This window comes from Desulfosarcina sp. BuS5 (genome assembly GCF_028752835.1).
In the GTDB taxonomy this organism is placed as follows: domain Bacteria; phylum Desulfobacterota; class Desulfobacteria; order Desulfobacterales; family BuS5; genus BuS5.
Genome location: NZ_CP087952.1, coordinates 1,786,687 through 1,844,357, shown reverse-complemented (window position 1 = coordinate 1,844,357; position 57,671 = coordinate 1,786,687). Strand labels below are relative to the sequence as shown.

Genomic DNA, 57,671 nt, shown 5'->3' with positions numbered 1-57,671 from the left:
AGTTATAACAACCTTGGAACGTACTTCATAATCAACAACCCTTGATCTGAGCATCTGTTCTTTAAGATCCCGGCGATACTCCTCAATTGTCACGCCTTCCTTTGCCAATATTTCCCTGAAATCCTCATCAGTATGATAATTAGCCTCTTTAATACGTTCTATTGTTTTATCAATTTCATCATCTGTTATTGTAACTTTATAATGCTTTGCTTCCAGATAAGTCAGTTTATCATTAATGAGATCATTGAGTACTTTTTCCCGAACGGTATACAAAAATTGCCGTTCATCTTCAGGGGTACGCCCCATTGACTTGATTCGAGCCAGATAAGGTTTCAACGCAAGATTAAGTTCGGAAAGCGTTATTATCTTGTCATTAACAATTGCAATAATTCTATCAACCACTTCAGCGCTGCTCAAACTACAATTTACAAAAAAAAACGATAACAAGAAAAAAATTATATAAACAGAATTAAACTCCGAGATCTTAAATATTGAGTAAAAGTATACTTTCATTTTTAATTGAATCAGCCTTTTATTATTTTATTCCATTCAGTCATGTTCACTTTAATATTATATTTTTTTTTCAGATCACCCAGCCAGGGACCATACATCTTTTCCGATTTTTCCCTGCGCAAATGTTTTATTATTTTTTTGTTTATATCATCGGGCCCTATTGTTGAATCCGAATTTTCATTTCTACCTTCATTATACCCTTCGTAATACTTTATTATGTCTTCAGGTATTATCGCTATCCTCTCTCCCAGATCTTTTTCAATGACCCTTTCCATAATCAGACGTTTCCTGATCCCATTTCTCCAGAAATTATATGGAACAGCATTTTCAAGAAAATTTTTTTTAAATTCATCATCAGGATAATCTTTTTTTATATCAGAGACAACCTTTTCTACATTATTATCAGTAATATTAATATTCAATTCTTCAGCCCTTTCAGCCAGAACCATCTCTTCTATAAGCTGATTTAAAAACATAATCTTCGCATCATTTAAAATAGCCGGGGTCTGCATCGAATTATAGGGGTACAAGGATTCAATCATTTCAAAATCAGAGTTAAAATCACGCACGTTGATAACCCTGTCATTGACCTTAATCAAATATTCATCTGTGGACTCTATTTGCAAAGCATTGTCAGAGCAGCTACAACCTGACAAAAACCAAAAAATATTTGCCGCCAACACCATACACAATATTATGCAACAGGCCTTCATTCTCATATCTCAAAAAAACCGTTTAGCCGTTAACACGTTGAGCAATTTCCTTCAATATATTTTTAGTCTGAACCATCGGACTCAGGGCGCTCCCCTTTAACAGCCTGGCATGAAAAGCATGATCAGGGGTAAACCTGTATCTGTTGTCCCCGGAGTCGATCATACCGATAATACCTAGGGGATTGGCCTGATGAACTTCAGAAAAATTGAGGACGAGATTCTCACCAGCCAAATCGAGACGCCTGACACCAGCCTGAACAGACATAATCTTAATGATGATCTTTACTAGAAGATTATTCACTTCATTCGGCAGTTTGCCGAATCTGTCTTTCATGTCATTCCGGAACTCGGGAATCTCCCCGATATCATCCATCCTGGCCAGTCGGCGATATATTGACAGCCTCAAATCAATATCCTGTATATACGACTCAGGGATATAACAGGATATGTTGACATTAATCTCGGGATCAAGATTTTCAACAAAGGTTTCTCCCTTCAACTCCGACATCGACTTTTCCATGAGCTGAAGAAACATATCATAACCGACCGCTGCGATATGGCCCGACTGGGAAGCTCCTAGAATCGTCCCGCCGCCGCGAAGTTTAAGATCATTCATGGCAATCTGAAAACCCGAACCAAGATCGCTGTGCTCCATCAAGATCTTGAGTCGTTTCTGGGCGTTTACGGGAAGAACGCTCTCATCAGGTATAAAGAGATACGCATAGGCCTGTTCATCAGAACGACCAACCCGTCCCCTGAGCTGATACATCTGGGCCAGTCCAAATTTGTCTGCCCGGCTTACAAGTATTGTATTAGCCGAAGGTATATCGAGACCGGATTCAACAATAGTTGTGCAGACCAGCAGATCAATCTCCTTTTTCATAAAACGGAGCATTACTTTTTCCAGATCATTTTTGGGAAGACGGCCATGAGCAACATCAAGCCTTACTTCCGGAACAGCCTCCTTTATTTTTTTCGAGATTGCCCATATACTATGAATATTATTATGGACAAAGAAAATCTGACCGCCTCTTTTCAATTCCTTACGGATTGCATCTGCGATTACCCTGAAATCGAATTTACAGATATATGTGATAATGCCGCGTCTTTCCTCCGGTGGAGTCGAAATAATACTTATGTCACGCACCCCCATGAGCGACATGTGCAAGGTTCTTGGTATTGGGGTTGCGGTCAAGGCTAAAACATCAACTGTTTTACGTAATTTTTTAAGCCTCTCTTTATGTTTTACTCCAAAACGCTGCTCTTCATCAAGCACAAAGAGCCCAAGGTCTTTAAAACTGACATCCTTTTGGACAAGCCGATGAGTGCCGATAACAATATCCACTTTTCCGGATTTAAGACCCTCAACAATTTCATGCTGTTTTTTTTGGGAACGGAACCGGTTCAGACATTCGATCCTGACTGGATAATCTTTAAAACGATCTGAAAATGTATTAAAATGCTGCTCCGCAAGAACCGTTGTGGGAACCAGGATAGCCGCCTGCTTGCCGTCACACACAGCCTTAAAAGATGCGCGCAGGGCCACCTCCGTTTTTCCGTACCCCACATCGCCGCATACCAGCCGGTCCATAGGTAACGGCTGTTCCATGTCATTTAAAACATCTTCAATTGCCTGCGATTGATCGTCCGTCTCTTCAAAAGCAAAACCGGCCTCAAATTCCCTGAAATGACTGTCTGCACCCGAGAAAGCATAACCCTTCTTTATCTTGCGCTCAGAATAGATCTTAAGCAGTTCTCCCGCTATTTTTTCAACCGACTTTTTAACCTTTTTTTTGACACGATTCCAGGATTTTCCACCCATCTTGTCAAGAAGCGGATTAATACCCTCCACTCCCATGTATTTATCTACCATACCCATTCTATCTACGGGAAGATAAAGCTTGTCGTCATCTTTATATTCTAATAACAGGAAGTCACTGGTTGTTCCCGGCATCTTCAACTTGACCAGGCCCTTATATCTGCCGATGCCGTGTTCAATATGAACCACAAGGTCATCTGTTTTTAAATCGGCAAATTCAAGGAGCTTTGTTTTAACCGAAGGTTTAACCTTTTTGCGTTTATGCCGCTTGGGGCCGAAAATTTCATCTTCCGTAATTATTGCAAGAGACTCAAAAGACCATGTAAAGCCTGAGGAAAGGCTGCCGATACAGATATAAAAAGAGCCGCGCGAGTTTTTTATCCCAGGCAGTTTATCGATTATGGCCGGCTGAAGCCCGTATGGACTGATAAGAGCCGTGAGCCTGTCGGACTGTGATTTTGTGCTGCAGACTATGAATACGGCATTGCCTTCAGACTGATTATCTTTGATCCAGTCTGCAAGAGGTAAGAGAAGATTATCTTTTTCCTGACAATCTTTCAATTCAGACCTCATGTAGGTGTTATTTTTTATTTCAAAATCCCATCTTTCCAATTTTATAACAACAGGGCGTTTCTCTTCACCCTGATCCAGCTCAAAATCCGAAACAGGAAGCATCGATAAATTAACGGGATTATTATTCAGAAGGAAATCCCTGGCCTCTACCCATTCCAGGTAAATTTTTTCCGGCGCCACACAAAATTTTTGTTCACCGGATGCTTCAAGATAATTTTTCGATACAAGTTCCCGGAACTCTTCAGCGCTCTTTTCCAGTTCTCCCGGATCAGACAAAATAAAAAGAGCTTTTTCAGGGACATAATCAAAAAAAGTGCCGAGTTCCGTATAAATTATCGAAGCCAGACTCTCAATACCCTGGAACAAGCCCTCGCTGCTGATTTTATCTATAATATCCTTAGCTACAGTTGCCGGGATATTAAGAGAAGCAGCCTGCTCCCTTATCCTTCTGAACAGACTTTTTAGTGATACTTTTTTAAGTATCACTTCTCTGGCAGGCAGTATCACAGCTTCCGGTATTTCCTTAAGCTTTCTCTGACTTGCTGCTGAAAAGAATCTAAGAGAATCGACTGTATCTCCGAACCATTCTATTCTTACCGGGTCATCATAACCTGGCGAAAAGAGATCCAATATCCCGCCTCTTACACAAAAATCCCCGGGCTCCTCCACAATAACGGAACGTGTATATCCTCCCGCAATCAGGTTTTCCATAAGAAGATCCCGATCACATTCTTCTCCAGCCATAACAAGCTCGACAAAATCGCCAAGCTCCTTTTTCGGAATAATTTTCTGAAGTAAAGCGTCAGGGGTTGTAACTACGATCGGCGGAATATCATAATGGATCAACCGGTAAAGAGTGCTGATACGCAATGCAGCGGTCTGATTATGGTAGGCGATATCTTTAAAAGGAAGAATATTGTACGACGGAAAAAGGATAACCGGGGGTTTGATGTCACTAAAAAAAAAATCAAGGTCCTCAACAAACTTCCCGGCTTCCTTTTGAGAAGCAACAACTACGACAATCGGCGATTTGAGCTTGTCGTACAATCTGGAAACAAGATAACCTTTTTCCGACCCGGACAAGCCGGCGCAGTCAATGCCTGTGTCCCGCCCGGGGATCTTGTCGATCAAGGATTTAATAGATATATTATTTTTGTTTTGAATCATTCAAACATTGTTCCTTGCCTTTTCAACTTTTGTTCGAGTCCTTTAGATCAGTATGCTTTACTTTATCAGTAAAGGAATGACTTCTATTATATCATTTATTTTTTCCAGCTCCATAAGTTTCTTGAAAAGGTTGCCGACTTTTGATTTATCCAGGCTCAACAGGGCAAGATCCCGGAATTTCGCCTGAACTTCATTTTTGCTCATTTTATTTTTGGGATTTCCCTTTGGATAGATAACTGATTGTTCAAAGAGGGTACCATCCTGGGTTTTAAGGTCAACAAAGGCAGCAATTGTATCCGGGTATTTTTTATTTAATTCAGGATCTCCCTGTATTTTAATCTTACTCATTATCTCTTTGATTTTATTATCATTTAGTTTTTCATTTGTAAACTGGGATAATGAAACATTACCTTGAGATGCTGCCATTGCAACACAATAAGGTATGGAGAGCCGGGCGGCCAGTACTGTATCCGGAGCATAATTACACCCCTGTCCTTTTGCAAGATCGTTTTGCCGGATGTGAATTTCTTTGATATCAGCCGGATCTATATTTTTCTTACTGATTATTTCCAATGTGGCCTGGATAGGAGAATGGCTGCACAAGATAGTCGGATAAGCCTTTATACCATCTTCCATAACCAGATAATCTGACCCAAGGTTTGCTCCAATGGATTCAAGATCAGGCTCATCCGGGCAATATGCCCGGCAAAAACCGGTAGGGTATTCCAGGATACCTTTAGGTCCGGTGGCCCCTTTTGCGACCAAAAGAGAAAGAAGGACTCCTTTCATTGCCGCAAACCCCGGGTGAAGACTTTTTGAAAAATCCCCCTTGTCCACACCATATCGAAGTCCTCCGGTTTGATCTGCGGCGTGTCCTATGACCATCTCCATCTGTTGGGCATTAAAATTCAGGATTTTTCCGGCCGCAACTGCTGATCCAAATATACCTGATGTTCCTGTCGGATGCCAGTATTTGTAATGGGTGGGCATTACTGAACGTCCGATTCGGGCTGCTGCTTCAAATCCTAAAACAAATGCTGTTATTATATCGGAACCGCCGGCATGGGCACGTTCGCCCATAGCAAAAATAGTTGGAATCAGCGAAGCTCCTAAATGAGTCAAAGATCCCATATGAGTATCATCAAAATCAATGGTATGGGCAATTGTAGCATTTGCAAGGGCTGCATTTGCAGCAGATGTTTTAAAACCGTCGCAAAAAACAGTAGCCTCGTCATTTCCGCCCTGTTCTTTAACAAGCTCTACAATCCAGTCCGCCTCTTCTGAAGCCTCGGTAAATCCGCCTAATCCACACCCTATGGCATCAATAATCAGCAGTTTAGACTGTTCAATCACCTCTTCAGGAATATCGCCAAATTCTTTTTCTGCGAGAAAGATTGCCAATTCTTTAGTTGGAGCCATTGTATATCCTCCTTATATATACCTCGAAAGGCCATAAATTGCATTTTTCCAATGGCCATGAACAGATCACAAGATTAGGCTCACAATAGATAACCTTCCGAGGTATACCTCTGACCGATGTTTTAAAGTTTAATTGCCGTTAAAAAACCTTTTTGAATTGCATCCAGGATATTTCCCTGTTTAACACAATTGCCGATGGAAAAAACTTCAGGAGCCGCATCTTTGAAACTTTCATTGAATTCAGGCTTTCCCTTAAACCCGCTTGCCAGGATAACGGTATCTGCTTCAATAAGTCTTTCCTGCCCCCCTTGAGTAATCATAACGCCATCTTTTGTAATCTCTTTTGCTTCTGCCATTGTTATAATATTTACGCCAAAATCTTCAAGGCTGAACATAAGCGGTGTTTTTACCTGGGAAGGCATGCCGGCGCCGACATTGTCCTGCATTTCAATAACTATTGGTTTTTTGCCATTTTCTCCCAAAAATTCAGCCAGTTCCAGTCCAGTTTGACCGCCGCCGATAATAACAATATTTTTACCCAGCGTAACCTTTTGGTTAAGAACATCCAAAGCCGAAACTACAATTTCATTTTCTACTCCAGGAATTGGAGGTATTAGATTATCGCCTCCCACAGCAATAATTAATGCCTCCGGCTTTTCATCATTAACAATGGCCGGGGTAATCTCGGTATTTAAAACTACCTTGATACCCAATTTATCAACCTGTTTGGTAAAATAATCAGTCAACCGGTTAATATCGGTTTTGTGGGGAGGGATAGCCGCCTCTATCAACAGCCCCCCTAGCTTGTTACGTTTTTCATAGATCGTTACAGCATGTCCTCTTTTAGCAGCAACAATTGCCGTTTCCAATCCTCCCGGGCCGCCCCCTGCAATCAAAACCTTTTTCTGCTTGTCAGCCTTTTCAAGTTTGAATTCTCCTTCTCTTCCAGCCATGGGATTTACCGTGCATGTCATGGGCAGATCTTTTTCCACAACATTTTGAATACATCCCTGGCAGCAGGAAATACAAGGACGAATATCATCATATTTTTCTTCAATGGTTTTATTGACAAAATTCGGGTCAGCTACAAGCGTCCGGCCCAAAGCGATCAGGTCGGCTTTTCCTTCCTGCAGAATCTTTTCGGCAAATTGCGGGGTTCTGATCTTGTTAACTGCGATAACCGGTATTTGAACACCCTTTTTAATATTTTCCGCCAGATGAACAATGGGGCCGTCATCAAGACGCATTGAAGGAATGGAAGGAATAAATGCCGGATCCTTGATCGTGGCAGCAAAACCGACCGAAACATGAATAGCATCTATTCCTGCTTTTTCAAAAGCCTGCCCTATTTTACGAATGTCTGCAAGGGAATTACCTCCCCCAGGTTCCATGCCGTTCATTCTTACAATAATTGGATGGTCGTTGCCGGCTTCTTTTCTGATCCGTTCAATAACTTCCAATACAAATGTTAATCGTTTTTCAAAAGTTCCGCCGTAGGCGTCTGTTCTTTTGTTTGCCCAGGGTGATAAAAACTCGCCGCATAAATACATATGGGCACAGTGAAGTCCTATAGCGTCAAAGCCTGCTTCCATAGCCCTTCCGGCTCCCTGGCCAAATTGTTCCACCACATGTTTGATCTGATCAACACTCAACTCTTGGGGAACAACATAGCCGGGTGCCGGGTGGGCGACCTCTGATGGACCCACAGGAATAAGCCCCCTGGTTACATCGAGACAACCCGATTTTTTTGCCACCCGACCAGCTCGCCGGCCGCCATGAGCCAACTGCATAATTGTTTTTACGCCATGGAGATGAATCGTGTCATTGAATTTTTTTAACATGGGAATATACTTGTCATCATCAATCGCAGCAGGAAACTTGACATTATTTCCTAATGGAAAATCAACGATTCCGTCTTCACAGGTTATTAAGCCTACACCGCCTTTTGCAATGTTTTCATAAAATCTAATTGCTCTTTCCGTAATAAATCCGTCCTTCATTAAATTGTTTGACATCGGCGCAAGAACTACCCTGTTTTTCAATTCCATGTTTCCTATTTTACAAGGTTCAAGCAATTTCATAACTTTTCTCCTTTTTGTGTGTAGTGCCCGAACGAAAAATAGCTGTTTTCGTTCAGGTACTAGTTAGCCTCTCAATATATCCATCAAAAGGCTGATATCTGATAATTGTTCAAGACCGGAGAGCATCTCCTTTGATCTTTTGATTTTTTCAGAATCGAGTGCCAAGGCTGCACAATCAGAATATTTTTCCAAAAGCTCCTCTTCAGTCAAGGGATTTGCAGGATCTCCCCGGCCATGATCAACCCTTTTGCTATATTCTTTTCCGTCTTTTAAAACTATTTTAATATCAGCGTTAAAGGTACCACGGTAACCCAAATCCGACATTTCCGGAGAAAGATACATATCCACTTTTTCAAGAAGCTGTTTGATTTCAGGAGCATTAATCTTTTTATCGGAAAATTGAGAGAAGCCGACCTTTTTTTCAATCAAAGCGACAGCCAAACAATATTCCATGCTGAATTTCGCTTCAAGGGGTGTTGCAGGTTTTGGATATACAAGAACATCCCTGCCAATCGGAACCGTCCCGCATTTAATCTGTTTAATTTCATCTGCTTTTAAATCATGTTCCCTGCTTAGAGAAATAACGGCATCAATAGCCGGATGAGCAGCCCCGCATGTAGGATAGGGCTTAATTGTAAAGCCGGGATCTTCAACATCAAAGGGATTGCCTAACCGGTCGATGATTTTATTTTCATCATATTCAACTGCCATTACCTTACAGAAACCGGCTTTGCCCTCAAATATTTTGGGGGTACTGGTAAAGCCCTCCTTTGCCAGCATAGCAGACATTGTTCCCTTGGCGGCAGCCCGCCCGGCATGAAAAGGTTTTGTCATTGTACCGAAATTTTCCCTTAAACCGGAAGACTCACTCCCCGCGATACCCAGGGCATAAATAATTTCCTGTTCACTTAATCCCAAAATTTTGGCAGATGCAGCAGCAGCGCCAAATATACCAATAGTAGCAGTAGGGTGCCAGCCATTTTCATAATGTTGAGGAATCGTACCCCGGCCAATTTTGCATTCTACTTCAATCCCGATGGTAAAAGCCGAAAGCATTTCTTCTCCGCTGATTTTTTGTTCTTCTCCCAAAGCCAAAACCGCCGGTAATACAGATATGCTGGGATGGCCAATCAAGGTAGGACTCATATCGTCATAATCCTGAACATGTCCCATGGTGCCGTTAGCCATTGCAGCATTATAAACCGAACTTTTAATTTTATGCCCGACAAGACTTGCTGCCGGCGCTCCTCCTGTTTTTTCAACATATCTTACTATTATGCTACCTGCATCTTCCTTCGCACCTGCCAGCATTGTACCAACAGAGTCAATCAGACTGGCCTTTGCTTTTTGTAAAGCAGCATTTGGAATATTTTGATAGTCGGTCTTCAAAACAAACTTCGCAAGTTCTTGAGAAACCATTGTAAATACCTCCAAAATTCGGAAAAATGTTCGTTAATGTTCAACTTAATTCTGGACAGTTCCTAAGTGGTAGCCGTATTTTTTGCAAACTATTCCATTTCTATCGTGACCGGCACCGGGTTGCGGATGATATCTAAAAGCGGCGAGGTTTTCTGAACATAGGCGCATAGTTCTAATAATTTTTCTTTGGATGCATCAGCCTTGACTCTGAACTTCACTTTTATATTCTCATATCCAGGTCGTATCGTCTCGGACAGGCCAAGGAAAGCATGTAGATCAATGTTACCTTCCAAACTAAAATCCAACGATTCAATGGAAATGCCTTGAGCTGAGGCGTTGTAAATAAATCCTACACATAAGCAAGACCCCATTGCATGCAACACCGCTTCGACTGCATTTGCTCCATGGTCTTCTCCCAACAAAACGGAAGGCTCATCTCCTTCTATCACAAGTGATTTTGTCCGGGAGGTATCTTCCGCCTTGGCCCCGTAAAAATTTTTGAACTCAGTCCGGCAATGCCCACCATTCACCCACTTGGTTTCCGCCCTGAATTGAAACCTGGCGATATCCGGATCGCTCTTGATAGCGTTAATTGTGCCGACTAACTGATCAACATTAACACCATTTTTTACATTAGCCACTTCGTTCATTTTATTCTTCTCCTTTTCTTGTTCCAAAAAACAATTGCATCATATTCCCAAAATGAGACAAAAATTGACGGTTTACAAAATAATCTTAATACACCTCCTTTTCGAAGAGTATTTTATTGCTCTGAATTACCACTCCTTTCAGCAGGAACTAATTCAGAAAATTGTTCAATTATAGCATAAACACAGATAGATTTATTTGTCAAAAAAGTGTAAAGTACTTTTGAAGTTATATGGTGGATGTCTAAAAAACAACAAAAAAATAAGTCGGCACAAAAATCATGACCGGCTGACTTTTTTTATTATACATTTTTGGATCATAGCGGATTATTGTGGAGATTCTATTTCTTGAGCATATACTAATTAAACTTATGCCATCAGGTATTAGCTTTTAGCTGTTCATCATGGATTACCACACTAATCCGTGATGAACCACATTTTTAAAATAGAGATTTTATGACATTTTCACTGGGAAATGAGACGATCGGGTATCCAGAGGTAAGGGGAGTCCTGAAATCAGGAAAATTGTTGTCAAGGGATGCGGAATGTCCGTTCTATGTATATAGTGTTTTCATAATTTTCTTAACAGCTTTTACACTCGGCGATTCCCCAGGCAGATCAAATATGGATTTTCCAATAACGTCGTATTTAGCAATATTTTCGTCCATGGGTACGATTCCGGAAATTTCTGTGCCTTCTTTTTTTAAAACCGATCTTATTTTTTCTATTCTGTCCTTTTTATCTGCCTTATTCAAAATAATGTTGCAACCAAATGATTTTTGTACACCATAACTTTCTGCAACGTCTTTAATATATAATGCTGTTTGGACACTCCTTAGGGTCGGTTCGATGACAAGTATCAGATCATCTATATCTTTTGTAACTCTTCGGTTGATCTGTTCAGGACCAGCCTCACAGTCGATAATGGTTACGTCAAACTCCTTTGAAATACTTTCAATACCGTATCTCAACAATACATTGACTGAGCAAAAACATCCCGGCCCTTCCGGCCTTCCCATTGTAAGGAGCTTGAATGTTCCCGCATCCTGCAAACATTCCTCGAAAATTGTATCCCGTATATGTTTATCACCGAACATGGCTTCCTGGGCAGCCTCGGCGCTTTTGACAAAGCGTTCCCTCAGGTTGTTCAGGGTCTTGCTTGCATCCAGCCCGAGCATGAGAGTCAGGTTAATTGACGGATCAGCATCCACGAGAAGAATTTTGTGATCTGCTCTATCAGAAAGAACCCTGGTAATCAATGCTGCCAGAGTTGATTTTCCGATACCACCTTTACCACTGACGGCTATTATTTTTTTCACTAACTATCCTTTCTATAATATTTCCTGGGCAAATAAGGCCGCACCTATGGCGCCGATCACCTGGGGGTTTGCACTATATCTTTTAAATTCAGTCCCGAGCATATCCTCTAAATATCTGATGACCTCGGGATTTTGCGCAACCCCGCCTGTTACAATGATATCCTCCTCTAAACCGAGTCTCATAACGATTGTTGAAACCCTTTTCGCGATGGAGTAGTTAATGCCATTTGCAATATCCTCTATCTTTTCTCCTGTATTCAAATAGCTTACAATTTCACTCTCGCCAAAAACACTGCACTGGGACGAAATTTCAACCATTTTGGATGCAGAGGCACCTATCTTTCCCAGACGCGCTACATCCAATTCCAGGGCCGCTGACATTATATCCAGGAATCGTCCCGCCCCTGCAGCGCATTTGTCACTCTGGTCGAATCTCTTTACCTTTGCATTCTCAGAAAAACGGGCCACCTTTACAATTTGGGCCCCGATATCCACCACCGTTCTTGAAGTAGGCAAAACCCACCTTGCTCCTTTAGCAAGGCAAACAACCTCAGATTTAATTTTCAGATCCGGACCGTTCAGTTCCGGACCGAGCGATACCCTTTTTGCGCCCCATCCCGTTACCCCAAAACCTTTAATCTCGCCATGACCCAGGTTGGCCTTTGCGAGTAATTCATCATAACAGGCCTTTGCTGCCAAAGCAGGCTTTACGCCTGTATCTTTTATAACCTGCGCAATAATATTATCATTTTCTAAAATTACCCCTTTTATGGCAACCAGCCCCACATCCATCCCTATTACAAATGGCATCTATTCTTTCTCCTTATCATAATGCATTTGAGCAAACAACGCCGCCCCCAAGGCTCCCATGATCTGGGGGTCCAGAGATAACCCGGTAATTTCACGCCCAAAAAGATTTCCCAAATTTTTGATGACCCCCACATTCTTTGCAACACCGCCCGTGACAGTCACATCCCCATCAATTTTACCATTCAACTTGATTCTGCCTGCCAAAGAAAATGCCCTTTCAGCCATAGCCTTATTGACTCCCGCGCCTATATCAATGGCATTTTTATCCTCGGCGAGTAAAAACATGGCCTCATATTCTGCAAAAACGCTGCATCTGCTTGAAATTTTTATTGGATTATCCGATTGGAAGGTCATCTGCCCCAAATCGGAGACATCAACGTCCAGGACCTTTGACATAATTTCCAGAAACCTTCCTGTTCCCGCTGCGCATTTGTCATTCATGACAAAATCGACCAACCCGCCATCTTTATTCACAATAATGGCCTTACAATCTTGCCCGCCGATGTCAATAATTCCCCTTACAGAGGGTTGACACCAGTGAGCGCCTCTTCCATGACAGGAGATTTCAGAGATGGTTTTTTTAGAAAAGGGTATTTCATCACGCCCATAACCTGTGCTAACACAATAATCTATATCTTCCATTTTAAGCCCGGCCTTTGCAAGGGCCTTTTCCATGGCCTCTGTTGATGATTGTATTGGCATGGGCCTGACGGTTATAATCTCAAACGCAACAATCTCACCATCTTTCATAATTACTGCTTCAGCGGAAAGGGATCCAACATCTACTCCTGCAACTATCATTGCTGACCTCGCTTTATTGTAAGCGGAACGGAGACTAAATTGGTCTATCAATTAGTCTGCCAAAACGGTTTCTACAAAACTTCCAATGCGGTGTTTGAACTCATCCGGGGGACATGTCCGTTTATCACACAATTCGATTTCAAATCGTGTTGAAGGGATATTCAACTCATCTTCCAGTCTATCCGCCAGAAGTTTGCTGATGGCCCAACCCTGTTTGCATGACAAGTTTCCCCCAAATATGCCGCAATCAGCATCCCAGTCTTTTGCCAGATAGATCATGTCATCAAGCCACACATCACCGAAGCTCATGCTCTGTCTTTCCATGGCAAAATTCATGATTCTCTGTGCCCATCCCTCGATCATTGAATCTACCGATGAAGTGTCCACCTGATGATCAATGAAATAAGAGAGCCCACAAGTAATGTAGGTCATCCCATAGGTCTCTTCAAGCCAGTGATACAGCTCGGGAGTATATGCGTTCATAGCCCAGGTGTGGAGTGCCCTGATCTCTTTTTTCCCTTCCGGAATTACGGGGGTACCCTTATTGGATAACCTCTCTTTAGCCTCATCTACGATAAATTGAAAATACTCGGTACATGACGGCTTCCCGAGGAGGGTGACCATCATAAGCAGATCCAGGAGACGATGCATACCCGGATCGGGATTGGGCTTATTCTTTCTAAGTTCAAGCAGTTCACCGCAAAGGGCATAGGTCTTGTTACTTTCCTCCATCTGCTGTCTGAATAGATCTTCATCAAGTTTTTGTCCCGATATCTTCTCAAGTTTTGGTATGGCCCTTTTAATGGCATCGCTCTGATGCATCAGGCCATCTTTGTCTAAGTAGTAGGTTGAATCATACATAACATATTCATTGCCATACCATTTCTTAATGGCCTGGTATGCCAGGTTACTCGAAGGGCAAGGTGTCCCCGGTTTTACCATGACGTGGGGAGGCTTCCAGTTCCCATTCATCACATAACCGGGGTAAGCCACATTGGCCGTGCAAAGATGATCGGCAAATCCTCTCATCCTGAATTTATCAATGGCATCTTCACATCCTTCTTTATACATGGCAGAGGCAACCATGGTGGCCTCGCTGCAGAGCGGAGAAAACCCCAGGGCACGAAATAATTCCGGCCCCTGCGCAAACCAGAAATCCAGCTGTGGCTTATCCGCCTTGATGTCATCAATGATACCCTGCCAAAACGGAATCTGAGCTTCCGCACATTTCAGTATAGCGCCCCTGTTTTTTGGATGAAAGGCCGCAACAACAAGATCCGGTCTTAATGACTGAAACACTTTAACCGCATACTCCGGCAAGGTCTTTAATATTTCCGGCGCTGCGGCCATAAGATCTTCTACGGTTTCAAAACTGGTTAATGCTGTTTTAACCAGCTCAAAAGTAGTCAAATATCTTTGAAACAACTCTATTCCTTCTAACTCTTTAGGAACCGTTTCCATAGTTTATCCTCCATTATTTCCCGAGTTTTTCAAAAAAAGCCTCGATCCTCGTCGTGAATCTGCCTATATCCGTTATCCTGTAATCCCTGTCCAGAAGCAGAGCCGGCACGCCAATATCTTCCAGATCTTCCTTGTACAAGGGGTTGTCTCCCGAATGATGGTCGCAAAAGGCTATTTTGAAAAAAATGGCCCCGTCCACATCATATTTTTTGGCCATATCTAACACAAAATCACGTTTTCGCTCATAAACAAAGGTCATCCTTGGACAGGGCTGGTGATCGTAATATCGCTTGGCAATGGCGTAAAGGGGATCCTCATTCACTTCCACCTTGTCCATGATCCATCGTGTGCCGGTACAAAGAACATCTGTAACCACAAGACCTCCGGCATCTTCGATAACACGTATCACTTCGGGCTGATCTATGACGCTTCCTCCAATGAGAATTCGGGCCCTGTAATCTGTAATAGGATCTCTCTTCTCCAGTTCGTCCAGGGACTCCTTGAGCAATTCGTTATACTTTTTCTTGGGCATGGAGGTTCCGGCAAGGATGATCTTGTGGGTATCAGCCCCATTAATCATAGGCTCCGCACCTCCTCTGAAGTCATATAATTTGGCTTGAAGGTCCCTGGTTTCATTGCAGACATTTATTGCATCAGCCAGGGCTTTGTCCGTAATTTTTACGTCATAGGCTTTTTCCAGATCGTCCCTGAGTTTTTTTACCTCATTCTCCAGATACCATTCAAAATCTTCTTTGTCGTAAGAATAGGGCACCACCATAATGGTTTGATAGGGAAATTTTATGAGCTTGATCCAGACATCATACATGCGTCTCAATTGATCGCAGGTATTTACGAAAACAACCCCATCCATAAAATCAAATGCTTTAGACAGACCTTGATCCAGGAGATGCTTCGAAAACAAGCAGTGAAATTTCGGCATATAAACATCTGCCTTATTGGTTTCAGTGGAACCTGTTGCATTAAGCCTGACGGGCAAAAAGCCCGCAGCTATCAAAATCTCTTCAGGCGCATAACTGCAAGTGTAACCTATGACTTTTCCCCCGTCTTTTTTCCAGTCATCAATATAACGATTATATAACGTTCCTCCAGTTCGGATTAATTCTTCGACTGCCATGATCCTGTCTCCTTTTTTGGTATACGCCAGGCACACGCGCAAACAGAAAAAAGCCGCAGGCAAGCAGCTTTCACTCCTCACCTCCGCGGCGATTCACTTTGATCTTGTTTCTTCTAAACTATTTGAATATTCGCACCATAAATGGACTCTTTGCAAAGTGGCAATATCCACTACATCAGCGTGAATAGCCGTAAGTATTGCGAATAAGGCACTTTTTATTATGTTATAATATAGTATAGTATAGTATATTATAATGTCAAATATTAAAAAATTCTATCGATTTTTCCTGTATTTCCGGCATTTTCAAGTTACCGCTGACAAGAAAGTACTGTAATATCGCTATACCCTTCGCCTCCATCCGGCCGGCAGGGTCTAAGACTTGTCAAACGATTTACTACATGATATGTTTAAAATATGTGCCGTGCCCGGCACACAATCAGGGATAGGTAATAATGTTTTTTGTAGATAAGCCATACGTCTCGGATTTTTTCAAAATGACTGTCAGAGACAATGCCATACCTGTAGTCGATACAGATATAACTAAAGAGTTGGACCTTTACAGTGGGACGAAAATAGTTAGTGAAGATAAAGCTATTAAAATGACTCGCGAGTCAGATAATCCTGCCATCTATACTACATCTGAAAATTCAATAGGTTGGATATCGAAGAATTTAGCTTTCAGTAATCTTCCTGGAAAAATAGAGTTATTTAAAAACAAATTGAAATTTCGTGAGCTGACAAAATCAATTTTTCCTAACTTCTATTTCAAAAGTGTTGGTGTCGAAGACTTAAAACAGATTCAATTTAGCGAATTGCCTGTCCCATTTATCATCAAACCGGCTGTTGGTTTTATGAGCATGGGGGTTTATAAGGTTTCCAATTTTGAGGAGTGGACTAATACAATTGATTCAATAATTGCAGAAATAGATCAAATTAAGGATTTATACCCCGCTGAGGTGTTAGACACCAGTTTATTTATTATTGAACAATGTATTAATGGAGATGAATTTGCTGTTGATGTATACTATAATTCGATTGGTGAACCGGTTATTCTAAACATACTGAACCATACTTTTTCTTCAGATACCGATGTTAGTGACAGAGTTTACATTTCATCCAAAAAAATTATCGAAAGTAATCTTGAAGAATTTACAGGGTTTGCAGAAAAAATTGGGAATTTAGCTAGAGTAAAAAACTTTCCTGTACATATTGAGCTTAGAAGAGATAATGATGGTACTTTATTACCTATCGAGGTTAATCCGATGCGCTTTGGTGGTTGGTGTACTACCCCGGATATAGCCTTCCTTGCCTATGGATTTAACCCTTACTTATATTATTACTCACAAAAAAAACCAAATTGGTCTGAGGTTCTCAAAGGCAAAGAAGGAAAACTCTTTTGTGTTATCGTGTTGAACAACTCGACTGGCGTAGATGCAGATGAGATTACATCCTTTAATTATGAAAAATTACTTTCAAAATTTGAAAAGCCAATAGAGCTTAGAAAAATTGATTTTCAAAAATATCCCGTCTTTGGTTTCCTGTTCACGGAAACCAGGGAAGACAATTTTATTGAACTTAAAAACATACTGAATTCAGACCTGAATGAATTTATATCAACAAAATAAAATAGCCCAATCGGGTAGCCTCTCCCCCAGCCCCCGGGTAAGTAGCCCAAAGGAACTTCCCCTTCAGGCTCTATCAGAACCGGACGTAAACCTCAATCATGTCACCTGGCCGTAACTGCCAGTTCCAACTGCGTACTGTCTGACTTATTGCCTTTGCTGCCTTGCTACTTATTGAACGCCTCAATTGGAGGGGAAATAGAGATGAATTCACTACTCCGAAAGTTGAGATTATATTTATAAGACATACTTCCTTTCAAGTATCAAACTAAAAAAGAATAACAGAAATGACAGCATTGGCTGAAAAAAACATTTAAAAGTATACAAAAGGAAATACCAAAACTTTCCAAGAGTAACTCATGCGCAAGATTTTTTTTGATAAACGAGATCATCAATTGTTGAATATTGTCAATGATGTACTCACCAGGAACAGTGCCCGTAAATATACAAAAAAAATAGTCTACCCTTATCTTCATCCGCACGGAATCAAAGAGATGGCAGAATCAAGAGGGTTGCGTATTGCACATGCCATAATCCATTTACTGGAATTTCTGGATGTGGGCGGGATTAATGACCGCTTAAGCGCATTGCGATCCTTGAGAGATGAAATTTTGAATGCCACAGGTGGTACTTTACCAAAAAATACTGCCCGGGTTCTCTTGCAGATTATGAAAGAATTGGTCCGGGCCCACGGCAACTACCGGCGTCAACTTGAACTCGCACATGATTTCAGGACAACCGCAACCGGTAATCCACGGATTATTCGGGCACAGCTGCGCCGTTACCATCTTCTGGAAATGCCTGAAGAATGGAATCAAATAACTTTCGACGACCATGTTCATGATGCAAATACAAAAGGGCGAAAGTCTTCCAGCCATTTAATAATGGACGCCTGGATTAAGGGGATTAAACGTCTGCGGGTGGTCTACTACAACTACCTTGAACCCAGATTTGTTGTTGAACTCCTGGAAGCTGGAGAAATTATAGGGATTACTATACGAATCGGGGTAGAGTTTCCCGCAACATTTTATATGAAGTATGCCCAACTGATCTGGGTACCAAGAGGCTTTCCGGACTCTAAGGCTTTTTTATCTTTTTTGGCGGAAAAATCTGTCGCCGCATTTATGGCAGATGGCCGGAAAGTTTCTGAATATCAGCAGCGTTTTGTCATGGCAATGTTTCAGGAATTCAATGAAAAACATTGTCATGATATTAATGAGACTTATGGGATTAATCTGTGCCCGCTCGATAAATCTGCATTCTTGTCCTTTGTGGGTACTGGTCAGGCCTCGCTCCTTCACCTTGCGAAATTTATCCATGCAGAGATACTGCCCGCCATGGATGCCCGTGTTACAGTGCTTCGAGATCGTTATGCCCAGGCTAATCCTGAAGAACGCCGACAGATTGAAAATACAGTAAAAAATATGAACAAGCTGGACTCGGATGCTATCCTGGAGCGTTACCTTCAGCCAGCCGAAAATCCGGAAATAGATGACCCAAATATTCCTTGCGACCTCCCTGGTGTACCGGATATGCTTAAACTGTCACCATGTGAGCTGATCGAAAAATTAACCCGGCTTCATTCCGCCTTCCACATCACGCTTAACCTGAGTAATCTAAAGGTCGATGATGTACTTGAGATCCTCTATGATTGCAATGGCATGATAACCCGGCTTGAAATTTTTAATCTTAAAGACTATGCCGCCGGAAAGACCACCCACGTTGCAGAAATAAATCGACTGCAACAAGCCATCAATGATGGCAATGTCATTAGTCTGAAACAGCTCATCCGTAAAATTATTGCCCGGCTGGAGGCATCGGATGATGCTCAAAAAAATAACAGGATTGGAAAGCTTTTAAATATCCTGCATGATATTACCACATTAAAAGATCTGTACAAAGGGACTATCCTGAAAGCCCGCATCGGAAGCGATTCAACCGGCCGTTCAGCGCGTGTACACGGAATGGGGCTGGCAATCAAAGAGACCCTTCCGCAAAGGGCGCAAAAAAAAATTAAAAGCTCCGTTGCTCCCGTTCGGAAAATCGTTCCGATAAGGATCAAGGCTTTTCGGCGAACAACCTGTATTCCCCGAATAAGTCCAAATGCCTCTGGAAACGCATTTTATAACTTGATTCGTCGTGTTCCCATATTGAAAATGATGGGAGAAGAGCGCCATGAGGATTGGGTCATTCAGGAGTCTTCCATTCACATGGAAAGCCCGGGCAACATCGTAACCCTGGGAGGTATTCAAACAGAGAGCGACAACGGATTATCCCTTGATAGTCCGGAAACAAAAGAGAATGCCAAAAAAATTTCTTTGAAATATCTCAACAGCGGCCTAAAAAACGGATTAAAAGTGCTTATCGGCTTTATTCCTGCCTTTGCAACTTTTGCCCTGACCAAAGACTGGTGGCTGTTGGCCTATTTTGGGGCTTTTATATGGTTCGGCATTACCGGATTACGTAATGTCCTGCAATCCGTTCTAGGCGGCGGAGGTATCCGGCGTTCTCCTTTATTGAGATGGAATGATTATGTAAGCTGGACACGGATTACTGATTCACTTTTTTTTACAGGGTTTTCCGTCCCTTTACTCGATTATGTTGTCAAAACCGTTGTCCTGGATAGATTTCTGGGAATTACCACTGCCACTAATCCTGCAGCGCTCTATGGATTTATGGCTCTCGCAAATGGAATATATATCTCCACACATAATGCTTTTCGTGGTCTGCCAAGAGGCGCTGTTTTGGGAAATTTTTTTCGCAGTATCTTGTCTATACCGATTGCCATAGGATTAAACGCTGCAACAGGAGGGATTCTGGCCTATATCGGCTTTGCAGGAATTGACGATATTCTTCAGAAGTGGGCAGCTATAATCTCCAAAGCCGCCTCGGATTTTATTGCAGGCATCATTGAGGGATCAGCAGATCGTTACCATAACATCTGCGAACGCTTGCGGGAATATGATACCAAGATAAAACAATTATTCGATATCTATGCCCAACTGGAACTCCTTTTTCCTGAAGTCAAGGTTTTGCAGCTACTTGAATCTCCGGAATTGCTCCGGCAAAATAGAAACGCTGAAGTGCTCGATCTTGAAAAGATCATGATCATTAATGCTCTTGATCTGCTTTATTTCTGGATGTATCAGCCTCGTGCCAGGATTGCCCTGCACAGAATCCTGCGAACCCTTTCTAACGAAGAGCGCCAAATCCTGATGAAATCTCAATTTATCCTGAATCAGCAAAGGGAAATTAGTCTTTTGTTCGTTGATGGACTCATCGGCAACAATTTTTCCAAGCCTCTATCTTTCTACCTTGATTATTCAAAAGAATATCTGAAGGCGATTAAAAAAATAGCTCAATCCAAAATAAATTTACAGATCATTTAATGAAAAATTTTTGATCGGAATGGGACTTAATTAGTACTTGAACGAAAACTAAAACAGGTACTATTTCGGATAGTTAAACATTATTCAAGAAACGAAGATTTTCGAAAAGCTGCTAGCATTTAGCTATTGGCTCAAGGAACTATCTGTTTGATTTGAAAAGATAAAAGCTAATCGCTAAATGCTAATGGCTAAAAAACTTCGAGTTGAAAAGCATCCTTAATCTACCGGAAATATGACAATTTTAGCTTTTTCGTCAGGCACTAATTAACCTTTAACAACACCTAATGGTTTAAGCTTTACCACAGGCTTTACAAGATCAAGTTGCGCTTCGATAACCGAGTCTATATTCTTGTATGCGCCCGGGGCTTCTCCCAAATCAAAAAGTCCCTTTTTTTTGCCCCGTGAAATTTTGTTCCACCTGTCGAACAGAATACCTTCCATAGCTTTATCGCATTTTTCCTTTGAAAGCGTTTTAGAGGCCTGCCCCCTTCCCATAATACGACCGGCGCCATGTGAACATGACATGAAAGATTCCGGATTACCGAGCCCCTTGACAATATAAGAAGGAGTGCCCATTGAGCCTGGAATGATGCCCATTTCGTTTTTTAAGGCGGATGTAGCGCCCTTGCGATGGACCCAGACCTGTCTGCCGAAGTGTTTTTCCAGAGCTGCAAAATTATGATGAATATTGATTTCCTGCATAAAGTTAACTTCTGTTTGATGAAATTTTTTTAAAGTTTCGGCAAAAATTTGTTTAAACCGGATCATCATCCGTTTACGATTTTCAAGGGCATACGCAAGGGCGAAATTCATATCTTTTTGGTAAGCTTTTCCTTCGTTTGAATCGGAATGAAGAAAAGCAAGATCTTTGTTTGCAGCACTGATATTCATTTTTTTATTTAATTTTATGGCGATCCGGTTATGAAAATCGGCTATTGTCTTGCCCGGATTCCTGGAACCGGAATGAAGCATAAGCCAGACGCAGTCGCTCTCATCTACCTGAATTTCTATAAAATGATTCCCGCCGCCCAGTGTGCCGAGACTCTTTTTCGCAGTATCCCATTTTTTTGTATCCATCCATTTGGGCGGCCCTGCTTTAAAACCATCCCAGGTCTGCATTTTTTATGCCTGTTAAAACCTACCGGCACCGTCCGTTTAATCTGCTCAAGGATCTCTCTGATCTGTTGTTTTAGAAGATATTTTACCGGTATATCGGTTTGAACCGCAATCATGCCGCAGCCTATATCAACACCAACCATATTGGGACTGATAGCATCCATTAAAGCCGCAACACCGCCGATGGGCATTCCATACCCCTGGTGGCAGTCCGGCATTAAGGCAAAATGGTGAAAAACAGCAGGATGATTAGCGACATTGAGGGCCTGTGCCCTGGCTCCGGCCTCAATATTTGCACACCATGATTTAATGGGAACCTTCATGCTGGAAGGATCATCAAATATTTCTAATGCCATGCTTCCTCCTTATAAACGGCTTTAATATTTTTCAGGCTTCCCGGTAAACCTGCGGGAGGCCCGTCCACAACTATAAAAGATGCCTTGTTTCCCTTGATAATCGGTCCTGTTTTATTTAGTCCGATAAGTGCGGAACCATTCAGAACCGATGCCTTGAGAGTCTCTTCCAAAGAGAAACCTGCCTGCATAAATAATTTTAATTCTTCAATAATGGAACTGCCGTGGTGCACGCCCAAGCTGCCTGAATCCGTACCAACCGCAACAGTAACACCAAGTGCTCTTGCCCTGACAAGCTGCCCGAGCTGATCTTCCAGGGTTTTTCTTGAGATTTTGGCTTCAATGCTATCCTGGGATAGATACTCTGCATAGGCTTTCATTGTGCAGGCTGTGGGAACCCAGGTAATCTTTTTTTCAGCCATTCGGCCAAGATTTTTTTTCCCCATAAAAAAACCGTGCTCAATCGAGGCGCAGCCCGCCTCAATCGCATTTTCTACCGGAAGCCGGCCGTTAGCATGCACCATAACTTTAAGTCCTAATGATGATGCAGCATTTACAGCATCTTTTAAATCATTCAAATTAAACTGTGGCGGAGTCTCCTTGCCGAATTTTTTTAGACTATTAAGGCCGGAGTTAACAATTTTTACATGATCTATGCTTTCATCATTATAAAGTATTTCCTCCGCAAGAGTTTTATCCCGGGATAGCGGTCTCCCGATAAGCTTTCCATATCTTCCATGATTACGCCATGCCCGCCCCGCTGTTTTTATATCAACAATGCCCTTTTTTTTATCATATCGTTTTTTTTTATAGCGTAAAGCATAGGCCCCGTAATCACCTCCGTCCCTCACGGCAATCACGCCGGATAAAAGCAACTGGCGCAGATGCGCTGAAATTACATGCTCTGCATCGGCAAATGTCGACTTGAGCTGCTTTTGCCTTATTTTTTGATCATCTGTGCCGGACATACATAGATGAAGATGGCTGTCTATCAAACCGGGAATAATAGTGGAAGCTGAAAAATCCGCAATGTCGTCCTGATCAACATTATAAAATTGTGAATCAGACAGGCTTTGGATTATGCCGTTTTCAATTTCGAGAATTACATTCCTGCGCGCCGGTGCGCCAGTCCCGTCAATCAACCATCCAGCGCTAATTTTTATTTTTTTGGTCTTCATTGGTAATCTTAAACCCTGTTAATCATAGATGCCATATACCCGGCTCCGAAACCATTATCAATATTTACAACAGCCACATTGGAACTGCAACTGTTCAGCATTGCAAAAAGAGCCGTCAAACCACCCAGGCTTGCTCCATAACCTATACTGGTCGGCACTGCTATGACAGGCTTGTCCACCATCCCGGCCACAACGCTGGGCAAGGCGCCCTCCATTCCGGCAGCCACGACAAGCACTGCGGCATTGCTGATTAATTCTTTATGCTTAAACAACCTGTGAATCCCGGCTACTCCCACATCGTACAGATAGCCGGCTTCATTGCCCATGGCTTTGGCAGTAAGATAGGCTTCCCTGGCCACCGGGATATCCGAAGTACCGGCTGAAATAACAAGTATTTCACCTTTTCCCAGTATAGAAATTGTATCCTTTTTCCAGATTATCATTCCGGCATCATTATAAAATTTAGCTTCCGGGAAGTGTGCAAGAATCTTGTCGGCTTTATTCGGGCTGACACGAGTCACAAGTAAAACATGCTCCTGCACAAGTATTTTCTCCATTATGCCTATTATCTGATCTGCTGTTTTCCCCTCACCGAAGATAACTTCGGGAAACCCCTTCCGCAGGGAACGATTATGGTCGATGTGGGCATATTCAATATCTTCCATAGATAAATTTTTCAGTTTTTCCGCCGCATTTTCAACACTTGTTTTGCCGCTTGAAACCGCCCTGAGGAGCGCATTCAAAGATTTCATATCCATTTAAAATTCCTTGTCAGGTCCATAAAAAAAATATTTTGCTTCATCTATACCGCAAACTCTCATCGATGCTTCCGTCCGGCAGCATCCAATCCGGATGATAAGCTCCCTTTTCTTCTTTCTGATAACGGACACAATCTTCCCAATCACCTTTACAATATAATTCTATCCATTTTTTTTCCAAACGTCCATGTTCAAAATAACATTTCATCGGGCACATAGAATACCATTTACAATTATGGGAAAGAATTTGCAATTTATGATATTTTATAGCAGTCTCCGCCTTATAAGATGGATTGTAAAGTAAAGAAGCCGGATGTGGTAATGGAAATACTTTTTTTTCATTTAAAAGAATTAGTCTACCGTAAAGCGCACGGTAATCTGCACGCGCCGGGGGAGGATCCGAAGCATACTTTTTAAAAATATATCTTGCCGCGTAATAACCTAACGGAACAATTATTTTAGCCGACAATATAGCTATCTCCTCATCTAAAAAATGGCTGCAAGCCTCTATCTCATCCTGTTTGGGCCTCCTGTTTTTGGGCAGCTTACACTTAATCAAATTTGTCATATAGATTGAATCCCTGCTAATGACAGCGATATGTAAAAGCTTATCTAATATTTTACCTGATGGTCCAATAAACATTTTGCACTCTCTATCCTCATTCTCTCCAGGAGATAGGGCTATGAGCATCAAACGGGCATTTAAAGTTCCTTCGCCACAAATTATATTCTGCTTTGTTAAGGATAACCGGCAGTTAATACAACTCCTTATACGGTCATTCAATTTATTTAGAGCTATTTGTTTTTGATTAATCATCCACAGATTCCTTCGCTTTTGCTGTGCCGCAACATATCTTTCATAACAAAAAAATATCCCGACATTCTTCAAAAGAAATTATATCGCTTTTAATCCAGGGGGATCAAGAGTAGATTTTACCACCTAAAAATGTTAAAAACAGGCTGGTACAAAACTATCCTACTCAGCATGCAACCGTTGCTCTGTGAAGAAATTGTCAGTCCTGACCATAAAATAATCAAGGCCATGATCAACAAGCTTGTTGAAAATTACAGATAAAAAATTATGGATAACTCTATTATTTGGCAATTAGTTTAAAAGGTTGTTATGTTTTTATTGCTTCAAAAAAATAATTGCATCCTCTCTAAATAATGTTTACAATGCTTGATAACTAAATACGTTGGAGGTGTCGGCTAACCTTATTTTATCAACATGATAGATAGTTTTCGTTCAGGCACTGCTAATTATGAGCTGTTTTCGTTAAGCCACTGCTATGAAAATAAAAGAACAAATAAAACCAGCGGACAATTCCGGGCAATTTAATATTAATTATGAGAAGGAACTTAATCCCTCTCAACTTGATGCTGTAACAAGTGCTGAAGGACCGCTCCTGATTATTGCGGGTGCTGGAAGTGGAAAGACCAGGACTCTTACTTACAGGGTTGCCTACCTTGTGGAAAAAGGCATCCCTCCTCAATCTATTCTACTTCTCACATTTACAAGAAAAGCATCCCAGGAAATGCTGCATCGTGCCTCACAGCTGGTAGGTGCAAGATGCGCCATGGTTTCAGGAGGAACTTTTCATTCTTTTGCAAACAGTGTGCTGCGAACCTACGCAAAAAAAATCGGGTTTGGGCATGACTTCTATATTATGGACCGGTCAGACACCGAAAGTTTAATAAATATTATAAGAAAAGAGTCCGGCTACGGCTCAAAAAACCGCTCATTCCCAAGGAAACAGACTCTTGCCAATATTTTCAGCAGGGCTGTCAATAAGGTTCTATCCCTGGAAGATGTAGTTTCCCGTGATTACCCGCATTTCTTCAATGACCTGGAAGCAATTATTGAGCTGAATAAAGAATACGCAAATCAAAAAAGAATAAATAATGCCCTTGACTATGACGATCTTCTGATATTTTTACATCTGCTTTTAAAAAAACACCCGGAAATTCGCAACAAGCTTACGTCGCTGTATCGTTACATCATGGTAGACGAATATCAGGACACAAACCCTGTACAGGCAGAAATAGTATACTTCCTTGCCGGCGATGAAAAGAATATTATGGTTGTAGGCGATGATTCCCAGAGCATATATTCTTTCAGGGGAGCAGACTTCATGAATATAATGAGATTTCCCGATGTTTTTCCTTCCACAAGGATAATCAAGCTGGAAGAGAACTATCGCAGTGCTCAACCCATTCTTGACCTTACAAACAAGATGATTGAAAATGCAGCAACAAAATATTCAAAAAAACTATTTACAAATTTACACGGCGAAACCATGCCCATTATCATAAACGCTGAGGATGAATATGCTCAATCAGAAATTGTAGTAAAAAAAATAAAAAACCTTGCTGAAAAAGGTATACCCGTAAATGAGATAGCAGTACTTTTCAGGTCCGGCTTTCATTCATTCGGACTTGAGATAGAACTGACCAGAAATAACATTTCTTTTATAAAAATGGGTGGTTTCAAATTCATGGATTCCGCTCATATAAAGGATGTAATAGCTCATTTAAGGGCTTTCTCCAGTCGGGTTGACAGAATAAGCTGGTATAGAATTCTTATGCTTCTTAATAAAATCGGTCCCGCCGCGGCACGAAAAATTTTCAAATCTGTTTCAGAAAAAGGAATCGATGCCGGCCTGTCGGGCATAAAACTTAAGGGAAAGGCAGCCGAGGGCATTATGAAGCTTAAGGGGCTTTTCGCTAAAATGGATTCACAATCAGTAACTGTCGCCGACATGGGAGAAGCTGTAATAGAATATTATACACCGCTCTTGGAAACAATGTATGATGATCATCACAAACGCAGAAAACACCTTGAGCATCTTGTTGGGATTATGGAACGATACAGGAATATGGGAGAATTTTTAACAGATATGGCCCTGGAGCCTCCAAATACAGTGAAAGATGACTCCTTTACGACAAATCCTTCAGATAAAGGCAGGCTGGTTCTTTCCACAGTGCACTCAGCCAAAGGGTTAGAGTGGAATACTGTATTTGTTATCTGGACCCTTGACGGACGTTTTCCGTCGGCCTATGCTTTAAATAATGACAAAGACCTTGAAGAAGAACTGAGGCTAATGTATGTTGCCGCAACACGCGCAAAGGAAAATCTCTTTTTTATTTACCCGCAAAATGTCTACGACAAAAGCTCAAACAGCTTTTTATGCAACCCGAGCCGCTTTCTCGAGATAATACCCGACGATATTCTTAAAAAAGAATTTTAAAAAAACAGGGCATATTGTTTACAAATTATACAAATATAGAAACCCGGTGCGCCATATAATTCTGCAATTCAACAGCAGACTTGAAACCTCTTAAAAAACTTTACAATTACAACAAATGAATTATAATCAAAAAATTTATACGCAACAACACATACCATTATATCAGAGATAAAATTATTATGAAAAATTTACCTACCATTGTTCTTGCAACCAGGAACAATGGAAAAATACTTGAAATATCAGATTTATTAAAAAAATTTCCTGTTATAATCAAAAACCTTGATGATTTTGGGCCGATACCTGAAGTAGAAGAGGATGGAAATACTTTTGAAGAAAATGCTTATAAAAAAGCGAGTTTTACGGCAAAAATTCTCGGTCTGCCTACGATTGCTGATGATTCCGGGATTGTTGTCGAAGCCCTTGGAGGAGCGCCGGGTATATATTCGGCACGTTATGGCGGCACAGATGCAACAGATGAAGAGAGGTGCACCAGGATGCTGAAAGAACTTGAAGGTAAAGAGAATCGAAAAGCCGCTTTTGAATGTGTTATCTCCATAGCTGTACCTACGGGCGCCGCTCTTACTTATGAAGCACGCTGCGAAGGCCTGATAGCAGAGCATCCATCGGGAATAAACGGCTTCGGATATGACCCGATATTTTACTATCCTTCGTTTGACAAAACTTTTGCTGAAATAACCAGGGCAGAAAAAAGTTACGTCAGTCACAGGGGCAAGGCTATGCGTGAAGTCAGGGATGAATTCGACAAGGTTCTAATATGGATAGAACAGAATATGCCGATTTTTGAAAAATTTCAGTGTAATGGATTGTAGTAATATGATAGAAGATCTTATAAAAAAAAACAGAAGTTGCAGAAGGTTCTATCAAAACCATTCCATAAATATAGAGATGTTAAATCAATTGGTGAACCTGGCGAGGTTATCGGCTTCAGCAGCCAATCTGCAACCTTTGAGATACATACTCTCCTGCGATGCATCAACTAATTCTGAAATATTCTCATGCCTGACCTGGGCGGCTTATCTAAAAGACTGGGCCGGTCCAGTGGAAGGAGAACGTCCCTCGGCTTATATTATAATACTGGGTGATACTGAGCTGACCAAAGATTTTTGGTGCGATCACGGTATCGCCGCTCAGAGTATTCTTTTGGGGGCCAGGGAAAAAGGGCTCGCAGGCTGCATGATCGGTCTGATTAACAAGGAAAAATTAAGAAAAATACTCTCTATAGAATCAAAATATAGAATCATGCTGGTTCTGGCAATCGGGAAACCGAAAGAAGAAGCCGCAATAGAAAAGCTCGGAGCTGATGGTGATATAAAATACTGGCGCGATGAAAATCAAATTCACCATATCCCAAAAAGAGGATTACAAGATATAATTATTAAAAGTTATACTCGATGATCAAGTTTTTATGATTAGCTAAATTTTAAGCTTGAGAGTATAATCACGGCCATTGAAAAATATTAATAATTTTGAAAGAGTCCATTCATAATGCTATTAACTGAATCTGCACCATTTATCAAACAGTACATTGAAGATCTCAACAATAGCCTGGAGCAATACAAACCTGGTGCGGGATTAACATTTACCCAGAAAGCATGGCTAAGCTTTTGTCTTACCGGTATATTAATGGTAAATGCTGTATGTTGGGCAAAATTTGAACGGGCGAGTCTGGGCAATTATAAATTAGCAGCTCTATCTTGGATGTTTCGTAAGGGTAAGATTTCATGGGACAATTTACTTGTTGGAAGCGTCAGGCGTATTTTGAAAAAATATGGTATCACAAATGGTGTAATTGTTTTTGATGAGTCTGATCGTGCCCGTTCTAAGAATACAAAGCGAATATACAAGGCTCATAAGCAAAAACACAAAGCAAGCGGAGGTTATGTTAATGGGCAAACAGTTGTTTTGCTTCTTTTGGTCACAGACTCTATAACCGTACCTATTGGTTTTAAGTTTTACATGCCTGATCCAGTTGTTAGTGCCTGGAAAAAAGAAGAAGAGAGATTGAAAAAAAAGGGACTCCCGAAGAGTAAGCGTCCTGTCAAACCAGCATTTAACCCTGAGTATCCGAAAAAAATTCAATTAGCCCTGCTCTTACTTGAGAATTTTAAAAAATATTATCCTAAAATTACTGTTAAATGTGTATTGGCTGACGCTTTATACGGTTCAAAAGAATTTATGAATGGAGCCTCTAATATTTTGGGAGGAGTGCAAATTATCAGCCAATTAAAGTCAAATCAAAATATACGATACAAAGGTAAAAAAAAGACAATTACGGATTATTTCAACATGATTAACAAAGGTGTAAATTGCACCATTCGTGTGCGAGGCGGTGAAAAAGTCAATGCAACAGTGAGCAGTGCCCGCCTTAAGGTTGATGCACACGATGGCAATGTGCTTTTTGTGATAGCTCTTAAATATGAAGGGGAAGATGAATACCGTTACTTAGCTGCCACTGATGTGAGTTGGCGCACAGTTGACATTATTCAAGCATATTCTTTGAGATGGCTTGTAGAGGTTTTTTTTGAAGACTGGAAGCTTTATGAAGGATGGGGACAAGAGGCCAAACAATATGACGAAGAAGGATCAAGCCGAGGCCTGATCTTGAGTCTGTTGCTAGACCATTGCCTCCTCCTTCACCCTGAGCAGGAGGCCTGCATAGAGAACAAAACTCCCGTGTTTACCGTGGGAAGTCTGCAAAGAAAAACTCAAATGGATGTTTTGATGGAATGTGTCAAATCTTTGCTGCAACAACAAGATCCCGGTGAAAAACTTAAAGAAATGGGCCAAGTTATCAAAAAAGTTTTCCGACTTATGCCATCGGGAAAACATATGAGCGGAAGAACTATAGGTAGATTGGGGCCAACACCTTCTCTATCACGTAAATATTGTCCTTGCTAAGTGCTTTTGGCAAGTTCATCATCAAAAACTTGAACATCGAGTTATAGTTGATCTTTTTAGTACCTTACTCCTAAAACCCTTATAAAAAACAAAAATATTATAATAAAAAAATTAGCTACAAATTTTGTAGGTGGTTAACTTGATATTTGGTAAATACAATGAGTTGAATTGTGGGTGTTTAACCCGCCTTTGGACTGTTTATATTGTATAAAAACAGTTGCTGTTCTAAAGGAGAAATTCCTATGACTGATATAAAAAAACCTATAGATATCGTACAGGAAATAGGTGGGTTCAGAACAATAGAAGCGGCAAGGCAAGTTTTTAAAGAAAAAATGGATAAGGAGAATCTTTCAAAAATCGAAAAAATCGAAACCACCGAAGTTTTGATCAAGATAGCAAACGCCATAGCAATGTGTGATCCTGATACAATTTTTATAGTAACCGATACCGAAGAGGATAATCGTTTTGTCAGGGAATTCAGTTTAAAAAAAGGGGAAGAGAAAAAACTGACGATGGAGGATCATACCATCCATTATGATCTTAGGGAGGAACAGGGCAGAATTATAGATAAAACATATTATATTACCGACCCTGAAGAGTTTATCAGCTCTCTTGCAAACAGGATAGACCGACCGGATGCCCTTGAATATATTCAAAACAATATGAAAGGTCTTATGCGCGGGCATAAGATGTTCATAGGATTTTATATGCGCGGGCCTGTTGGTTCACCGGTTGCAAATCCTGCCCTGGAAATCACCAGCTCGGCTTATGTCGGTCACAGCGCTGAAATCCTTTATAGAAACGCATTTTCGGTTTTTGACAAAGAGATTGAACGGTCAGGTCATTTTTTTACAAATATACATAGTGAGGGGTTGAACCGGCCTGAAGACCTGCCCCACGCAAGAGTCTTTATGGATCGAAAAAAGCAGACAACATACAGTTTCCTTTGCACTTATGCTGGTAACACGCTTTTGCTGAAAAAAGGGAATCACAGGTTTGTCGTTGACAGGTCGGTATATGAGTACAGGGGAACCCAGCTTGCCGAGCACATGTTTATTACCGGAATTGAAGAACCGGAAGGCCGAATAACATGGTTTACCGGAGCTGCACCGAGTGGGTGCGGGAAAACGACCACGGCCATGGCCGGCGACCATTTTATAGGTGACGATCTTGCTCAAATGCGGATAGCCGAAGATGGTTCAATCAGATCGATTAACCCTGAAAAGGGTATTTTCGGTATTCTTGAGGATGTCAACAGGGAAGGCGATCCTGTTTTGATGGACTGCCTACGAAAACCCGGCACTGAAGTAATCTGGTCTAATGTACTGATAGATGATAACGGCGTGCCCTACTGGACCGGCTGCGGAGAAGATATACCGGATAAAGGTTTTACATTTTACGGTCCCTGGGAAAAAGGGATGCTGGACAAAAATGGTAATGAGCTTCCCATATCTCACCCGAATGCACGCTGCACTTTAAATGCAAGCGCTCTTTCAAACTGTTCTGAAAGGATTGAAGATCCTGATGGTGTTGTAATCGGGGTTATAACATACAGCGGTCGGGACAGTGATACCATGCCGCCTATCCGGGTTGCAAAAGATTCTGATCACGGTGTGGTAATCGGTGCCTGCTTGGTATCGGAAGCAACCACAGCCGAAATCGGAGCAACCGGAGTCAAGCGGGCTCCATGGGCCAATGCTCCTTTTATACCAGGTGTTTTGGGCGATTATATGGATTCACAATTCAAATTTTACGGCAACAAACTGATTGCTGCCAATAAACAGCCTGTAATGGCAGGCCTGAACTATTTTCTTACGGAAGAAGCAAGAGGCGGCTCTTCAAAGAAACTGCTCGGCGAAAAAAGAGATGTCAAAGTCTGGCTGAACTGGCTTGCAAAACTAGTTCATAGGGATATTGATGTTATCAAAACTCCCATAGGCAACATTCCAAAGTTCAAAGATCTGCAAAAGATCTTTGAAACGAAAATTAATAAGGAATATACAATTGATCTCTATAATAAGCAATTTTCCCTGTATCTTGATAACATATTGAAAAGAATAGATTTACAGGTTGATGCCTACAGAAAAGGAACACACATTCCTGAAAGGATTTTTGAAATTATGGATGAACAAAAAGAAGAACTTTTTAAACTTAAAGATAAATACGGAGCAGTTGTAACACCGTATCAGCTTGAGGAAAACGATAAGTGATGAGTTGTGAGTGATGAATCGCACAGGCGCTGCATCCAGCTAAAAGATAGCTTCAGGGTAATCTGCAGCGGCCGGATGCTTGTAACCCTTATAATGGGTTTTGCGTCCGGTCTGCCGCTCCTGTTGACCCTGTCTGTTCTGCAGGCATGGATGAAGGAAGAAAATATTGATCTGTCTCTTATCGGACTCATCACCCTGGTACAGATTCCATATACCTGGAAATTCCTGTGGGCGCCTCTGCTGGACCGTTTTATTCCGCCTTTTCTCGGCCGCAGAAGAGGATGGCTCTTTTTAATACAGATTGCCCTGGTATGTGCCATAGCAGGTTTAGGGTTTACCGATCCTGTGCATCATTTCCGAATGATGATATTTACTGCTCTGCTTATATCCTTTTTGAGCGCTTCCCAGGATATTGTAATTGATGCCTACCGTCGTGAAGACCTTCCCGACAAGGAACTGGGACTCGGCTCCTCTTTATATATATACGGGTACAGAATGGGTACCCTGCTCGCTTCAGGAGGCGGTCTTATCCTGGCGGATCATATCCCTTTTGCTTATGTTTATCTTATCATGGCGGCCTGCATGCTCCCATGTATATTTACCACGCTATTTGCACCGGAACCGGTTGTGCCGGGAAATACGCCGAAAACATTAAGAGAGGCGGTAATTGCCCCTCTAATGGAATACTTCAGCAGACGGAGCGCTTTGCTGATGCTGGCCTTTATACTGCTCTATAAAATAGGCGATACCATGGCCGGCGCCATGACCATACCCTTTTATCTTGATGTGGGATTTTCGAAAACCGAAATCGGCACGGTCGTCAAATTATTCGGAACATGGGCTGTTATTGTCGGCGCGATTACAGGAGGCTTTCTTATGCTCCGCCTTGGAATAAGACGAAGTTTATGGATTTTCGGTTTTTTACAGGCGATCTCCACCGGATGCTTTGCCCTTCTGGTTAAAACAGGTCCCAGCATAATAGCTTTATCCTTTGTCATATCCTTTGAAAATCTGAGCAGCGGCATGGGAACCGCCGCCTTTGTGGCTTTTATGGCAAGTATTACGGATAAAAGATTTACAGCCACACAATATGCCCTTTTGAGCAGCCTTATGGCCTTTCCCAGGGTTCTGGCCTCGGCTCCAACCGGATTTATGGCCCAAAGTGCGGGCTGGGAATTTTTTTTTATAATATGTATGCTGGTGGCAGCGCCGGGAATGCTGCTTTTACCAAAAATTGCCCCCTGGAATTTAGCAAATGGATCAGGAAAACGGAATACTCTTACAAAAAGGTAAAGACCTACATAAGATCAGGGAAAAAATTCTTGCCCTACCCCCTGAAAAAGCCCTTGATGCCATCCTGGAGTCGGAGCAGCCTTCTGCTGTTGTCCAATCATTCCAGGAAGATGACTTTTATTTTTTAATTAATGACATCGGATTGAACGATGCCGTAGAACTTCTCTCCCTGGCATCCACACGACAGTGGGAATATATTCTGGATATAGAGACATGGGACAGGGACAGGATTGACCTCAAATCCGTCACGCAATGGATCCACGTTCTCCTTACAGCCGCGCCAAAACGTTTAATCCAGTGGTTAAGGGATAAAAAGAAGGAATTGATTGAATTCTATCTTTTTAAAAATCTCGAGCTAAAGATAAGGGAGCATGATCAGGAGCCGTCCGAACTGGGGGATGGTTTTTTCACTGATGATGACACCTTTTATGTTAAGCCGCGCTTTAATCCTTACGGAGAGATCTCTGCCTCTGCAATGTATGCCCGGGGATATGATTCCGAATCGATACCTTCGGAACATGAGGAGATGGAACGGTCACAAACTCTCCTGGAATTAATTAAACACCTTTCAGCCTATGATCATATCCTGTATCAGCAGATCCTTCTGGAATCTGCCGCTATCCTGCCGGCAGAGGTCGAAGAAGAGCAATACAGGTTACGGAACGTAAGACTTGCTGAAAAAGGTTTTCTTCCTTTTGAAGATGCCATAGGTATATATATCCCATTAAAACCAAAAAACATTGAAAAACTCGGCCAAAAAATTTTTGCGGCTGCTTCTGACAAGAACCCATTCCGTTCAGCCCCGCAATATCCCTTGCCAAATCTGAAAATTAAAAATATATTTACCCAGGCTCTTCAAACCATCGAGATTGATGAAATTATAGAGCACATTCAGCAGGAATTTGCGGGACTTGCTAATCAAATAATCTCCGCAGACCAAAAACCGGTTAAAAGCAGGGCTGATCTGCGTAAGGTCGTAGAGAAAGCATGCGGTTATATAAATATTGGCCTGGAAAGTTTATCCAGGGAGTTTTCCGTAACCGGCAAAAAAAATATTGCCGCATATATAAAAAAATATCCCCTGGCGCTTATCTTCAGAATCGGGTACAGTTCAGCCTTGGAATTAAAATGGCGGGTGGATAGATGGTTGGAAAAAAGCTGGTTTGCCGGTCAAAATTTACCACTCCCATTCTGGGGAGAAGAATGGACAGGTCTGCTGGGTGGACTACTGATAAAAAAACCACTTTTTTATGATAATTATAAATCCGGCGTGCTTTACAGGGAATTTTTCTCAACCGAAGAAATCGCGGCAACCGCTGAAATATTAAGCATGATCACAAACTTTGATGATATTTTTTCAAAAATGGATGTTATAATAAAATCGGCTGAAGCTTACGAACAGCTTGACTATAAAAATTTAATTCTAACCCTATGGTGCAATGATCAAATTGATTCAATAAATACGCAGGGAAAATTTTTGCCTGTCGATTTCGATAAATTCAAACCCTTTTTTGATGATTTGTGGGAAGATACGCAAGAAACTAATAATAAACAGAAACAAATAAAACTCAAAGCAAAAGAATCATTCCTGAACTGGCTCTCAGGAAGAACAGGAATGGAAAAATACGATCTTTATACCGGATTCGGCCTGATCCTGGAGAAACTCTTCTCTGAAATAGAAGCCGAATACGGCAGGATAGCAACAAAAGATCTTGATCCCAAGTATGTGCGGATGTTCCTTTTTGAATAAGGGGACGAAAAATATTTCATGACATAATTTAAAAAAAAAGGATTAAGCCCTTTATGAAATATTAAATCATTAGGATAAGGAGGTTTATATATGTTAGTTTCTAAATCTATGAGTAAAATGGTATTTTCCATTAGTGCTAAGTCTTCTCTATCAAAAGCGATCACGCTTCAACAAAAGTGTCAGGTAAACATGTTTCCGGTTCTTGATAAAGGTAAACTTGTGGGAGTTCTAACTGATCATGATATTCAAAGAGCTTCGATTTCAGACAAAATACCACTTGATACTCATGAAGCAATAGATATTGTTTCAAAGGTACCGGTAAGAGAGGTTATGACACCAAACCCTATTACCATACCACAAGATTATACTGTGGGAGAGGCCGCGAAAATTTTATTGCGCAACAAGATAGCCGGAGCCCCTGTGCTGGACACGGACGGCCATGTAATAGGCGTTCTGACCCGGAGTGATGTCTTGAGGGTTATGATATTACTTACGGGAATTAATAAAAAAAGTTTTCAGTATGCCTTGAGAGTTAAGGATCAACCAGAATCTATTTCTCAAATAGTTCATGTAATGCGTGATCATGGGTGCCGTTTTGCAAGTCTTTTAATTAGTTACCATGGGGTGCCGGCAGGTTCAAGGGATGTTTATATACGCGTATATGATATAAAGGATGATGTTGCTACCAAGCTCATTCATAAATTAAACGAAATAGCAACAGTTCATTATGTGGTAGATACCATAAGTGAAGAGAGAAGAATAATAATAGAATAAAATCCATATATAAATTTTCAGATAATTACCCGATTTTAAAATTTAGCACAAGGCCGGAGGGGGTAGGGGTTCAAAATCTTGAACCCCTACTTCGACGACCGGTAACGCAGTGAAATTATTGATGTGGCAATCTATAGATGCATCGCGCACCTACTGTGGAATTTTATATGCTTAGGATCGCAAATTAAATAACTTGAACAATATTATTTAATCTCCGATCCTTATATAACAATTATGCGTTTAAAATAAGGATCAAATCATGTCAATCAACAAGGAACTCCTTGATATCCTGGCCTGCCCCAAGTGCAAGGGCGATATATATCTTGATGACGCAGGCAACGGTCTTATATGTGACAAATGCAAACTGATCTATGAAATCAAAGATGACATTCCGATCATGCTGATTGAAAAGGCCAGGCCTGTAACCCCTTGATTATAAAAAAATGAGCATTCCAAGCCCTCCTCAGCCCGCAAAACTGATAATCGGACTCTTCATGAAGGATAAAGAACTTGATGAACAAGTCGCAGAGGGGCTTATACAACAATTCGGTGCCATTGATGTTATAAGTTCGTGGCTTCCATTCGATTACACAGACTACTACCAATCTGAAATGGGCGCGCCCCTTTTCAGAAGAATGTTTTCCTTCAAGGAGCTGATTGATCAGGGCGCTCTTGCAGATATAAAAACAGTCACAAATTCAATCGAAGAGAAATACTACGCCAACAATAAACGCCTTGTAAATATTGATCCAGGCTATATGCTACCTTCACGTTTTGTTCTGGCAACGGGAAAAAATTATTCTCATAGAATCTATATTGGAAAGGGAATCTATGCAGATCTGACGCTAATCTATACAAAAGGCGGGTTCACAACATTACCCTGGACATACCCGGATTATGCCGCTAAACATATGCTCGCCTATCTTTTAATGGTACGCAAAAAATATATATCTGATTACAAAAATAAATTTTCAGGAAAAATTGAATGATTAAAAGCATGACAGGCTTTGCCGATTACAAGATTGATGCTAAGGATATATCCGTCTTCGTGGAGATACGGTCCTACAACAGCAAGCACCTCGATATGGCTCTGAGAACCTCATATTTACACAGACGTTTTGAAAGCAAAATTAAAGACCTTATTTCAAAAAAGATATCAAGGGGACGTATAGAAATCAATTTACGGGTTATCAACACGTCGGAGAACATTTATGATTTTGATGTTAATACCGGTAAGGCAAAGTCATATCATGCAGCGCTTGTTAAATTAAAAAACCTTCTTGACCTTCCAGGCGAAATATCACTGGAAATTCTGCTCGGTACCGGTGAGATGATAAAGCCCTCCGAGGTAGAAACAGATCTGGCGGAAGAAGGGATAATTATAGACAAAGCTGTCAATGGGGCGCTTTTGGATATTGATATAATGCGGCAAAGAGAAGGAGATTTTATTGCCGATGATTTTAAAAAGCGGCTCCAATATTTAAGCGACTTTATAGATAAAATAGAGAATGAATCCGTCGATTTAATCCCCTTTTACCAGGAACGTCTTAAAGAACGAATAGCTATTTTAACAAAAGGAGTGGTTGAAATCGATCCTGGCCGTATAGCCCAGGAAGCTTCCTTCCTTGCTGATAAAAGTGATATTTCCGAAGAGATTGTCAGGGCAAAAAGCCATATCGAACAGTTCATTACAATTATGGATTCTGATGACCCGGCAGGTAGAAAGCTTAATTTCCTCTTACAGGAGCTTAACAGGGAATTTAATACAATGGGGTCAAAGGCATATAATTCAAAAATATCACATATTATTGTTGAAGTAAAATCAGAGCTTGAAAAATTAAGAGAACAAGTCCAGAATGTAGAATAAAAAATCAGGAGCTTATTACATGGAAAAAAATCTATTGAATATCGGTTTTGGGAATACAGTTGTTGCTGAAAGGATAGTCACGATTATTTCTCCCAATTCTGCGCCGATTAAGCGTTTGAAAGATGAAGCAAGGGATAACCGATATCTTGTAGACGCCACGCACGGGCGTAAAACACGCTCAATCATAATAACAGACAGCAATCATGTAATACTTTCCGCTGTACAGCCGGAAACAATATCCCAGCGTTATGAAGCTATTCAGTAGTGACAAAGCCTTTAACAATGAATATCTCCAAACCAGTAAAAATTTTTGAAAATACAAAAAAAAAAATTATAACTCCAGGACATCTGTTCATTATTTCCGCTCCCTCAGGCGCCGGCAAAACCACTCTTTGCAAAATCGTACTGGACAGGTTTCCCGACCTGCTCTACTCCGTATCATTTACAACCAGGCAGCCGCGGCAGGGAGAAACGAATGGGAAGGATTATAATTTCATTACAAAAGAAGATTTTTGCAGCGGCATCAAAAAAGGAATGTGGGCTGAATGGGCCGAGGTTCACGGCAATTACTACGGCACTTCCGCATTTTTTTTAAAAAACACAATTTCGGAAGGTAAAAATCTTCTGATAGATATTGATGTACAAGGGGCCGCAATTATGCTCCGATCATATCCTGATTCAGTAACTATTTTTATTCAACCTCCATCAATAGATGCTTTACGATCCAGGCTAAAAAAAAGAGGCACTGATTCAGAGGAGACAATAAATAACCGCATGGCTGCAGCCGAAAAAGAGATGGAAAAAAAACATCTATATCATCATACTGTAATGAATGACGATCTTTCAAAAGCTGTGGAAGAATTGATCTCGATTATTAGTCTATATATATCTTAAAGTATAGCCCTCTCAAAGGGATGAGGGAGGCTGGCAAAATGAAAGGACAAATTTATTTATAATAAAAACGACAAAATGGAAATACTTTATGGTATTCATTCTGTGAAGGAAGCCCTTAATGCCCGGCAAAGAGTTTTTTTTGAGATATATTTTGTAAAAGAGAAGTTGTCACCCCCCCTTAAAACAATAGAATTTCTCGCCATATCTTTAAAAATACCAGTAACAAAAGTCAAAGCCTCTTTTCTTAAATCTTTAGCAAAAACCTCCCGTCACCAAGGTGTTGCGGCCAGAGTGAGTCTATATCCGTTTTCTGATATTTCTGAAATTATAGACAACCCAAAAAAATCCGGATATAATAATTTTTTACTATTGCTTGATAATATCCAGGATCCGCATAATCTTGGAGCTCTTGCCAGAACAGCCCTTTGCGCCGGCGTGGAAGGCATTATCATCACAAAGGACAGATCCGCCGGTCCAACTCCTGCCGCCTGTAAAGCATCAGCCGGAGCACTTGAACATTTACCCCTTGTCCGTGTGACGAATATGGTGAAATTTGTAAAGGAACTTAAAAAAAAAGAATTCTGGATTATCGGGATGGAAGGGGAAGCCGGTAAATCCGTTTTTTCTATCGATCTATCCTGTAATATTGCAATTATTATTGGTGGTGAAGAGAAAGGGATCCGCCCCCTTGTTAAAAAAGAGTGTGACCATTTGGTTTCCATACCTAACTTAGGGCAGATAGATTCCTTAAACGCGTCTGCAGCAGGCGCGGTTGTAATGTATGAAGCGCTCAGGCAGCGAAGATATTCTTAGGGTTCGCACAAAAATAAGTTAGCAATTTTAAGTGTTGAGGCGCTTGGCTGGCAAGGCGCGAACGCGTAGGAATATCAAGATATTTCTACGCGTTCGTAACGCAGCCAGACAGGATGCATCGACGCTTAAAATGTAAAGTTATTTTTGCGCGAGCCCTTAGGGCTTGCGCTAAAAAACCGAGGTGTTAAAATGACCTTTATTCTTCCTGATTACAATCCCCCTGATTTTAATCAACAAATTTTCAAAGATGCACCCGTAGTGGTTTGCAAACCTGTTAAGCAGTCAGGTATCGCTCCCGACAATTATCACGCAACCTCAATCTACCCGGAATACTTTAAGATCAGCAAAGATGTATGGTGTCTCATCGAAGAATCACGGATGGATTGCGTAGTAGTAAAAACTCCCGCCGGCAAGCTTTCTGTAATAGAGTGTAGAAATTTAAAAACAGGTGATCTTGTTGCATGTGGACGTGAGGAAAACGGCAAAGACGGAATCTTTGTTCATTCTCATGCTTTCGATTTTGCAGATTATGAGGCGGAAAAATTTGCCTTCAGGTCTCACCTTACCCGTGAGACATCATTCTCAATAGACTATGACGAGTTATATGATCTGCTGAAATATGATCGGGTTAATGGTTTTATCTTGTGGGTGCTGGGCCCTGCGGTTGTTTTTGATCATGATTCAAGAAAAGCCTTTACAAGTTTAATCAAAAAAGGATTTGTCCATGGGCTGCTGGCGGGAAACGCTCTTGCAACACATGATTTGGAGGGCGCTCTATTCGGAACCGCCCTGGGGCAGAAACTTTATTCCAAGCGAAGCGCTGAACTCGGACACTACAATCACCTGGACGCCCTGAACATAATACGCAAAACAGGTTCAATTAAAGCTTCAATCCAAGAAGGTCTGATTAAAGATGGTGTAATGCGTGCTTTAATAGAGAATCGAATCCCATATGTGCTGGCAGGCTCGATTCGGGATGACGGTCCCATGCCGGAAGTTATAGGGGATGCCTATCGCGCGCAGGACAATATGCGCAGGTTGACCCGCCGCGCAACAACTGTAATAGCGCTATCAACCCAGCTTCACGCAATCGCCACCGGTAACATGACGCCTTCTTATAAGGTGGAAGGAAAAAATATAGTTAGGCCGGTCTTTTTTTATACGGTGGATATGTCTGAATTTGCTGCAAGCAAGTTGGCAGACAGGGGTTCCCTTACGGCGCGATCAATTCTTACAAATGTTCAGGACTTTGTAGTAACTGTGGAACGTGGTCTATTGAAAGAATAATTTTATACCTTAGAATAATACGGAAAACAGAAAACTTATGAGAAACAAAAAAAGCCCGGATGAAAAAAAAATACAAAGAATTAATAAAATTCAGCGGAAATTTTTTGGCAAAATCACCCATGTTTTTGATCCTCCTCTGCCTGAAGGAGTTCCTGGACGTCTTGATCAGATTGTTGCCTGCGCCGAAATCAAAAAAGGGGATTGCATCCTGGATGTCGGCTCAGGTACCGGCATACTGCTGCCTTTGATCCATAAATATAAACCGGAAAAAATTTTTGCATGCGATCTCTCTAAAGAAATGCTGGAGAGCTTGAAAAAACAGCACCCTTATGCGATTACAATCAGATCGGACGCGCGTGATTTAACCCTTCCGGACGGCAGTATCGATCTGGTCTTTGTAAATGCATGTTACTCGAATCTCGTGGATAAGAAAGGTTTCCTTATCAATATCAGCAGGATGATGAAAGCCGGGGGACGGATGGTTATAAGCCATCCCATGGGAAGGGGATTTATAGATCTTTTAAGAGAAAAATCTCCGTTTCCACTTGATGATTTTCCCCATGAGCCCGAAGCAAAAATTATGCTTGCTCCTCATGGGTTAAACGTAAATAAATATATTGATCAGGAGGATCTTTATATATTGGTAGCGATAAAACAAAACATATAGCCTTTATATGGAATTCAGGGGACACCATACCTATTTCTTCGGTTTTCGCCCCGGTTTTTTAAGTTTTAGCGTCACACCCAACGATTTTTCCAATTTTTCAATAAATTGGATATCCCCGGCTGGCCGACCGGTTCTCTCATGTTTTTGCAATCGACTCCACATTTTTGCTGTAATATTTTCCGACAAAAATTGAGCCCAATCCTTATTTACCAATTGAATTAAAGATTGTGTTTTCGTAAGCTTATCTTCGCCACCATTAGTATGAGCGAAAGCACTGCTCCATGTCCAGTCCAATGCGTTGGATCTTTTACAAGCTTTGCCCTGGCTGGATTCATTTCAATATAGGGTATAACGGGCACATGCCAACCAATAAATTTCATCCAAAACATAAGAAGCAAACCTGCATTGCCACAAATGTCCCTCCAGCCTCCACGAAAATTGATCATTCGCGAATACCGCCTATGAGCCTCTCCAATTGCAAGCATTAACGATTCTTTAGTTTCAGGGACAGCAATTTGATTAGGCATCAGGCAGTATGACCATATTTCTACTCCACGTGCATCGCACCATTCCTTCATCAAATCGATATAGGCAATATAGTCCGTATCAGAAAAAAAGGTTTGTAACCGTCTGTTCCCTCTTTGAGTGATATAGAGTGTTTGGTAATCGTTTTTCAAAGAGCCGTTTATCATTCTCATTGATAACAACAATATAATTATTACTTGAATGTAAATCTATTCCAGCGTATGTTTTCATCTGACACCTCCGCAATCCTATTTGAATTAATATTCTGCTTCCATAGTTTTACTATGGATAAGGAGGTGTCAATCTTTTTCCTGATTTTTAGTATTGACTTGTAATTATAACCTCTTGTGATATTATATTTTTACTTTGCAGAGGATAATTGCAATTTATAGTCAACAATAAACAGGTATGGTGTCCCCCGAATTCGTAGACGGTCATAAAAATAAAAAAAGGGAAAATAAAAATGAAAACCTATGAAAACCCACTAAAATTTCTATCTGCCGTTTTACTAACTATTTTCATATCAATGCCTATACATGCAATGGCGGAACCGAAAGGCAAGCTGATCATTTTCCATGCCGGCAGCCTTACGGTTCCCTTTGCAAAAATGGAAAAAATTTTTGAGGCAAAATATCCCAAGGTCGATCTTCTCCGTGAAGGAGGAGGCAGCACCAAGATGGCGCGCACGATTTCAGAATTGCATAAACCGGCGGATATCATGGCTTCGGCCGATTTCAAAATCATAGACAAAACCCTGATTCCACAATATGCTGATTGGAATATACGCTTTGCATCCAACCAGTTGGTTCTATGTTATACAGACCAAAGCCGTTTTGCAAAAAAGATTAACGCTGAAAACTGGTATAAAATCCTGGAACGGCAAGGGGTAATCTGGGGGCATTCCGACCCTAATCTGGATCCTTGCGGCTACCGAAGTCTGATGGTGATACAACTGGCTGAAAGCTATTATAAAATAGACGGCCTGTATGACCGCTTAATTGCAAACCGGCCCAAAAAAAATATCCGCCCCAAATCGGTGGAGCTGGTTTCACTCCTTAAAACCGGAAACATGGATTATGCCTGGGAATATCTATCCGTTGCGGTTCAGCACGGCTTGAAATATATAAAACTTCCGGCTGAAATCAATCTGGGAGATTATAAAAATGATGTTTTTTACAAACAGGCCAAAGTTAAGGTAACAGGCAAAAAACCGGGGCAATCGATTACCAGAACAGGCAAATCATGTACTTACGGAATCACCATTCTCAAGGGATGCCCGAATCCGGAAGCAGCCGGGGCTTTCATGGAATACCTGATGGATCCCAAAGGCGGACTGAAAGTCTTAAAGGAGATGGGACAGCCCCCTTTTATTCCATGCCGGGTTGCTTCAGAGGCTATGGAGTCAAAACTGCCTGGAGCATTAAAAAAGCTTGTTGAAATCAAAAATTGATGAAAACCAGAGTGCAGATAGATCCGTTTTTTTGCCTGGCTGTTTTATCAACCCTTACAGTACTTCTATTTATACTCCTGCCATTGATCGAGATGGTTGTACAGCCATCCCTGCAGGACATGAAAGAGACCATCCAGGACACTGATGTTTTTGCTTCAATCCGGCTGAGTATCTACACAGCCGGTCTGGCTGCCTTAATATCCTTTATAATAGGCACTCCTTTTGCCTGGCTGCTTGCCAGAAAAACCTTTTGGGGGAAAAATTTTGTTGAAAGCATAATCGATCTTCCCATAATGATTCCCCATCCTGTGGTCGGCATTGCAATTCTTGGGTTGGCCGGCCGAAACCATTGGTTTGGACAAATTATACAGAACCTTGGAATCCAGATCATGGGAACGGTTACCGGCATTGTCACCGTGCTGACCTTTGTCGGCCTTCCTTTTTATGTCAATACTGTCAAAACCGGCTTTGAGGCCATTCCTGTGCGCCTGGAAAATGTGTCCAGAAGTCTCGGTGCCTCCGGCTGGGCAACATTCCTGCGGGTAACATTTCCCCTGGCCTGGCGCTCCATGCTTGCCGGAATCATAATGTGCTGCGCCAGGGCCATCAGTGAATTCGGAGCTATCGTGATTGTGGCCTATCACCCCATGCTGGCCCCTGTTATGATTTATGAACGTTTCACAGCCTACGGTCTGAAATATTCACAGCCTGTGGCGGTCTGGCTCATATTAATATCTTTGCTGCTCTTTGTTCTACTCCGAATAGTCTCATTGCCGAGAAGGAAGCAGATATGATCAAAATTGAGAAGCTGTGCATAGAGTTGCCGAATTTCAGATTACAGGATATTTCCCTTTATGTTCAAAAGGGCGAATTCTTTATCTTCCTGGGACCCACCGGCGCAGGGAAGACCCTATTGCTGGAGGCCATCGCAGGCATGCTGCCCATTAGCAGCGGCTGCATAAAGGTCAATGAAAAAGATATTACCAGGCTGCCGCCGGGACGGAGAGGCATCGGCATAATGTACCAGGATTACGCACTTTTCCCTCATCTGACTGTCCTTGAAAATATCAGATTCGGATTACGCTATCAAAAATCCAAAAATAAAAAATCCGTCCAATGGATTGAAAGGCTCATGGAACAACTTGGCATCAGCCACATTGCGCAACGATACATTAATAATTTAAGCGGCGGAGAAAAACAGAGAACAGCTCTTGCCCGCGCTCTTGCCGTGAGGCCGGACCTGCTGCTGCTGGATGAACCTCTATCTGCACTTGATCCCTGTTTTCGGGAAGGGATCAGGAATATCCTGAAAAGACTCCACGGGGAATCGGGCATAACCTTCCTGATGGTGACCCACAATTTTACGGAAGCTTTATCCCTTGGCACCAGGACTGCCATCCTCAATAATGGCGTAACTGAACAGATTGGCACAGTCTCTGAAGTTTTCAGAAGACCGGCTACACCTTTTGTGGCTGAATTTGTGGGAATGAAGAATATATTCCCGGCAGCCTTCAAAAAGACCACGGCTACAGTGAATCAAATAGAAATAAATCTGGAATCAGCTCCCGGAGCAGAAAAGCAGTATATCGCGATCCGGCCTGAAGATATAATGATCAGAAATAAAAATTTTTCCGGAAACGGAATGAATATTTTCCAGGGCAGGATCTCAAGCTTTGCGGATCATGGGCCATACTGTGAAGTCTCAGCTATGATTGGAAACACGGCTTTAAGCGCATTTTTAAGCAAAGGTGACCTGATTGCAATGGATCTTGCCGAAAAAAAAGATGTATATATCGCCATCCGGCCGTCATCCATCCACACCTTTTAATAAGGAAGGAGGACAAAATCACTTCACCTATAGATTTCCACATAAATAATTTCACTGCGTTATCGGTCGTCGGAGTAGAGATGCAAAATTTTGCGTCTCTACCACCTCTGGCCTTGTGCCAAATTTTAAAATCAGGTAATTATCTGACAATCTATAAGTACGCGTAATCAGTTCAGCAAAGCGTTTTCCTTTAAAAGAGCATCGGAAATACTGCTCAGGCTTGAATTAGCAAGCATCTTTACAGGTCTGTCAAACTTGCGACACAAATTTTTTACCCTCTCGCAGGCAGTGTGACTGTTACAGTTTACAGGGCAAATCACAAGATCAGCTCTCATTACACGTGCTTCAATATTTATCTTTCCGTTGTTCATATATCCATCATGATAGTCAAACTCGCCTCCGCTGGATTCAACAAGCTGTTTGTACAGATGTTTGATTTTGGTTATTCCGCCTACAATCAGAATCCTTTTTGAGCAAAGCTGATACCTTGCGCATTTATCCCTGCATTGATCCTCTTTTTCGACAAAAGAAGTCAGTTTTGAAATAAGACCGCTTACTTCTTCAGCAAGCTGCTGATTTGCTGACTGCAAATTGAACAGTTCCGTCTGGAGATAACTCTTTTCGCTTTGCATCATCCGCATCGCCGCAACCTGCTTCGAATCTCTCTCTTTATGACTTGTGTTTTCATCTTTTAATTGAAAAATTTCCGTTTTCAGTTTCAAAACTTCATCACATGTTGCATCAACTGCCTGGGATTTTTTAATTTTTTGCAGGCTGTTCTCCGCATTTTTTAATTCTTGTACCGTAATGGCACACTTTTGTTTAAGCCCTCCTGCGCGTCCCCTCTCCTGCTGCAGCATCCTGGCCAATTTTCGCGCTGCATTTTCCTGCATCGACAAAGCTCGCCGGGACTTCATTACCTTTTCCAGATTTGCATGGCAGAGCATATGTGTATCGCCGAAAATTTCTTCAATAAATTTTTCTGAAAGATCCTTCCGGATGGCAGCCACATAGAAAAGACCGTCCATTTCTCCATTGCGGAATCCTTTTTTCCATTCCGCAAAAAAGGATTCCTGCTCCATATGGCTGAATGCAGATATAACTTTACAATACTTGTGATTAAGATACCGTTCAATCTTCATTGAAACCGGGTTCTCATCATTTATATATCCCATAACCGCCCTGTGAATTTCATGGGACTTCATTCTTTTTATCTTGTAGCCGTTTTTTTTAAGTATTCTTCCCTGTTCTTCGATTTTCAGGCACGAGCCTATGACAGGGCATTTAAAGTTATTCTGTATTTCCCAGATTCTCTTTAACTGCTCAGTTTCACAGGTTAACAAATTTTCAAAACTTTTTTTTGGAATTCTCCCCGACATAACAAATACCTCCGAAAAAATGAGTTTTATGGGCTTTAAGGGTTCTCGCAAACCACGGCTGCGTTCAGCACAGACATTTTTTTATAGTAACATATTTATTAGGCTTGCCTACTTATTTGGTAAAACTTTTATTGTTTGTTAATACAAACAAAGTAAGGTGTCAAGTAAAATTGAATAATAATTCAGAAAAATTGTAGAACAGTACAAAATCCAGGGTCAACTTTTATGACAAACCAGATCAATTTTGGTTCATTAAAGTCGTAAAAATAAAAAGGTTCATCACGGATTAGCGTGGTAATCCATGATGAACAGCTATTAGGTCTTAACTGCTGACAGCTAAAAGCTAATACCTGATGGCATAAGTTTAATTAGTATCTGCTGAATTTCTTTTTTATGAAAGAAATGCTTTGCTATCCATAGCAGTATATGCCATTTTTTAAATTGCAGCTAAATGGTATTTTAAGCACTCTAAAAAGGATAGGAGGTATTCTGATGATAAAAAATACTTTTGAAGAAGTTCTTTCTGATGAATGGGTGAAAGCAAATATAACCAATCCAGTTCAGGAATTGGTTATTATCCGTGGGATAATTCCATGGCAAAAAATGATTACAAAGTTGTGTAAATTTTATAACACCAGTCAGGGTGCTTTTGGAAAATCTCTCAGGATGATGACAGCGATTTTGATTTGTATAAAATACTATCAATTAAGTGATAGGCAAATGGTTAAGCATATAAAAGAAAACCACTATATTCAATATTTTTGTAACATCACAAATGAGGAATTGCAAACATGCCTGGATCCGAGTTCTATATGTGTATTTCGAAAACGTATAGGTGAAGAAGGTGTTGAAATTATAGAAAAAGAAGTTTTTGAGGTTCTACGCAAAGCTGGGATAATACAGGGTGATAATGCTATGATAGATTCAAGCGTATTGAAAAATAACGTTATCTATCCAAATGATGTACATTTAATTTTTAAAGCTTTTGACAAAATGAAACAATTTGCCGTTTTGCATCAAATCTCCTTGTGGTGGGACAATAATGAAGTAAAAAAATTATGGCGAGAATTTTTTTTGAACAAAAAACAAAACCGTTTGGAATGGTTACTCAAATTTAATATATTATTTATTCCTGCTCTAAAAATATTTGATAAAAAAGTTGAATCATTAAAGACCACAAAGAAAAAACAAATAAAAGCTGACAATATGTTTGCTATTCTTACTATTCTTGAAGCACAAACCTTAGAAAAACTCGAAGGTAAAAAACAGATAAAAAACCGGATTGTATCCATTGATGAACCGGATGCCCGCCCGATTGTAAAAGGAAAAGAGCATCCGAAGTGTGAATTCGGCACAACAATGGAAATGACTTTCAATAGGGAAGGATTCATGATTACCATTGAAAATTTTATCGGTAATCCAAATGATAAAACGCTTTTTGCTGGAACACTCGAACAGTTCAAAAAACGGATGAAAGGCGAACCGGAAAATATTATTACCGACCTTGGTTACAGAAGCAATGGTAATTTTAAAATTGCAGACAATATCAGTAACGTTTTTTTGGGGCGTAAAAAAGATGTATCCGAAGAAAAACAGAGTTTTTGCTGTAAAGCCCGTTCAGCAACAGAAGGTTTCATAGCTATTGCAAAAAATATTAGAGGTTTTGGATGCAGTCTTTATAGAGGATTTGAAGGAGACCGTATATGGTCATTGCTTTGTCAAACCGCTTATAATCTTAAAAAGTTTATTCAGCTTCTAATGGGAGAAAAGATTGAAGAAAAAAAACTGATGAAACTCGGGCTGGCATAAGCCGAACAAGGATTTTATCAAAAATAGTTGATTTTAAAAAATATGCGGATAGGAGAGGTGCGTCTATAGGTGTTAACAATTTGCCGTTTTTTACCAAAATTCAATTAAAATACCACAAATGAGCTTAAAATTTTAGATTAAAATTCTCTATGATTAATATATGAACAATGCTGATATACTATGTTATTATCGAAATTCAGCGGATACTAATTAGTATACGCTCAATAAATAGAATCTTCACAATAATTCGCTATGATCCAATAAAAATTGACTAATAATAATAAGAGAGCCAGGGAAAAGCGCTATCAAAGGGTAGATTAAGAAAATCGGTGCCCTCTATTTTGTATCCACCGTATTCCGTATTCCTTCCGCCATAATAAATGTTGCCTCTCGCCGTATTTTGTACATTCTGGGTGATATCCCATGCAGCCCGGGGTTGAAATACTCCTGAAGGGTCTTCTACATTATTGATTACAGTGAGATACAGATTGAACGCGGCGGCTGTCATCAGGCGAGACGCCGCTTTTTAAAACACCGCTGAAAAGACCCGGATATGACTGCTCAAGGAATTTTGTCCTGCGTCGTGTATCTCCGCCGGCAAAAACCGCTTCATAATGTGTCACGAAATCGCCCCATGAACCTAAAAATAGTAGAGACGCAAAATTTTGCGTCTCTACCACCTCTGACCTTGTGCCAAATTTTAAAATCAGGTAAGGGAACTTACAGAAAATAATCTACGCATCCTGCTTGCCCTTTTGTCCGTCTTCTACGTTGCGGTAACAGTTGTATAGTTCACTATGCAACTGTTACCACGCCTTGAAGACGAACAAAAATTCTGCACGATATGCGTAGATTATTTCCTTCCAGTTCCCTAATTATCTGAAAATCTATAGAAAGTCTCGTATCATAACGGTGAAGTCAGGAGCCTGACTTCTATTTTTTTTTCACTGACTGTTTATTGCTGTTTCTGATTTATGCTTTCCTGATGTCATCATCGGCAACCAGGCCGTCCCTGATGAGGATCAGACGACGGGCATAATCCATTATCATACGATCATGAGTCGAAAAGATGAGGGTAACTTTTTTCTCCTCATTCATTTTACTCATCATTTCCAGAAGACCATTTCCGGTCTTCGAATCCAGATTGGCAGTCGGTTCATCAGCTATGTTAATCTGGATTGATGAACGATCGAAAGCGTCCTGCCCGGAACTGAAAATTCCCTCAACCGTCATGACCGTTGCTGCAACAGAACCATCCCGCCCCTGGCCCAGTACAACCAATTCATCACCCAGGGTTACCTTCAGAATTTTTGCAAGGAGCTCTCCGATCAAAGCCTTGTTGATATCACTGTCCGAAAGATATTTCCCCTTTCGAATCAAATATTTAATCGTCGACACCTTTGCCTCCCTGCCTGGGTCGATACCGGTCACCATAATCCCATAGGTTCGATCCCTGGATGAAACCAGAGAAAAGGCATTTGCACGAAAAGTATATTCATCCACCCCGGGAATTCCCTCCTGAACCTCACCTACCCGCGCCGGGTCAGGGACAACCAGGCGGATACTCCTTCTGTCCTGATATCCTTTTGCCTGTATTTGCAAATGGCCTGTGTGAATCTTCACTGCGGAATTAATCATAGTGTCATAGGAGCCGAACTGCCATGACAGCATGAAAACAAGGAGCAAACAGGCAAAAGCAATGGCGGCCATGGTTAAAATCGACCGCCGAGTATTACTCCATGCCATTTTTATATCAATGGATTAAAAAAATATATTGACACTTTGATATCACAATGGTACTATACTAGTTATGCCACGAAAGATTAGACAACTTATAAAAGAGCTTGAAAAAGCAGGATTTATTAATCGAGGTGGCAAGGGGAGCCATCGGAATTTTATCCATCCCAAAGGAACTGCTATTACAGTTTCAGGTAAACTTGGGGATGACGCAAAGCATTATCAAAAAAAAGAAGTTGAGATCAAAATTAAGAGGTCTAAAAAATGAGAAAGAAAGATCGTTATTTAAAAATTGTTGAATGGTCAGATGAAGATCAATGTTATGTCGGTTCTATTCCTGGTTGGATTGGAAAATGTTGCCATGGCGATAATGAGGTAGAAGTTTATCATCAACTGGGTCAGATACTCGAAGAATGGATCGAAATTTATGAAGAAGATAGAATTCCTTTACCACCAAGTATTGTGGCAAAAAAATATTCCGGTAAGTTTCAGCTAAGAATTGACAGTGATTTGCATAAAGCCCTTGCTATTAAAGCAATGCAGGCCGATCAAAGTTTAAACAATTTTTGTGGGAAGATATTGAAAAAAACCATTCTACAAGCTGATGTAACACGGGCTAACAAAGCTAATTCAGCCGACGCAAAAAGCCGCGCGGCTGATTAGCAACGTTCTCGGCGGCTGCGCCGCCGAGAATCGCGGTGCTGACTTCGGCATAAGTGAAAGAAAATGAAGGGGTCAAGAAAATGGGGTCAAGTCTACTATTGACCCATGTTGTTGATTATGCAAGATTCAAGGGGGCATAGAAGTTTAGGGATAAAGATAAAAAATCAGAAAAAATATTGAAAGAAGAGAAAATAGATAGCTCATGGGTCAAACGTAGACTTGACCCCATTTTTTTTATCCCTGTTAAGAAAAAAGGACGATATATCAAAAATTAAACATGATCTTTTATCAACGCAATCAAGGTTTCTGATTTAAGGCCGATATAAATTCATCCAATGAAAATTTAATCAGGTGGCTTTTTGCCATCCTGGTAAAATAATTACCTTCTATGACAAGGCAGTAAAGCATATCATTATATAGAAAAACAGACTGAACCGGGCCCTGGAAATCAACATCGATGGAACTTAAAAAAAATCTTCCGGCCTTGTCTGCCAGCAGAATAGCGACCCCTCCATCATTAGGATTGATATCCACCACCCTGCTTATGATGTTGGATTTGTTGGTTGCCAGCGCAACTCCTTTTTGATTGCCCAGGTTAATTACAGCAGGTTCGCTCCATACAACAATATTCCTTAAAATAGCCTCATTGTCTGAAAGGCTTATATAGAAGGATTGCAGGGAGCCTCCCATGGGTGATAAAAAGCTCCATTTCTTTTTTTCTTTTTCATAAATATTAAGTTTACGGCCCAGGTTGTAAAATCCGGTTTCATCCTTGCCGTTGCCGTCCAGGTCAGCCCGGAAAGAGCCGAAGAGTTCAAAGCCTGAAGGCAATGAGAGCTTTTTTCTTTTTTTTATGCTATTTTTTTTTACTTCAAGAAGATAGGTATTAATACCATAAAAATTTTCCTGGTTATATTCCTGACCTATCAGGGATTCGGGGTCTCCATTGCCGTTCAGGTCAAAAAAGCCAAGGATATAATGGATGTTATCGGCGACAAGATTAAATTTATTATCCTTGAATCTAAGAACTTGAGATTCCATCCCCTTATATTGCACCATAATGTTAAGAGCGATTAATCCATCCTGCCTTATATAAGCGCCCACCACATCGCCGAATCCTTCATAATCATATTGAAACCGCTCTGAGGCATCTGTTGCCTGGGCGTAAAGGCCTTGCTCGGTTAAATAAATATAATAAGGTTTGCCGTCGATCTTGCATATTTTGATATTATAGATTAAGTTATCAAATGTTTTAACAAAAGTGTAGGATTGCAGCGCTACCTCCCTGTTTAAACTCGGAGTCCTGATTCCGGGCAGCAAAAGCCGCTCCGGTCTCATATGCGCCGTGGCTCTTTGAGCAGCTCCCGAATCCCGGGCCGGGCCGGCTAAGGTGTCTGTTTCAAGTTTATAGATGCCAAGCACTTCACCGCCGCACCAGACGGTTAACCTCTCTTTCAGCACGGTAATCAGGATACCGTTGTATGTGCCGGCGTCTTTAAATTCATTTTTATCTTCCAGGTAAGCTTTCCAGTTCAAATGGGGCAATTTTGTTCTGAGAATTTCATAGTCTGCAAAATTTGATCCGTTTGAATCCTGAAATATGGTATCGACCTTGTCAAAACGCTTTACAGCCATCCCGGATTTTAGCTTTTTTGATTTGTCTTGCAGTTTAATCGATATTTGAGAAAAATTTTCAGCAACACTGGTCACTTTTGCTTCTGCAACCGGAACTTGCAGGAACCCCAGCTTTTTACCGGTGGCAGGATCTTTAACAGCCTCCCCTGCGCTGAATACAGTCCAGAATTCTCCCTTGCGAACCCCGGCTGATGAGCCTTTATTAATCATAAAAAGGCCATTGGGAAAGCTGATCAAAGCGGCATCCACCACCTTGAGATTCTCAACAAGCTTGTCAACCGGAATTGTGCCGGCATAAGCCGGGAAAATAAAAAGAGCGCTTAAAAATATCATTAAAGATATTACGCGTAATCGTTTTGTTTTTAGAATAGTCAATAGAATCGTCAAATATTTATCCATAAAGTTAAATCATTATGGTCTTGTAAAAAGGAGTTACAAGACCATAATATTCCTGTATGTGTTAGAATTTAAATTGAACGCCTGCGGCTAGTTTGAACACATTGCCCCCATCGCTGCTGGCGGCAAGAAGGTCGGCTCCTTTTCCGGCTGCAAGATAAGCACCTTCCACTTTAATCTTAACATATTTATTATATTTATATGTGTACCATATGTCAAATTCTGTTCCGAGGTCCTTCTCTTTTTTGTCAAATCTTTTCATGTCTTCCGCTGTTTGCAGATACCGTGCAGCTCCCCTGAGATGGTGATTTTTATCTATTTTATACTCGCCTGTGAGGGCGTAGTTGATCAGACCTTTGTCCTGGAGGTAGGGCGCATCCGAGACGTACCGGTCACAATCTGCCAGGAGACTGTCCTTGAAGAATATAATCCCGACTTTTACATCAACATCGATGGAATCAAAATTTTCCGCGTCATTATCGTTCGGGTCATCGTCACCGCTCACATAAAGTACATTACCGTAAAGTTTAAATTTATTATTAAACTTATATCCGAGTGTTAAATTCCCCAGCCAGGCCTTACGGTCAAGATCGTGAGCCTCGGCTAAACCGGCGTCGTGTATAAACTCTATGTCGCCGCCCTGGTAAATAAAGTCATAATTTCCAAAAAGCATACCATTGTCAAAGTTACTGGTAGTTCCTATATAGTAGTATTGGGCATCATATTCTCTAGTATCCTCGATAACATCGGTATCGGTCCAATCAGCGCTTGCTATATTGTTGCCTGCTATATTGTTATCTCCCAGCTCAGCCCAAATAGCAAACAGCCCCAGGGTTAAATCAGGCAGCACTTTGCCCTCTATTTTGGCCACATAATAATCATCGTCCTTGCTGTTACCGGCACGATCTTCGTCACCCCGGTACCATCCCAGCATCCACCTGGCTTCTTCATGCTTGCCGTGATATGTCAATCCGGCCGCTGTTTCGGACCAGACCCACTGATTTATTTTTGTCGGCTGCAAACCTGCTCTTACCAACTGATTATCCCCTAATCCTGGAATAGCCAGTTGTAGATATGCAAACCGTGTCTCCTGGTTAACCCCATCACCTGAAAGACCGAATCCTTTATTCTCCTTTTTATCACCCCAGTTCATAGTTCCAACTTCCAGGCCATAAACAAATTTGGCCAGTCCGTCATCAGTCGTGGCTTCACAGCGGAGCCTGGCTTTGGTCAGGCCGAAAAATGTAGAGACATTTTTTTTGGAGTCAAGAAAATTATATCCTCCTTTATCCCCCTCAATATTTAACATATTATTATAACTGAAAAAATCTGTTTTACCACTCTTATGCCCACCCTGCAGCGTGGAAGCGTAATCGGTGGTTCCGATGGTTTGCCACATGTTGCCATGGAATTTTACATCTATTGCTGCTGCTGTTCCTGCAAAAGAAATTAAAATAAAAAATATTAAAATCGAAATTAAAATTTTGTTTCTCATACAACCTCCTTGATAAAATTAAAGTATAAAATTACATTTTTTAGCCATCCAGAAGCTGCATATTAATGGATGGATACTCTTTTAATTGCCTGTTTTTTATTTAAGTATAATGATATTGCTAGCATTATATTAATATAATGTTAAAATTGTGTTAGCCCATTTTTGTGGAAAGTTATCACAAAACGGGGATATAATGACGTGACTGAAGCGGATTTCAGGAATTTTATAAGTATTTCTGTAATTATAAGTCAATAATTTTTTATGGGATTATATTATATTTTTATATTAACCAATACTACCCATAAATGATATTAGTATTATTGCTGCCACCTGGTTTCCTCACTTAATTTTTGGGTTTCTTCAATACCACTCAAAAAACATGCCATTGGTTGTTGGTTCGCTCACTGTAAAAATTCACTATCGCTGCCCGCACAGCGCAGAGATGGGGCTATGCTGTAAAAATATATTTAAATTTTAAATGGTTATCTTGAGAAAAGAGAGGGAGATGCTTTATTGCCTAATTTTTTTTACAAACCAGTGTGAAACTTAAAATTGATTAAGGAAAAAAAATCGCGGCCGGCAGATGTAAGGGAAGGACGGGGAGAATAGATTGCCTGTGATTTCAACAGGATTAGTGTTGCCGCTGGTTTTTATTGCGGTGCAATCATTTTTTTGCACTTTCCCTGAACTCATCTGAACGTACGCCATATTTTTTCATAACCTATTGTAATAACTGCCTTTCCATGCCGCACAAACGGGCTGCCCGGGTTACATTGCCGCCTGTTTTGCTTAGCAGTTTGGCAATATAAGCTGTATTAAACTGCTCCATAATTTTAACCTTTGCTTCTCGATATGGAAGGAGATCTATCTCCTGCAAGGAAAGAGATTTTTCCGTCAGCGCCTCATTCCATCCGATATGGTCTGCTTGAATTTTGATACCATCATAGTATTCCTGCCCCTGATCATAGAAATGCTCCACAAAAGATAGGGTCAGGGCTGCATTCATGCTCATTTATTGCCCTGCCTAAGGAACGTGGGCGAAATAACTTCCACAAGTAGGCGCACAGATTTAGGTTAGGTTTGTTGGCTCTGTCCATTCGCCCACGACCGGTAGTCTCTCCCAGCTCTATCCAGTTGGATGCCCAAATGGATGGTATTTATGAAAAATGAAATTTGAAAAAATAATGCGGAAAAAATGTTGGATGTATCAATTTATCTGGGTACAAGTATATCAGTTTAGGTGAACACTATAGTGGTTTTCTTTTTTTAACTCAAGACCATGCCTGAACGAGGTTTCAGGCACTAAATGGCCCTTCTATTCGCTCCAATTTCAAACAAAGTTTGAAATAAAAATCTTGACAGTGTATTCTATTTTTATTAGGTTTCCCTAAATTATTTTGTGAATACGAATCCTGAAGGAGTTTCGCTACACGTCATTGTCATTTTTTGGTGAAAAGGAAAAAGTAAGATGAAGTGTTTTAAAATGGTATTCTGTTTATTGGCCCTTTTGATTTTTTTTGTTTATACAGCAGAAGCACAAGAAGAAGTAAAAATTGAAAAAACGGTTGTTACCGCTACCTTAACTTCAAAAGAGCTTAAAGAAGTCCTAGGCGCTTTTGAAGTGATAACTGAAAATCAGATCAGGGTTATGGGCGCTGAAACTGCGGCTGAGGCTCTTAAGGACGCGGTTAGTATTGATTTGGATCATGTGGCGGGAAGAGGGTTAATTCCGCAAATAAGAGGACTTACCAATAAACGCACTCTAATTCTTATAGACGGCATGAGGTTTTCCACCGGTTTTAGGGATACAAGCGTGGATTTAACCGAGTTTCCAGTCGAGATAATTAAACGGATAGAAATTGTGCGGGGCCCGACCTCTGCGCTTTATGGCAGTGAGGCAATCGGAGGAGTAATTAATATCATAACAAAAAAAGCGCCCGAACAACTTTCGGGAAACTGCACTACGCGTTACGGCATGAATACCTATGGAGATGCGGAAAATCATATCATCAAAGCTTCCCTTGGGAATACGCTGAACAATTTCGGCATTATTGCATCCGGCCATGCAAATATTACGGATGAATACGACCGCACAAGGATGATTTTTATACGGATATAGATGATGTGAAAAAATATTCGGGAATGCTGAAACTCAGTTATGATTTCCTGGATATGCATACCCTTGGGGCCGGAGTTTTTCACAGCGATGCCTCCCGCGAGGGGTTACGCAATAAATACGGCCTTAACTGGGACAGGGACGCTGATTCAGACCGCACCAGCGCATTTTTGCAGTATGACGGAACAATCGCCGGGGCCAGGATTATGACACGCGGTTATTATTCTGATTTTGAGTTCGACCGTTCCTATATTGATATTGGAGATCCTTACAGTAATCCTGCTTTGCAACAAAAAGCCAACACTATGGAGGACAGGGAAGACTTTGATATTGAAAACAAACTTTACCAGATAGAAACCAGGGCCAGCCGCATGTTTGCCGACAGCCACCTGCTTACATTAGGGATGGAATATAGAGAAGAAAAAAGATCAGGCATAGAAAACCGCGGCGAAACCGATATCGACAAAACTATTCATAACAGGGCGCTTTTTTTGCAGGATGATTTTCCCCTTTTTGACTGTCTGATGATTACCGCAGGAGTCAGGCTGGATGATCATTCGGATTTCGGCTCCGAGGTTAATCCCAGGGTCAGCCTTATCTACAATATTTTGGATAATTTTCGT

50 protein-coding genes (2 of these 50 only partly in view) are annotated in these 57,671 nt (G+C 41.1%); 26 read left to right on the top strand and 24 right to left on the bottom strand.

Annotated elements, in window-relative coordinates:
• From BuS5_RS09055 to BuS5_RS09000, 12 genes are all read right to left on the bottom strand, one after another.
• On the bottom strand, positions 1-513 hold the 5' portion of the coding sequence (locus BuS5_RS09055) for a SurA N-terminal domain-containing protein (protein ID WP_027353961.1). It extends 507 nt beyond the left edge of the window; only the first 513 of its 1,020 coding nucleotides appear in the window; it begins with the start codon at positions 511-513; its stop codon lies beyond the left edge, outside the window.
• A gap of 11 nt (positions 514-524) precedes the next feature.
• Entirely contained in the window at positions 525-1,226 is a 702-nt protein-coding gene (locus tag BuS5_RS09050) for a SurA N-terminal domain-containing protein (protein ID WP_198012253.1), read from the bottom strand.
• Positions 1,227-1,248: 22 nt separating this feature from the next.
• Entirely contained in the window at positions 1,249-4,785 is a 3,537-nt protein-coding gene (gene mfd / locus BuS5_RS09045) for a transcription-repair coupling factor (RefSeq protein ID WP_035265421.1), read from the bottom strand.
• Positions 4,786-4,842: 57 nt separating this feature from the next.
• The gene (locus tag BuS5_RS09040) at positions 4,843-6,204 is read right to left on the bottom strand and encodes an MmgE/PrpD family protein (RefSeq protein ID WP_027353958.1); all 1,362 of its coding nucleotides are present in this window, start codon (positions 6,202-6,204) and stop codon (positions 4,843-4,845) included.
• A gap of 122 nt (positions 6,205-6,326) precedes the next feature.
• Positions 6,327-8,285 (bottom strand): oxidoreductase, encoded by a 1,959-nt coding sequence (locus tag BuS5_RS09035; RefSeq protein WP_027353957.1) that lies wholly within the window; start codon positions 8,283-8,285, stop codon positions 6,327-6,329.
• Between the two features lie 63 nt (positions 8,286-8,348).
• Positions 8,349-9,704 (bottom strand): MmgE/PrpD family protein, encoded by a 1,356-nt coding sequence (locus tag BuS5_RS09030; RefSeq protein WP_027353956.1) that lies wholly within the window; start codon positions 9,702-9,704, stop codon positions 8,349-8,351.
• Between the two features lie 89 nt (positions 9,705-9,793).
• Positions 9,794-10,354: an OsmC family protein gene (locus BuS5_RS09025; RefSeq protein ID WP_027353955.1), complete on the bottom strand. Its 561-nt coding sequence runs from the start codon at positions 10,352-10,354 to the stop codon at positions 9,794-9,796.
• Between the two features lie 551 nt (positions 10,355-10,905).
• Complete coding sequence (locus tag BuS5_RS09020; RefSeq protein ID WP_027353954.1) at positions 10,906-11,670, bottom strand: ATP-binding protein; 765 nt, start codon at positions 11,668-11,670, stop codon at positions 10,906-10,908.
• A gap of 12 nt (positions 11,671-11,682) precedes the next feature.
• Positions 11,683-12,480, bottom strand: a complete 798-nt coding sequence (locus tag BuS5_RS09015) for an acyl-CoA dehydratase activase (protein WP_035265419.1) — start codon at positions 12,478-12,480, stop codon at positions 11,683-11,685.
• Positions 12,481-13,281: an acyl-CoA dehydratase activase gene (locus BuS5_RS09010; RefSeq protein WP_027353952.1), complete on the bottom strand. Its 801-nt coding sequence runs from the start codon at positions 13,279-13,281 to the stop codon at positions 12,481-12,483.
• A gap of 51 nt (positions 13,282-13,332) precedes the next feature.
• Positions 13,333-14,742, bottom strand: a complete 1,410-nt coding sequence (locus BuS5_RS09005; RefSeq protein WP_027353951.1) for a 2-hydroxyacyl-CoA dehydratase family protein — start codon at positions 14,740-14,742, stop codon at positions 13,333-13,335.
• Between the two features lie 13 nt (positions 14,743-14,755).
• Entirely contained in the window at positions 14,756-15,877 is a 1,122-nt protein-coding gene (locus BuS5_RS09000; RefSeq protein WP_157487392.1) for a 2-hydroxyacyl-CoA dehydratase subunit D, read from the bottom strand.
• A gap of 494 nt (positions 15,878-16,371) precedes the next feature.
• On the opposite strand from BuS5_RS09000, the gene BuS5_RS08995 reads away from it, so the two are divergent.
• A complete protein-coding gene (locus tag BuS5_RS08995) occupies positions 16,372-17,502 on the top strand; it encodes an ATP-grasp domain-containing protein (protein WP_232223055.1) in 1,131 nt (376 codons plus the stop codon).
• Between the two features lie 356 nt (positions 17,503-17,858).
• Positions 17,859-20,888: a hypothetical protein gene (locus BuS5_RS08990; RefSeq protein ID WP_027353948.1), complete on the top strand. Its 3,030-nt coding sequence runs from the start codon at positions 17,859-17,861 to the stop codon at positions 20,886-20,888.
• Between the two features lie 264 nt (positions 20,889-21,152).
• Here the strand turns inward: BuS5_RS08990 and BuS5_RS08985 are convergent, their stop codons facing one another.
• Genes BuS5_RS08985 through BuS5_RS08965 form a run of 5 tightly spaced genes read right to left on the bottom strand, consistent with a single transcriptional unit; the run spans position 21,153 to position 25,110 of the window.
• Entirely contained in the window at positions 21,153-21,965 is an 813-nt protein-coding gene (locus BuS5_RS08985; RefSeq protein ID WP_198012252.1) for an RtcB family protein, read from the bottom strand.
• A complete protein-coding gene (locus tag BuS5_RS08980; RefSeq protein WP_255342814.1) occupies positions 21,896-22,360 on the bottom strand; it encodes an RtcB family protein in 465 nt (154 codons plus the stop codon). The genes BuS5_RS08985 and BuS5_RS08980 overlap by 70 nt, the downstream gene beginning before the upstream one ends.
• Complete coding sequence (locus BuS5_RS08975) at positions 22,351-23,535, bottom strand: amidohydrolase family protein (RefSeq protein ID WP_027353947.1); 1,185 nt, start codon at positions 23,533-23,535, stop codon at positions 22,351-22,353. Before BuS5_RS08975 ends, BuS5_RS08980 begins: the two co-directional genes overlap by 10 nt.
• 8 nt (positions 23,536-23,543) lie before the next feature.
• Positions 23,544-24,293, bottom strand: coding sequence for a nickel pincer cofactor biosynthesis protein LarB (gene larB / locus BuS5_RS08970; protein ID WP_027353946.1), 750 nt, complete (start codon positions 24,291-24,293; stop codon positions 23,544-23,546).
• Between the two features lie 40 nt (positions 24,294-24,333).
• Positions 24,334-25,110, bottom strand: coding sequence for a uracil-DNA glycosylase (locus BuS5_RS08965; protein WP_027353945.1), 777 nt, complete (start codon positions 25,108-25,110; stop codon positions 24,334-24,336).
• Positions 25,111-25,582: 472 nt separating this feature from the next.
• Between BuS5_RS08965 and BuS5_RS08960 the strand changes: the two genes are divergently transcribed.
• The 16 genes from BuS5_RS08960 to BuS5_RS08885 all read left to right on the top strand — a co-directional run bounded on the left by BuS5_RS08960 (position 25,583) and on the right by BuS5_RS08885 (position 42,015).
• On the top strand, positions 25,583-27,541 hold the full coding sequence (locus BuS5_RS08960; protein ID WP_027353944.1) for an ATP-dependent helicase: 1,959 nt from the start codon (positions 25,583-25,585) through the stop codon (positions 27,539-27,541).
• Positions 27,542-27,720: 179 nt separating this feature from the next.
• On the top strand, positions 27,721-28,371 hold the full coding sequence (locus tag BuS5_RS08955) for an XTP/dITP diphosphatase (protein WP_084445938.1): 651 nt from the start codon (positions 27,721-27,723) through the stop codon (positions 28,369-28,371).
• Positions 28,372-28,375: 4 nt separating this feature from the next.
• On the top strand, positions 28,376-28,957 hold the full coding sequence (locus BuS5_RS08950; protein WP_027353943.1) for a nitroreductase family protein: 582 nt from the start codon (positions 28,376-28,378) through the stop codon (positions 28,955-28,957).
• A 90-nt stretch (positions 28,958-29,047) separates the two neighbouring features.
• Positions 29,048-30,460 carry a transposase gene (locus tag BuS5_RS08945; protein ID WP_274427895.1) on the top strand — a complete coding sequence of 471 codons (1,413 nt, stop codon included), beginning with the start codon at positions 29,048-29,050 and terminating at the stop codon, positions 30,458-30,460.
• 242 nt (positions 30,461-30,702) lie between these two features.
• Positions 30,703-32,670 (top strand): phosphoenolpyruvate carboxykinase (GTP), encoded by a 1,968-nt coding sequence (locus tag BuS5_RS08940; protein ID WP_027354532.1) that lies wholly within the window; start codon positions 30,703-30,705, stop codon positions 32,668-32,670.
• 6 nt (positions 32,671-32,676) lie between these two features.
• Positions 32,677-33,963: an AmpG family muropeptide MFS transporter gene (locus BuS5_RS08935; RefSeq protein WP_232223091.1), complete on the top strand. Its 1,287-nt coding sequence runs from the start codon at positions 32,677-32,679 to the stop codon at positions 33,961-33,963.
• On the top strand, positions 33,926-35,713 hold the full coding sequence (locus BuS5_RS08930) for a DUF6178 family protein (RefSeq protein WP_027354531.1): 1,788 nt from the start codon (positions 33,926-33,928) through the stop codon (positions 35,711-35,713). Before BuS5_RS08935 ends, BuS5_RS08930 begins: the two co-directional genes overlap by 38 nt.
• A 90-nt stretch (positions 35,714-35,803) precedes the next feature.
• Positions 35,804-36,487, top strand: coding sequence for a CBS and ACT domain-containing protein (locus BuS5_RS08925; protein ID WP_051375007.1), 684 nt, complete (start codon positions 35,804-35,806; stop codon positions 36,485-36,487).
• 259 nt (positions 36,488-36,746) lie between these two features.
• Positions 36,747-36,920 (top strand): Trm112 family protein, encoded by a 174-nt coding sequence (locus BuS5_RS08920; protein ID WP_084446159.1) that lies wholly within the window; start codon positions 36,747-36,749, stop codon positions 36,918-36,920.
• Positions 36,921-36,930: 10 nt separating this feature from the next.
• Positions 36,931-37,476 (top strand): DUF4416 family protein, encoded by a 546-nt coding sequence (locus tag BuS5_RS08915; RefSeq protein ID WP_027354530.1) that lies wholly within the window; start codon positions 36,931-36,933, stop codon positions 37,474-37,476.
• On the top strand, positions 37,473-38,354 hold the full coding sequence (locus BuS5_RS08910) for a YicC/YloC family endoribonuclease (protein WP_027354529.1): 882 nt from the start codon (positions 37,473-37,475) through the stop codon (positions 38,352-38,354). Before BuS5_RS08915 ends, BuS5_RS08910 begins: the two co-directional genes overlap by 4 nt.
• A gap of 19 nt (positions 38,355-38,373) precedes the next feature.
• A complete protein-coding gene (locus BuS5_RS08905; protein ID WP_027354528.1) occupies positions 38,374-38,619 on the top strand; it encodes a DUF370 domain-containing protein in 246 nt (81 codons plus the stop codon).
• Positions 38,619-39,248, top strand: coding sequence for a guanylate kinase (gene gmk / locus BuS5_RS08900; RefSeq protein ID WP_274428152.1), 630 nt, complete (start codon positions 38,619-38,621; stop codon positions 39,246-39,248). Before BuS5_RS08905 ends, gmk begins: the two co-directional genes overlap by 1 nt.
• Positions 39,249-39,323: 75 nt before the next feature.
• Positions 39,324-40,061: a 23S rRNA (guanosine(2251)-2'-O)-methyltransferase RlmB gene (gene rlmB / locus BuS5_RS08895; RefSeq protein ID WP_035265887.1), complete on the top strand. Its 738-nt coding sequence runs from the start codon at positions 39,324-39,326 to the stop codon at positions 40,059-40,061.
• A 189-nt stretch (positions 40,062-40,250) separates the two neighbouring features.
• The gene (locus BuS5_RS08890) at positions 40,251-41,348 is read left to right on the top strand and encodes an ornithine cyclodeaminase family domain (protein WP_027354526.1); all 1,098 of its coding nucleotides are present in this window, start codon (positions 40,251-40,253) and stop codon (positions 41,346-41,348) included.
• A gap of 37 nt (positions 41,349-41,385) precedes the next feature.
• A complete protein-coding gene (locus tag BuS5_RS08885) occupies positions 41,386-42,015 on the top strand; it encodes a class I SAM-dependent methyltransferase (RefSeq protein WP_027354525.1) in 630 nt (209 codons plus the stop codon).
• 218 nt (positions 42,016-42,233) lie between these two features.
• Here BuS5_RS08885 and BuS5_RS08880 read toward each other — a convergent pair whose 3' ends face one another.
• Positions 42,234-42,692 carry a hypothetical protein gene (locus BuS5_RS08880; RefSeq protein ID WP_232223090.1) on the bottom strand — a complete coding sequence of 153 codons (459 nt, stop codon included), beginning with the start codon at positions 42,690-42,692 and terminating at the stop codon, positions 42,234-42,236.
• A 311-nt stretch (positions 42,693-43,003) separates the two neighbouring features.
• Here BuS5_RS08880 and wtpA point away from each other — a divergent pair, with 311 nt between their 5' ends.
• From wtpA to BuS5_RS08865, 3 genes are read left to right on the top strand one after another with little or no spacing between them, the layout of a single operon-like run.
• The gene (gene wtpA / locus BuS5_RS08875; RefSeq protein ID WP_027354524.1) at positions 43,004-43,990 is read left to right on the top strand and encodes a tungstate ABC transporter substrate-binding protein WtpA; all 987 of its coding nucleotides are present in this window, start codon (positions 43,004-43,006) and stop codon (positions 43,988-43,990) included.
• Entirely contained in the window at positions 43,990-44,784 is a 795-nt protein-coding gene (locus tag BuS5_RS08870) for an ABC transporter permease (RefSeq protein ID WP_027354523.1), read from the top strand. Before wtpA ends, BuS5_RS08870 begins: the two co-directional genes overlap by 1 nt.
• The gene (locus BuS5_RS08865; protein WP_027354522.1) at positions 44,781-45,818 is read left to right on the top strand and encodes an ABC transporter ATP-binding protein; all 1,038 of its coding nucleotides are present in this window, start codon (positions 44,781-44,783) and stop codon (positions 45,816-45,818) included. The genes BuS5_RS08870 and BuS5_RS08865 overlap by 4 nt, the downstream gene beginning before the upstream one ends.
• 167 nt (positions 45,819-45,985) lie before the next feature.
• Here BuS5_RS08865 and BuS5_RS08860 read toward each other — a convergent pair whose 3' ends face one another.
• Positions 45,986-47,197 carry a DUF2325 domain-containing protein gene (locus tag BuS5_RS08860; RefSeq protein ID WP_051375003.1) on the bottom strand — a complete coding sequence of 404 codons (1,212 nt, stop codon included), beginning with the start codon at positions 47,195-47,197 and terminating at the stop codon, positions 45,986-45,988.
• Positions 47,198-47,689: 492 nt separating this feature from the next.
• Between BuS5_RS08860 and BuS5_RS08855 the strand changes: the two genes are divergently transcribed.
• Entirely contained in the window at positions 47,690-49,006 is a 1,317-nt protein-coding gene (locus tag BuS5_RS08855) for a transposase (RefSeq protein WP_274427662.1), read from the top strand.
• A 464-nt stretch (positions 49,007-49,470) separates the two neighbouring features.
• Here BuS5_RS08855 and BuS5_RS08850 read toward each other — a convergent pair whose 3' ends face one another.
• Both BuS5_RS08850 and BuS5_RS08845 read right to left on the bottom strand, forming a co-directional pair.
• Positions 49,471-49,629, bottom strand: a complete 159-nt coding sequence (locus tag BuS5_RS08850; RefSeq protein WP_274428151.1) for a hypothetical protein — start codon at positions 49,627-49,629, stop codon at positions 49,471-49,473.
• A gap of 349 nt (positions 49,630-49,978) precedes the next feature.
• Positions 49,979-50,752 (bottom strand): ABC transporter permease, encoded by a 774-nt coding sequence (locus BuS5_RS08845; RefSeq protein ID WP_198012310.1) that lies wholly within the window; start codon positions 50,750-50,752, stop codon positions 49,979-49,981.
• Positions 50,753-50,816: 64 nt separating this feature from the next.
• Between BuS5_RS08845 and BuS5_RS08840 the strand changes: the two genes are divergently transcribed.
• Entirely contained in the window at positions 50,817-51,011 is a 195-nt protein-coding gene (locus tag BuS5_RS08840) for a type II toxin-antitoxin system HicA family toxin (protein ID WP_027354777.1), read from the top strand.
• Positions 51,008-51,406: a type II toxin-antitoxin system HicB family antitoxin gene (locus tag BuS5_RS08835; protein ID WP_051375084.1), complete on the top strand. Its 399-nt coding sequence runs from the start codon at positions 51,008-51,010 to the stop codon at positions 51,404-51,406. Before BuS5_RS08840 ends, BuS5_RS08835 begins: the two co-directional genes overlap by 4 nt.
• Before the next feature lie 297 nt (positions 51,407-51,703).
• Here BuS5_RS08835 and BuS5_RS08830 read toward each other — a convergent pair whose 3' ends face one another.
• From BuS5_RS08830 to BuS5_RS08820, 3 genes are all read right to left on the bottom strand, one after another.
• Positions 51,704-53,440 (bottom strand): hypothetical protein, encoded by a 1,737-nt coding sequence (locus BuS5_RS08830; RefSeq protein ID WP_157487455.1) that lies wholly within the window; start codon positions 53,438-53,440, stop codon positions 51,704-51,706.
• 61 nt (positions 53,441-53,501) lie between these two features.
• Positions 53,502-54,932: a hypothetical protein gene (locus BuS5_RS08825; RefSeq protein ID WP_027354775.1), complete on the bottom strand. Its 1,431-nt coding sequence runs from the start codon at positions 54,930-54,932 to the stop codon at positions 53,502-53,504.
• A gap of 721 nt (positions 54,933-55,653) precedes the next feature.
• Positions 55,654-55,944, bottom strand: coding sequence for a helix-turn-helix domain-containing protein (locus tag BuS5_RS08820; RefSeq protein WP_027354774.1), 291 nt, complete (start codon positions 55,942-55,944; stop codon positions 55,654-55,656).
• A gap of 456 nt (positions 55,945-56,400) precedes the next feature.
• On the opposite strand from BuS5_RS08820, the gene BuS5_RS08815 reads away from it, so the two are divergent.
• Complete coding sequence (locus BuS5_RS08815; protein ID WP_027354773.1) at positions 56,401-57,051, top strand: TonB-dependent receptor plug domain-containing protein; 651 nt, start codon at positions 56,401-56,403, stop codon at positions 57,049-57,051.
• A gap of 5 nt (positions 57,052-57,056) precedes the next feature.
• A protein-coding gene (locus BuS5_RS08810) for a TonB-dependent receptor plug domain-containing protein (protein ID WP_027354772.1) crosses the window boundary here: on the top strand, positions 57,057-57,671 show its start. 690 nt of this gene lie beyond the right edge of the window; 615 of the gene's 1,305 nt are visible here — the first part of the coding sequence; the start codon lies at positions 57,057-57,059; its stop codon lies off the right edge, out of view.

Excerpts from the sequence above, each read along its gene's own strand:
- BuS5_RS08995 (WP_232223055.1), top strand. The coding sequence starts at position 16,372 with ATGACTGTCAGAGACAATGCCATACCTGTAGTCGATACAGATATAACT.
- BuS5_RS08860 (WP_051375003.1), bottom strand. The coding sequence starts at position 47,197 with ATGTCGGGGAGAATTCCAAAAAAAAGTTTTGAAAATTTGTTAACCTGT.
- BuS5_RS08845 (WP_198012310.1), bottom strand. The coding sequence starts at position 50,752 with ATGGCATGGAGTAATACTCGGCGGTCGATTTTAACCATGGCCGCCATT.
- BuS5_RS08890 (WP_027354526.1), top strand. The coding sequence starts at position 40,251 with ATGACCTTTATTCTTCCTGATTACAATCCCCCTGATTTTAATCAACAA.
- BuS5_RS08975 (WP_027353947.1), bottom strand. The coding sequence starts at position 23,535 with ATGAAGACCAAAAAAATAAAAATTAGCGCTGGATGGTTGATTGACGGG.
- BuS5_RS08990 (WP_027353948.1), top strand. The coding sequence starts at position 17,859 with ATGCGCAAGATTTTTTTTGATAAACGAGATCATCAATTGTTGAATATT.
- BuS5_RS08905 (WP_027354528.1), top strand. The coding sequence starts at position 38,374 with ATGGAAAAAAATCTATTGAATATCGGTTTTGGGAATACAGTTGTTGCT.
- BuS5_RS08965 (WP_027353945.1), bottom strand. The coding sequence starts at position 25,110 with ATGATTAATCAAAAACAAATAGCTCTAAATAAATTGAATGACCGTATA.
- BuS5_RS08945 (WP_274427895.1), top strand. The coding sequence starts at position 29,048 with ATGCTATTAACTGAATCTGCACCATTTATCAAACAGTACATTGAAGAT.
- BuS5_RS09050 (WP_198012253.1), bottom strand. The coding sequence starts at position 1,226 with ATGAAGGCCTGTTGCATAATATTGTGTATGGTGTTGGCGGCAAATATT.
- BuS5_RS08915 (WP_027354530.1), top strand. The coding sequence starts at position 36,931 with ATGAGCATTCCAAGCCCTCCTCAGCCCGCAAAACTGATAATCGGACTC.
- BuS5_RS08830 (WP_157487455.1), bottom strand. The coding sequence starts at position 53,440 with ATGGATAAATATTTGACGATTCTATTGACTATTCTAAAAACAAAACGA.
- BuS5_RS08865 (WP_027354522.1), top strand. The coding sequence starts at position 44,781 with ATGATCAAAATTGAGAAGCTGTGCATAGAGTTGCCGAATTTCAGATTA.
- BuS5_RS08825 (WP_027354775.1), bottom strand. The coding sequence starts at position 54,932 with ATGAGAAACAAAATTTTAATTTCGATTTTAATATTTTTTATTTTAATT.
- BuS5_RS09040 (WP_027353958.1), bottom strand. The coding sequence starts at position 6,204 with ATGGCTCCAACTAAAGAATTGGCAATCTTTCTCGCAGAAAAAGAATTT.
- BuS5_RS08985 (WP_198012252.1), bottom strand. The coding sequence starts at position 21,965 with ATGGATACAAAAAAATGGGATACTGCGAAAAAGAGTCTCGGCACACTG.
- BuS5_RS08835 (WP_051375084.1), top strand. The coding sequence starts at position 51,008 with ATGAGAAAGAAAGATCGTTATTTAAAAATTGTTGAATGGTCAGATGAA.
- mfd (WP_035265421.1), bottom strand. The coding sequence starts at position 4,785 with ATGATTCAAAACAAAAATAATATATCTATTAAATCCTTGATCGACAAG.
- BuS5_RS09035 (WP_027353957.1), bottom strand. The coding sequence starts at position 8,285 with ATGAAATTGCTTGAACCTTGTAAAATAGGAAACATGGAATTGAAAAAC.
- BuS5_RS08885 (WP_027354525.1), top strand. The coding sequence starts at position 41,386 with ATGAGAAACAAAAAAAGCCCGGATGAAAAAAAAATACAAAGAATTAAT.
- BuS5_RS09015 (WP_035265419.1), bottom strand. The coding sequence starts at position 12,480 with ATGCCATTTGTAATAGGGATGGATGTGGGGCTGGTTGCCATAAAAGGG.
- rlmB (WP_035265887.1), top strand. The coding sequence starts at position 39,324 with ATGGAAATACTTTATGGTATTCATTCTGTGAAGGAAGCCCTTAATGCC.
- BuS5_RS08855 (WP_274427662.1), top strand. The coding sequence starts at position 47,690 with ATGATAAAAAATACTTTTGAAGAAGTTCTTTCTGATGAATGGGTGAAA.
- BuS5_RS09010 (WP_027353952.1), bottom strand. The coding sequence starts at position 13,281 with ATGATAGTTGCAGGAGTAGATGTTGGATCCCTTTCCGCTGAAGCAGTA.
- BuS5_RS08960 (WP_027353944.1), top strand. The coding sequence starts at position 25,583 with ATGAAAATAAAAGAACAAATAAAACCAGCGGACAATTCCGGGCAATTT.
- BuS5_RS08910 (WP_027354529.1), top strand. The coding sequence starts at position 37,473 with ATGATTAAAAGCATGACAGGCTTTGCCGATTACAAGATTGATGCTAAG.
- BuS5_RS09005 (WP_027353951.1), bottom strand. The coding sequence starts at position 14,742 with ATGGAAACGGTTCCTAAAGAGTTAGAAGGAATAGAGTTGTTTCAAAGA.
- BuS5_RS08820 (WP_027354774.1), bottom strand. The coding sequence starts at position 55,944 with ATGAGCATGAATGCAGCCCTGACCCTATCTTTTGTGGAGCATTTCTAT.
- BuS5_RS08815 (WP_027354773.1), top strand. The coding sequence starts at position 56,401 with ATGAAGTGTTTTAAAATGGTATTCTGTTTATTGGCCCTTTTGATTTTT.
- BuS5_RS08925 (WP_051375007.1), top strand. The coding sequence starts at position 35,804 with ATGTTAGTTTCTAAATCTATGAGTAAAATGGTATTTTCCATTAGTGCT.
- BuS5_RS09000 (WP_157487392.1), bottom strand. The coding sequence starts at position 15,877 with ATGGCAGTCGAAGAATTAATCCGAACTGGAGGAACGTTATATAATCGT.
- BuS5_RS09030 (WP_027353956.1), bottom strand. The coding sequence starts at position 9,704 with ATGGTTTCTCAAGAACTTGCGAAGTTTGTTTTGAAGACCGACTATCAA.
- BuS5_RS08940 (WP_027354532.1), top strand. The coding sequence starts at position 30,703 with ATGACTGATATAAAAAAACCTATAGATATCGTACAGGAAATAGGTGGG.
- BuS5_RS08950 (WP_027353943.1), top strand. The coding sequence starts at position 28,376 with ATGATAGAAGATCTTATAAAAAAAAACAGAAGTTGCAGAAGGTTCTAT.
- BuS5_RS08870 (WP_027354523.1), top strand. The coding sequence starts at position 43,990 with ATGAAAACCAGAGTGCAGATAGATCCGTTTTTTTGCCTGGCTGTTTTA.
- BuS5_RS08840 (WP_027354777.1), top strand. The coding sequence starts at position 50,817 with ATGCCACGAAAGATTAGACAACTTATAAAAGAGCTTGAAAAAGCAGGA.
- BuS5_RS08920 (WP_084446159.1), top strand. The coding sequence starts at position 36,747 with ATGTCAATCAACAAGGAACTCCTTGATATCCTGGCCTGCCCCAAGTGC.
- BuS5_RS08930 (WP_027354531.1), top strand. The coding sequence starts at position 33,926 with ATGGATCAGGAAAACGGAATACTCTTACAAAAAGGTAAAGACCTACAT.
- BuS5_RS08955 (WP_084445938.1), top strand. The coding sequence starts at position 27,721 with ATGAAAAATTTACCTACCATTGTTCTTGCAACCAGGAACAATGGAAAA.
- wtpA (WP_027354524.1), top strand. The coding sequence starts at position 43,004 with ATGAAAACCTATGAAAACCCACTAAAATTTCTATCTGCCGTTTTACTA.
- BuS5_RS08980 (WP_255342814.1), bottom strand. The coding sequence starts at position 22,360 with ATGGCATTAGAAATATTTGATGATCCTTCCAGCATGAAGGTTCCCATT.
- larB (WP_027353946.1), bottom strand. The coding sequence starts at position 24,293 with ATGGATATGAAATCTTTGAATGCGCTCCTCAGGGCGGTTTCAAGCGGC.
- BuS5_RS09025 (WP_027353955.1), bottom strand. The coding sequence starts at position 10,354 with ATGAACGAAGTGGCTAATGTAAAAAATGGTGTTAATGTTGATCAGTTA.